This window comes from Saccharopolyspora aridisoli, from assembly GCF_004348445.1.
Lineage (GTDB): Bacteria > Actinomycetota > Actinomycetes > Mycobacteriales > Pseudonocardiaceae > Saccharopolyspora > Saccharopolyspora aridisoli.
Map to the genome: position 1 here is coordinate 1 of NZ_SMKV01000027.1, position 57,671 is coordinate 57,671.

At 70.2% G+C, this 57,671-nt stretch carries 51 protein-coding genes (1 of these 51 running past the window's edge); 38 read left to right on the forward strand and 13 right to left on the reverse strand.

The window, feature by feature from the left end:
- Positions 1 to 224: 224 nt before the first annotated feature.
- The gene (locus E1161_RS19530) at positions 225 to 662 is read left to right on the forward strand and encodes a cysteine dioxygenase (RefSeq protein ID WP_132625355.1); all 438 of its coding nucleotides are present in this window, start codon (positions 225 to 227) and stop codon (positions 660 to 662) included.
- A gap of 5 nt (positions 663 to 667) precedes the next feature.
- Here the strand turns inward: E1161_RS19530 and E1161_RS19535 are convergent, their stop codons facing one another.
- Positions 668 to 1,312: a pyridoxamine 5'-phosphate oxidase family protein gene (locus tag E1161_RS19535; RefSeq protein ID WP_132625357.1), complete on the reverse strand. Its 645-nt coding sequence runs from the start codon at positions 1,310 to 1,312 to the stop codon at positions 668 to 670.
- A gap of 59 nt (positions 1,313 to 1,371) precedes the next feature.
- Here E1161_RS19535 and pdxR point away from each other — a divergent pair, with 59 nt between their 5' ends.
- Both pdxR and E1161_RS19545 read left to right on the forward strand, forming a co-directional pair.
- A complete protein-coding gene (gene pdxR, locus E1161_RS19540) occupies positions 1,372 to 2,790 on the forward strand; it encodes a MocR-like pyridoxine biosynthesis transcription factor PdxR (RefSeq protein ID WP_132625359.1) in 1,419 nt (472 codons plus the stop codon).
- Between the two features lie 68 nt (positions 2,791 to 2,858).
- Positions 2,859 to 3,950: a D-alanine--D-alanine ligase family protein gene (locus E1161_RS19545; protein WP_132625361.1), complete on the forward strand. Its 1,092-nt coding sequence runs from the start codon at positions 2,859 to 2,861 to the stop codon at positions 3,948 to 3,950.
- A 138-nt stretch (positions 3,951 to 4,088) separates the two neighbouring features.
- On the opposite strand, the gene E1161_RS19550 is transcribed toward E1161_RS19545, so the two are convergent.
- Together E1161_RS19550 and E1161_RS19555 are read right to left on the reverse strand one after the other, a co-directional pair.
- Complete coding sequence (locus E1161_RS19550; protein WP_132625363.1) at positions 4,089 to 4,676, reverse strand: DUF3515 domain-containing protein; 588 nt, start codon at positions 4,674 to 4,676, stop codon at positions 4,089 to 4,091.
- Positions 4,677 to 4,715: 39 nt separating this feature from the next.
- Positions 4,716 to 4,949, reverse strand: a complete 234-nt coding sequence (locus tag E1161_RS19555; RefSeq protein ID WP_132625365.1) for an Lrp/AsnC ligand binding domain-containing protein — start codon at positions 4,947 to 4,949, stop codon at positions 4,716 to 4,718.
- A gap of 73 nt (positions 4,950 to 5,022) precedes the next feature.
- On the opposite strand from E1161_RS19555, the gene E1161_RS19560 reads away from it, so the two are divergent.
- Positions 5,023 to 6,012, forward strand: a complete 990-nt coding sequence (locus E1161_RS19560; protein WP_165939875.1) for a thiamine-phosphate kinase — start codon at positions 5,023 to 5,025, stop codon at positions 6,010 to 6,012.
- A gap of 65 nt (positions 6,013 to 6,077) precedes the next feature.
- Here the strand turns inward: E1161_RS19560 and E1161_RS19565 are convergent, their stop codons facing one another.
- Complete coding sequence (locus tag E1161_RS19565; protein WP_132625369.1) at positions 6,078 to 7,409, reverse strand: MFS transporter; 1,332 nt, start codon at positions 7,407 to 7,409, stop codon at positions 6,078 to 6,080.
- A 359-nt stretch (positions 7,410 to 7,768) separates the two neighbouring features.
- Here E1161_RS19565 and E1161_RS19570 point away from each other — a divergent pair, with 359 nt between their 5' ends.
- Positions 7,769 to 8,443, forward strand: a complete 675-nt coding sequence (locus tag E1161_RS19570) for a uracil-DNA glycosylase (protein WP_132625371.1) — start codon at positions 7,769 to 7,771, stop codon at positions 8,441 to 8,443.
- A gap of 241 nt (positions 8,444 to 8,684) precedes the next feature.
- On the opposite strand, the gene rpmB is transcribed toward E1161_RS19570, so the two are convergent.
- A complete protein-coding gene (gene rpmB, locus E1161_RS19575; protein ID WP_132625373.1) occupies positions 8,685 to 8,876 on the reverse strand; it encodes a 50S ribosomal protein L28 in 192 nt (63 codons plus the stop codon).
- A gap of 291 nt (positions 8,877 to 9,167) precedes the next feature.
- Between rpmB and E1161_RS19580 the strand changes: the two genes are divergently transcribed.
- From E1161_RS19580 to E1161_RS19610, 7 genes are all read left to right on the forward strand, one after another.
- Positions 9,168 to 10,727, forward strand: a complete 1,560-nt coding sequence (locus tag E1161_RS19580; RefSeq protein ID WP_132625375.1) for a DAK2 domain-containing protein — start codon at positions 9,168 to 9,170, stop codon at positions 10,725 to 10,727.
- A 91-nt stretch (positions 10,728 to 10,818) separates the two neighbouring features.
- Entirely contained in the window at positions 10,819 to 11,166 is a 348-nt protein-coding gene (locus E1161_RS19585) for a GntR family transcriptional regulator (RefSeq protein ID WP_207920307.1), read from the forward strand.
- The gene (locus tag E1161_RS19590) at positions 11,163 to 12,119 is read left to right on the forward strand and encodes a DUF1648 domain-containing protein (protein WP_132625377.1); all 957 of its coding nucleotides are present in this window, start codon (positions 11,163 to 11,165) and stop codon (positions 12,117 to 12,119) included. The genes E1161_RS19585 and E1161_RS19590 overlap by 4 nt, the downstream gene beginning before the upstream one ends.
- Before the next feature lie 109 nt (positions 12,120 to 12,228).
- Complete coding sequence (locus tag E1161_RS19595; protein WP_132625379.1) at positions 12,229 to 12,687, forward strand: hypothetical protein; 459 nt, start codon at positions 12,229 to 12,231, stop codon at positions 12,685 to 12,687.
- 39 nt (positions 12,688 to 12,726) lie between these two features.
- Entirely contained in the window at positions 12,727 to 14,985 is a 2,259-nt protein-coding gene (gene recG, locus E1161_RS19600; protein WP_132625381.1) for an ATP-dependent DNA helicase RecG, read from the forward strand.
- Positions 14,986 to 15,328: 343 nt separating this feature from the next.
- Complete coding sequence (locus E1161_RS19605) at positions 15,329 to 18,706, forward strand: pyruvate carboxylase (RefSeq protein ID WP_132625383.1); 3,378 nt, start codon at positions 15,329 to 15,331, stop codon at positions 18,704 to 18,706.
- Between the two features lie 159 nt (positions 18,707 to 18,865).
- A complete protein-coding gene (locus E1161_RS19610) occupies positions 18,866 to 19,387 on the forward strand; it encodes a hypothetical protein (protein WP_132625385.1) in 522 nt (173 codons plus the stop codon).
- Here the strand turns inward: E1161_RS19610 and E1161_RS19615 are convergent.
- Together E1161_RS19615 and araD are read right to left on the reverse strand one after the other, a co-directional pair.
- A complete protein-coding gene (locus E1161_RS19615) occupies positions 19,381 to 20,283 on the reverse strand; it encodes a dihydrodipicolinate synthase family protein (protein WP_132625387.1) in 903 nt (300 codons plus the stop codon). The two genes, E1161_RS19610 and E1161_RS19615, sit on opposite strands and share 7 nt — an antisense overlap.
- 17 nt (positions 20,284 to 20,300) lie before the next feature.
- A complete protein-coding gene (araD, locus tag E1161_RS19620; RefSeq protein WP_132625389.1) occupies positions 20,301 to 22,031 on the reverse strand; it encodes an L-arabinonate dehydratase in 1,731 nt (576 codons plus the stop codon).
- Between the two features lie 132 nt (positions 22,032 to 22,163).
- On the opposite strand from araD, the gene E1161_RS19625 reads away from it, so the two are divergent.
- Together E1161_RS19625 and E1161_RS19630 are read left to right on the forward strand one after the other, a co-directional pair.
- The gene (locus E1161_RS19625; RefSeq protein WP_132625391.1) at positions 22,164 to 22,907 is read left to right on the forward strand and encodes a ribonuclease activity regulator RraA; all 744 of its coding nucleotides are present in this window, start codon (positions 22,164 to 22,166) and stop codon (positions 22,905 to 22,907) included.
- A 38-nt stretch (positions 22,908 to 22,945) separates the two neighbouring features.
- Positions 22,946 to 24,013 (forward strand): Ldh family oxidoreductase, encoded by a 1,068-nt coding sequence (locus E1161_RS19630; RefSeq protein WP_132625393.1) that lies wholly within the window; start codon positions 22,946 to 22,948, stop codon positions 24,011 to 24,013.
- Here the strand turns inward: E1161_RS19630 and E1161_RS19635 are convergent.
- Positions 24,002 to 25,555, reverse strand: coding sequence for a thiamine pyrophosphate-dependent enzyme (locus E1161_RS19635; protein WP_132625395.1), 1,554 nt, complete (start codon positions 25,553 to 25,555; stop codon positions 24,002 to 24,004). The two genes, E1161_RS19630 and E1161_RS19635, sit on opposite strands and share 12 nt — an antisense overlap.
- A gap of 119 nt (positions 25,556 to 25,674) precedes the next feature.
- On the opposite strand from E1161_RS19635, the gene E1161_RS19640 reads away from it, so the two are divergent.
- Positions 25,675 to 26,367: a GntR family transcriptional regulator gene (locus E1161_RS19640; RefSeq protein WP_235875159.1), complete on the forward strand. Its 693-nt coding sequence runs from the start codon at positions 25,675 to 25,677 to the stop codon at positions 26,365 to 26,367.
- 70 nt (positions 26,368 to 26,437) lie between these two features.
- Here the strand turns inward: E1161_RS19640 and E1161_RS19645 are convergent, their stop codons facing one another.
- Entirely contained in the window at positions 26,438 to 27,772 is a 1,335-nt protein-coding gene (locus E1161_RS19645) for an MFS transporter (protein WP_165939876.1), read from the reverse strand.
- A gap of 165 nt (positions 27,773 to 27,937) precedes the next feature.
- A complete protein-coding gene (locus E1161_RS19650) occupies positions 27,938 to 29,986 on the reverse strand; it encodes a HelD family protein (RefSeq protein ID WP_132625399.1) in 2,049 nt (682 codons plus the stop codon).
- Positions 29,987 to 30,156: 170 nt separating this feature from the next.
- Between E1161_RS19650 and rsmD the strand changes: the two genes are divergently transcribed.
- The 7 genes from rsmD to mutM all read left to right on the forward strand — a co-directional run bounded on the left by rsmD (position 30,157) and on the right by mutM (position 35,162).
- Entirely contained in the window at positions 30,157 to 30,717 is a 561-nt protein-coding gene (rsmD, locus tag E1161_RS19655) for a 16S rRNA (guanine(966)-N(2))-methyltransferase RsmD (RefSeq protein WP_132625401.1), read from the forward strand.
- A 54-nt stretch (positions 30,718 to 30,771) separates the two neighbouring features.
- The gene (gene coaD, locus E1161_RS19660) at positions 30,772 to 31,254 is read left to right on the forward strand and encodes a pantetheine-phosphate adenylyltransferase (RefSeq protein ID WP_132625403.1); all 483 of its coding nucleotides are present in this window, start codon (positions 30,772 to 30,774) and stop codon (positions 31,252 to 31,254) included.
- A 474-nt stretch (positions 31,255 to 31,728) separates the two neighbouring features.
- Complete coding sequence (locus E1161_RS19665; protein ID WP_132625461.1) at positions 31,729 to 32,457, forward strand: SPFH domain-containing protein; 729 nt, start codon at positions 31,729 to 31,731, stop codon at positions 32,455 to 32,457.
- 165 nt (positions 32,458 to 32,622) lie between these two features.
- On the forward strand, positions 32,623 to 33,195 hold the full coding sequence (locus E1161_RS19670) for a YceD family protein (RefSeq protein WP_165939877.1): 573 nt from the start codon (positions 32,623 to 32,625) through the stop codon (positions 33,193 to 33,195).
- A 2-nt stretch (positions 33,196 to 33,197) separates the two neighbouring features.
- Positions 33,198 to 33,380: a 50S ribosomal protein L32 gene (rpmF, locus tag E1161_RS19675; RefSeq protein ID WP_125091036.1), complete on the forward strand. Its 183-nt coding sequence runs from the start codon at positions 33,198 to 33,200 to the stop codon at positions 33,378 to 33,380.
- A 14-nt stretch (positions 33,381 to 33,394) separates the two neighbouring features.
- Positions 33,395 to 34,153 carry a ribonuclease III gene (gene rnc, locus E1161_RS19680; protein ID WP_132625405.1) on the forward strand — a complete coding sequence of 253 codons (759 nt, stop codon included), beginning with the start codon at positions 33,395 to 33,397 and terminating at the stop codon, positions 34,151 to 34,153.
- Positions 34,154 to 34,277: 124 nt separating this feature from the next.
- Positions 34,278 to 35,162 (forward strand): bifunctional DNA-formamidopyrimidine glycosylase/DNA-(apurinic or apyrimidinic site) lyase, encoded by an 885-nt coding sequence (gene mutM / locus E1161_RS19685; RefSeq protein WP_132625407.1) that lies wholly within the window; start codon positions 34,278 to 34,280, stop codon positions 35,160 to 35,162.
- A 1-nt stretch (position 35,163) separates the two neighbouring features.
- Here the strand turns inward: mutM and E1161_RS19690 are convergent, their stop codons facing one another.
- Entirely contained in the window at positions 35,164 to 37,212 is a 2,049-nt protein-coding gene (locus E1161_RS19690; protein WP_132625409.1) for an ArnT family glycosyltransferase, read from the reverse strand.
- A 187-nt stretch (positions 37,213 to 37,399) separates the two neighbouring features.
- Here E1161_RS19690 and E1161_RS19695 point away from each other — a divergent pair, with 187 nt between their 5' ends.
- The 4 genes from E1161_RS19695 (at position 37,400) to E1161_RS19710 (ending at position 43,010) form a co-directional block, all read left to right on the forward strand.
- Positions 37,400 to 38,650 (forward strand): bifunctional glycosyltransferase family 2/GtrA family protein, encoded by a 1,251-nt coding sequence (locus E1161_RS19695; protein WP_132625411.1) that lies wholly within the window; start codon positions 37,400 to 37,402, stop codon positions 38,648 to 38,650.
- Positions 38,647 to 40,728 (forward strand): ArnT family glycosyltransferase, encoded by a 2,082-nt coding sequence (locus E1161_RS19700; RefSeq protein WP_132625413.1) that lies wholly within the window; start codon positions 38,647 to 38,649, stop codon positions 40,726 to 40,728. The genes E1161_RS19695 and E1161_RS19700 overlap by 4 nt, the downstream gene beginning before the upstream one ends.
- Before the next feature lie 126 nt (positions 40,729 to 40,854).
- A complete protein-coding gene (locus E1161_RS19705; RefSeq protein ID WP_132625465.1) occupies positions 40,855 to 41,571 on the forward strand; it encodes a response regulator transcription factor in 717 nt (238 codons plus the stop codon).
- Positions 41,568 to 43,010: a sensor histidine kinase gene (locus E1161_RS19710; RefSeq protein WP_132625415.1), complete on the forward strand. Its 1,443-nt coding sequence runs from the start codon at positions 41,568 to 41,570 to the stop codon at positions 43,008 to 43,010. The genes E1161_RS19705 and E1161_RS19710 overlap by 4 nt, the downstream gene beginning before the upstream one ends.
- Before the next feature lie 61 nt (positions 43,011 to 43,071).
- Here the strand turns inward: E1161_RS19710 and asnB are convergent, their stop codons facing one another.
- Positions 43,072 to 44,898, reverse strand: coding sequence for an asparagine synthase (glutamine-hydrolyzing) (gene asnB / locus E1161_RS19715; RefSeq protein ID WP_132625417.1), 1,827 nt, complete (start codon positions 44,896 to 44,898; stop codon positions 43,072 to 43,074).
- Positions 44,899 to 45,285: 387 nt separating this feature from the next.
- On the opposite strand from asnB, the gene kdpF reads away from it, so the two are divergent.
- The 11 genes from kdpF to E1161_RS19770 all read left to right on the forward strand — a co-directional run bounded on the left by kdpF (position 45,286) and on the right by E1161_RS19770 (position 57,140).
- Complete coding sequence (gene kdpF, locus E1161_RS19720) at positions 45,286 to 45,381, forward strand: K(+)-transporting ATPase subunit F (protein WP_132625419.1); 96 nt, start codon at positions 45,286 to 45,288, stop codon at positions 45,379 to 45,381.
- A complete protein-coding gene (gene kdpA, locus E1161_RS19725; protein ID WP_132625421.1) occupies positions 45,381 to 47,027 on the forward strand; it encodes a potassium-transporting ATPase subunit KdpA in 1,647 nt (548 codons plus the stop codon). The genes kdpF and kdpA overlap by 1 nt, the downstream gene beginning before the upstream one ends.
- Positions 47,024 to 49,075: a potassium-transporting ATPase subunit KdpB gene (kdpB, locus tag E1161_RS19730; RefSeq protein WP_132625423.1), complete on the forward strand. Its 2,052-nt coding sequence runs from the start codon at positions 47,024 to 47,026 to the stop codon at positions 49,073 to 49,075. Before kdpA ends, kdpB begins: the two co-directional genes overlap by 4 nt.
- Positions 49,076 to 49,080: 5 nt before the next feature.
- Entirely contained in the window at positions 49,081 to 49,683 is a 603-nt protein-coding gene (locus E1161_RS19735; RefSeq protein WP_132625425.1) for a potassium-transporting ATPase subunit C, read from the forward strand.
- A gap of 139 nt (positions 49,684 to 49,822) precedes the next feature.
- The gene (locus E1161_RS19740; RefSeq protein ID WP_132625427.1) at positions 49,823 to 52,360 is read left to right on the forward strand and encodes a sensor histidine kinase; all 2,538 of its coding nucleotides are present in this window, start codon (positions 49,823 to 49,825) and stop codon (positions 52,358 to 52,360) included.
- Positions 52,361 to 53,041 carry a response regulator gene (locus E1161_RS19745; RefSeq protein WP_132625429.1) on the forward strand — a complete coding sequence of 227 codons (681 nt, stop codon included), beginning with the start codon at positions 52,361 to 52,363 and terminating at the stop codon, positions 53,039 to 53,041.
- A 128-nt stretch (positions 53,042 to 53,169) separates the two neighbouring features.
- Positions 53,170 to 53,538: a hypothetical protein gene (locus E1161_RS19750; protein WP_165939878.1), complete on the forward strand. Its 369-nt coding sequence runs from the start codon at positions 53,170 to 53,172 to the stop codon at positions 53,536 to 53,538.
- Between the two features lie 11 nt (positions 53,539 to 53,549).
- Positions 53,550 to 54,146: a DUF3558 family protein gene (locus E1161_RS19755; protein WP_207920308.1), complete on the forward strand. Its 597-nt coding sequence runs from the start codon at positions 53,550 to 53,552 to the stop codon at positions 54,144 to 54,146.
- Between the two features lie 9 nt (positions 54,147 to 54,155).
- Positions 54,156 to 55,562 (forward strand): hypothetical protein, encoded by a 1,407-nt coding sequence (locus E1161_RS19760; protein WP_132625433.1) that lies wholly within the window; start codon positions 54,156 to 54,158, stop codon positions 55,560 to 55,562.
- Between the two features lie 2 nt (positions 55,563 to 55,564).
- Positions 55,565 to 56,410 (forward strand): ESX secretion-associated protein EspG, encoded by an 846-nt coding sequence (locus tag E1161_RS19765; protein WP_132625435.1) that lies wholly within the window; start codon positions 55,565 to 55,567, stop codon positions 56,408 to 56,410.
- Between the two features lie 115 nt (positions 56,411 to 56,525).
- Entirely contained in the window at positions 56,526 to 57,140 is a 615-nt protein-coding gene (locus E1161_RS19770) for a nucleoside/nucleotide kinase family protein (protein ID WP_132625437.1), read from the forward strand.
- A 1-nt stretch (position 57,141) separates the two neighbouring features.
- On the opposite strand, the gene E1161_RS19775 is transcribed toward E1161_RS19770, so the two are convergent.
- Positions 57,142 to 57,330, reverse strand: coding sequence for a hypothetical protein (locus E1161_RS19775; protein ID WP_132625439.1), 189 nt, complete (start codon positions 57,328 to 57,330; stop codon positions 57,142 to 57,144).
- A 12-nt stretch (positions 57,331 to 57,342) separates the two neighbouring features.
- Here E1161_RS19775 and E1161_RS27305 point away from each other — a divergent pair, with 12 nt between their 5' ends.
- Positions 57,343 to 57,671, forward strand: partial view of a hypothetical protein gene (locus E1161_RS27305; protein ID WP_165939879.1) — the 5' portion only. The gene runs 250 nt beyond the window's last position; the window shows 329 of its 579 coding nt (coding positions 1-329); its start codon is at positions 57,343 to 57,345; the stop codon falls past the right edge of the window.

Here is a 57,671-nt window from a genome sequence, read left to right on the forward strand (position 1 = left end):
GGAGTGGGAGGCGGTTGACGGCGGGGTGGGGGACTGGTTGAGTTCGTGGCGTGTTGAAGCGCGCGTTCATCGGCCGACGGGGTCACATCGACCTGCACCGCGTCGCCAGCGCGCTCTGTTCGTGTTCTTCGTGTTGATCGATCTCATCCGCTTCCCGGGTTGATCGCGGCGTCCTCGCACGCCTGCGCCCCGGGGTTCGCTCACGATCTCCGAAGGACTTCCACGTGTTCGCCGTTCCGCCCAACACCCTTGCCGCGCCCGCTGACCTGAGCATCGCGCACCCGGCCCGCATCGCCCGCGAGTTCGCCGCCGACCGCGAGTCCTGGGCGCACCTGCTGCGCTACGACGCCGAGGAGAGCTGGGCCGGGCTGCTCGCCCGCACCGACGCCTACGAGGCGTGGCTGCTGAGCTGGCTGCCCGGCCAGCACACCGATCTGCACGACCACGGCGGCGCCACCGGTGCTTTCACCGTCGTGCAGGGAGATCTGACCGAACGGGTCGCCCGGCCCGGGAACTCCGAGGTCCTGCACTCGCTGACCACCGGCCAGTCCCGGGTCTTCGGCCCGAACTACGCCCACCAGGTCAGCAACCTCGGCGTCGACCCGGCAGTGACCATCCACGTCTACCGCCCGCAGCGGGCGAACCGCACGATCCGCGGGTGATCCGCTCAGGGCCGCCGCAGAACGTGTTCGGGCACGGGCAGTTCCGCGATCAGGTCCGCTGAAGGCACCGGTGTGCCCCAGCTCCGGTGCAGCGGGAGCACGCCGGCCCACACCTCGTTCGCCTCGACGTCCTCGGTGTCGTCGCCCGGGTCGCCGGTGCGGATCTTCACCGCGGCCTCGGTGAGGTCCAGCGCCAGGACGGCGGTGGCGGCGAGCTCCTTCTTGTTGGGTCGGCGCGCGTAGTCCCACGACCCCGGCGCGAGCTGCTCTGCGATCACCCGCAGTCCTTCCCACCGCTCGGCGGGGTCCTCGACGTGCCGGATGCGTCCGTGGACCACCGCCGACCGGTAGTTGATCGAGTGGTGCATCATCGACCGCGAGTAGACGACGCCGTCCACGTTGGTCACCGACACGCACACCTCACCGGCATCCCGGAGGCTGCGCGCCCCGGTCGATCCGTGCAGGTAGAGCGTTTCGCCGCGACGCCCGTAGCCGGTGGGCAGCACGCGCGGCGAGCCGTCGACGACCACCGCCAGGTGGCAGACCAGCCCGGCGTCGAGGGTCGCGTGGAGATCGCTGCGTTCGGTGCGCGCCCGCTTGGCGCCTCGGCGGATGGTGGACCGTTCCGTGGGGGAGAGCTGTGAAGTCACGTCACCAGCCTCACCTGAGAAGTGGCACCATCGAAGTGCCAATCAGGGAGAATTCCGAAATGCCACATGACGTGCCCGCGGCCAGCTCACCGCTGCTGGAACTGGCCATCGACCTGCACCGTGACGGCGATCTGCCGCTCGCGGTGCAGCTGGCCGACGCGTTGCGGCACGCGGCCACCATCGGCCAGCTGCGCGGCGGCGACCGGTTGCCCTCGACACGCGCGCTGGCCCGCCACCTGGCCGTCAGCCGCACCGTGACGGCCGCTGCCTACGAGCAGCTGCACGCCGAAGGCTGGATCGTCGGGCGGCGCGGCTCGGGCACCTACGTCACCACCAGCCCGCCGGGGGCGCGCAGCGACGCCGTGCCGCCTCCGGTCCTGCAGCACCGGCACGCCGAACGTCCGATGATCGTCCTGGTTCCCGGGGTCCCGTGGGCCGACGGCATCGACCGCGCCATCTGGCGCCGGGCGTGGCGCGCCGCCGCCGACACCGCACCCGACCTGCGCCCGCAACGGGCTGGTCTGCTCAGCTACCGCGAGGCGGTCGTGGAACACCTGCTGCGACATCGGGGCCTGGTCGTCGGCGGCTGGACCCCGGAGAACGTGCTGGCCACCGGCGGCACGAGCACCGCGCTCGGTGAACTCGCCGCCGCCGTGCTGCCGCGCGGGGCGAAGGTCGCCGTCGAGGAACCCGGCTACCAGCGCGCGGTCGGTGCGCTGAGAACAGCCGGCATGGAGGTCGTGCCCGCGCCGGTCGACCACTCCGGGCTCGTCGTCGACGACGTGCCGAGCGAGGTGGCGGCCGTCTACTGCTCACCGGCTCACCAGTTCCCGGTCGGCGGGAGGCTCCCGGCCGAACGACGCATCGCGCTCATCGAACGCGCTCGCTCCGAGGGCTGGCTGATCGTCGAGGACGACTACGACGGCGAACTCCGCTACGACGTCGCCCCGCTGCCGGTGCTGGCCTCGATGGCCCCGGACGTCGTCGTGCACCTGGGCACCACCAGCAAGATCCTCACCCCGACGCTCGGGGTCGGCTGGATGCTCGCCGCCGAGAAGATCACCACCGCCGTGCAGCGGCACCGGGAACGCATCGGTGTCGGCCCGGCCGCCGCCGGGCAGCGCGTGCTGGTGGAACTCGCCCGCCACGGGGACCTCGGCAGGCACCTGCGCCGGCTGCGGCGGGAGCTCTCGCAGCGCCGCGCGATCGTCGTCGAGCGCCTCGCCGCCGAGGGGGTGAGCGTCTTCGGTGACCGCGCGGGCGCCCACGTCGTGCTCCCGCTGCCGGACGCCGAGACCGAGCAGCGCGTCGTCGACGAGGCAGCGGAACGAGGAATCGTGCTGGACGGGCTGCGACGTCACCACGACGGTCCGCAGCGGTGGCACGGACTTGCCCTCGGCTACGCCGCCTGCACCCGCGATGAGCTCGGAGTCGCGCTGCCGGTCGTGGCGCGGTTGTGCCGGCGAACCGGCGCGTGACCGCATCGTGTCGCAGGCGGAAGGGCTTCGTAGAACGACGCCTGCTCGCGCGAGGTATGGTCCGGCGCATGACTTCGCGCAAGACCCGGGTGGCCGTCGTCTTCGGCGGGCGCAGCACCGAGCACGGCATCTCCTGCGTGTCCGGCGGTAGCGTGCTCGCCCACCTGGACCAGGACCGTTTCGAGATGGTGCCGGTCGGCATCACCCAGGAAGGCGCCTGGGTGCTCGGCACCGACGACCCGAAGCAGCTGGAGATCCGGGACCGCAAGGAACCCCAGGTCGTCTCCGGCACCGCGCTGGCCCTCCCGGGTGACCCGACCCGCCAGGAACTGGTGCTGCTCGAACCGGAGAAGGGCGGTGAAGTCCTCTCCGGTGTCGACGTCGTGTTCCCGGTGCTGCACGGCGCCTTCGGCGAGGACGGCACCATCCAGGGCCTGCTGGAGATGGCGGACGTGCCCTACGTGGGTCCGGGCGTGCTCTCCAGCGCGGTGTCGATGGACAAGGAGTACACCAAGAAGCTGCTCGCGGCCGAAGGCATCGAGGTCGGCACCTACGAGGTGCTGCGCAGGGGCCAGGAGACGCTGACCGAGGCGCAGCGCGACCGGCTCACCTTGCCGGTGTTCGTCAAGCCCGCGCGCGCCGGTTCGTCGCTGGGCATCACCAAGGTCACCGACTGGGCCGACCTGGACGACGCGATCGCCGAAGCCCGTCGCACGGACCCGAAGGTCATCATCGAGACCGGTGTGGTCGGACGCGAGATCGAGTGCGGCGTCTTGGAGTTCCCCGACGGCCGCGTCGAGGCGTCGCAGCCCGCCGAGCTGCGGGTCACTGGTGAGAGCGACTGGTACGACTACGAGTCGAAGTACCTCGACGACGTCACCGAGTTCGACCTGCCCGCCAAGATCAGCGACGAGCACACCGCCGAGCTGCGCGACATGGCGGTGCGCGCCTTCGCTGCGCTGGAGTGCCAGGGGCTCGCCCGCGTCGACTTCTTCCTGTCCGACGAAGGCGAGCTGATCATCAACGAGGTCAACACGATGCCGGGCTTCACCCCGATCTCGCTGTACCCGCGGATGTGGGCGCACAGCGGCATCGACTACCCGGCGCTGCTGACCACGCTGGTCGACACGGCGCTGGCGCGCGGCACCGGCCTGCGCTGACGCGAAGAAGCCGTCCCCCACATCGTTGGGGGACGGCCTCCTCACGACTCGGGCTGGTCCCGGTTGTGCCCGACCTGCTCGCACCGCTCAGGTCCTGCCACCCGCACCGCCAAGCAGAACGACCAACCCGGAGGGCTCCTACGGGAAGACGGGCTGCTTCGGGAGTTTTCCGCCGATCAGCTTCGACAGGTCCTGCAACGGGCCCGTTCCTGTGGCGGCCGGGGCGCTCAGCGCCACGTAGACCGGCCGGTCCACGGCCAGCCACGAGGAATCGCCGCCCTGGTTGATCTGCAACCAGCTGACCCCGGACACGTCCATCAGCTGCGAGGTCGGGGTCAGCTCGGCGGGCGCGCCGATGCCGCAGCGCACGGTCACCGGGTCGTGCTCGGCGTCGCCCCAGGCGACGGTCGCGGCCGGTGCGGGCTGGGCCAGCGGCCTGCGCGGCACCTGGGCACCACCGATCGACAGCTGCGCGGGCAGGGCGGACATCACCGCCGAGCACTCCGGGGACTGCGCCTCGGGTGCCGGGATGGGTGCCGCTGCCAGCGGACCCGTGCGCCTGGCAGCTTCGGCGGCCGCGATCTCCTGCCGGAGCCGGTGCTCGCCGTACCAGCCGTAGGCACCGACACCGGCCACGCCCACGGCCAACAGCACGCCGAGCGCGATCGCGATGATCAGAACCGGCCTGGGAACGCCGGAATCCTCGTGCTCAACCACGCCGCCCATCACAGCACCACGCCGGGACCCGGCCGGAACAGGGGTTCCTCAGAGGTGGACCACCGGACAGGTCAGCGTGCGCGTGATGCCCTCGACGTTCTGGATCTTCGCGACGACCATCTTGCCGAGCAGGTCGACGTTCTCGGCCTCGGCGCGCACGATGACGTCGTAGGGACCGGTGACGTCCTCGGCGCTGATAACACCTTCGGACCCTGCAATCTCGCCGGCGACGGCGGCTGCTTTGCCGACCTCTGTCTGGATGAGGATGTATGCCTGTACCACGGCGTGCCCCTTCGTCTAGCCCATGTGCTCGGGGTAGGAAACTGGCAGAAAGCTACCCCATCTGACCGAGCTAATGCTCAAGGAAGGAAGGTCCCAGTTGGGTCCTGACTCGTCCCAGGAACCACAGACCATTTCCCAGGTGGGTGAGTTCGATCTCATCGATCGAGTGACAACTGGTCGTCAACAGTCGCCGGGCACGCTTCTCGGCCCGGGTGACGACGCCGCGGTGCTGGCCGCTCCCGACGGTCGCGTGGTGGCCAGCACCGATGTGCTGGTGGAACATGTCCACTTCCGCTTCGACTGGTCCACACCGCACCAGGTGGGCCGCAAAGCGGCCGCGGTGAACCTCTCCGACATCAACGCCATGGGCGCGGTGCCCACGGGTCTGCTGGTCGGTCTCGGATGCCCGCCCGACACGCCCGCGTCCGTGGTCGACGAGCTCGCGGACGGCCTGTGGGAAGAGGCACAGCAGGCCGGGATCGGGATCGTCGGCGGCGACATGGTGTCGTCACCGTCACTGACGATCTCGATCACAGCCCTCGGCGACTTGCAGGGCAGGGAACCCGTCACCCGCTCCGGTGCGCGTCCGGGTGACGTCGTCGCGGTGGCAGGCAGGCTCGGCTGGTCGGCGGCCGGGTTAGCCGTCCTGGGGCGCGGATTCCGCTCCCCGGTCGCCGTCGTCGGCGCGCACCGCGTGCCCGAACCGCCCTACGGCGCCGGACCGCAGGCCGCCGTCGCCGGTGCCACGTCCATGGTGGACACCTCCGACGGTCTGCTGGCCGACCTGGGCCACATCGCGACCGCTTCGAGGGTCGCCGTCGACCTCCGCCTCGAGCAGGTCGAGATCCCGCAGCGGCTCACCGAGGTCGCCTCGGCCCTGGGGGCCGATGCCCGGCACTGGGTGCTCACCGGAGGCGAGGACCAGGCCCTGATCGCGACCTTCCCCGCCAACCGCCCGCTGCCCCCGGACTTCCGCGAGATCGGCGTGGTCGCGGAAGGCTCGGGCGTGACCATCGACGGCAAGGACTACGAAGGCCCCACCGGCTGGGAGCACTGGCGGTAGGAGTGGCAGAGGAGGACGCCCCCGGATGAACCAGGGGCGTCCTCGAATGTGGTGGGTTCCGGCGGTCAGCTCGCCGGGGCCGGCGCGGGGGCGTTCTGCATCAGCGGCTTCCTCGCGGTCTCCTTCATGAGCAGGATCGGCACCAGGGCGACCAGTGCCGCGCCCATCAGGTAGAAGGCGGGGAAGTAGCTGTTGCCGGTGTTGGTCACGACGGCGTCGTTGACCAGTGGCGCAGTGCCACCGAAGACGGCAGTGGAGATGTTGTAGCCGACCGAGAAGGCCGCGTAGCGGACCTTGGTCGGGAACATCGCCGGCAGCGTCGCGGCCAGCGGCCCGATCAGCTGCACGTGACCGACGGCCAGCAGCGCCAGACCGAGGACGGTGGTCAGCACCGTTCCCTGGCCGATCAGCCAGAACGCGGGGACCGGCAGCACCAGGAAGCAGATGGCCGCTGAGATGAACAGCGGTTTCCGGCCGATGCGGTCCGACAGCGCGCCGATGGGCGTGATGATGACCATCATGAACGCGACCGTCAGCAGCAGCGGGACCAGCACCTGGTGCTCCTGCCCGTCGGGCACGTTGAGCGTGTCCGAGAGGTAGGTCTCCATGTAGGTCAGGATCGTGTAGTTGGCGACGTTGATCAGGACCACGATGCCCATGAGGATCAGCAGCTGGCGCCACCACTCGCGGACGAGGTCCCGCAGCGGGGACTTGGCGACCTGGTGGGTGTTCTCCAGCTGCTTGAACGCCGGGGTGTCCTCCAGCTTGGACCGCAAGTACAGACCAACACCGCCCAGCGGGCCGGCGATCAGGAAAGGAATGCGCCAGCCCCACGTTTCCATGGAAGTGCTGTCCAGCGTGAGGATCAGGATGGTCGGCACCAGCGCGCCGAGTCCGAAGCCGACGAGAGTGCCGAATTCAAGCCAACTGCCCCAGAAGCCGCGCTTGCGGTCGGGGGCGTACTCGGCGATGTAGGTCGCCGCGCCTCCGTATTCGCCACCGGTGGAGAAGCCCTGCAACAGCCGGCACAGCAGCAACAGCATCGGCGCGAAGATGCCGATGGCGCCGTAGGTCGGCAGCACGCCGATGGCGAACGTCGAGCCCGACATCAGCAGAATCGTCACCGCGAGGACCTTCTGCCTGCCGATCCGGTCGCCGAGCGGGCCGAAGAACAGGCTGCCCAGCGGGCGGAACAGGAAGGAGATGGCGAAGACGCCGAACGCGGAGACGGTCTCCCACGGACCGGGGAAGAACTGGTGGCCGACATATGCGGCCACATACGCGTAGACGCCGAAGTCGTACCACTCCGTGCAGTTACCGATTGCGGCTGCGCCGACCGCTCGACGCAGCAACGACTTCTGCTCGGCCTCTGATTCGGCGGTTTCCTGAGAAGTCATGAGATGCGGCCCACCTCCGGGTGTTGTCTCCACGGCCGTGGTCGATTTGGAACTTCGCCAGAACCTAGCCGAGCGGCCAGGGGGAGGCCACCAAAAGCGCGACATCGAGCATTCCCACGTTATTTGCTTTATGCGCCACCGCACGTTCGAAGTCCCGAAAACCGCTCCCGGAGCGTCACTGAGCTGACAAGTGCGTTTCCGCGATGACGGGCGAAAATGGCACTTTCGGAGTAGCCCCGATTACGCGTGCGGGCGAGCTCGCGATCGTCGTTACGTCATCGGTATGTGACCTGCGACACTAGCGAGTGGTTGTGGGGTTGTGCGCAAGGCCGTTGATGTCGATCGCTAACCTGCTCGGCATGGCAGCACGTCCCCTGCACGAAACCGTTGAAGCCGGCTGGGCGGAGGCGCTCGCTCCGGTCGCGGATCAGATCGCGGCGATGGGCGCCTTCCTGCGTTCCGAGGTCGCCGAAGGCCGCACCTACCTGCCTGCTCCGGAGAACGTGCTGCGCGCCTTCCAGCAGCCGTTCCACGACGTGCGCGTGCTCATCGTCGGCCAGGACCCGTACCCCACGCCCGGTCATCCGGTGGGGCTGAGCTTCTCGGTCGCCGAGGGCGTCGCGCCACCGCGCAGCCTGGTCAACATCTTCCGCGAGTACAGCGAAGACCTCGGACACCCGAAGCCTTCCGGCGGGGACCTCACGCCGTGGACCGAACGCGGCGTGCTGCTGCTCAACCGCGCTCTCACGGTCAGCCCCGGCAAGCCCGGCTCGCACCGGGGCAAGGGCTGGGAGCAGGTCACCGCGCAGGCGATCAAGGCCCTGGCCGCTCGCGACGAACCGCTGGTGGCGATCCTGTGGGGACGCGACGCTCGCGACCTGCGACCGCTGATGCCCGGTGTGGAGTGCGTCGAATCTCCCCACCCGAGCCCGATGTCGGCCGATCGCGGGTTCTTCGGATCGAAGCCCTTCAGCCGGGCCAACGAGATCCTCCAGCGCAAGGGCTGGGAGCCCATCGACTGGAAGCTGCCCTGAGCTTCGGAAGCCGTCAGTGGTCATGCCGCTCCGCGGCGCCGGAGCGGAAATTTCATGGCCACTGCGCGGCGCTACGGCTGTCCTCCGCAGAGGACGTCTGAGGACCCGCGGCGGTGCGGGTCGGGAGGCGAGGCGCGGACGAAGCGCCTGCGGCGCTTGCCCGACGTGCTCGCTCCCTGGCCCTCAACAGCAGAAAGCCCCGAGGACAACCACCTCGGGGCTTCTAGCTGAGAACATTTCCTCAGCCGCGGGCGACCTTGCCTGCCTTCATGCAGGAGGTGCACACGTTCATGCGCTTGCGCTGGGACAGACCGATCTTGGCGTGCACGGTCTGAATGTTCGGGTTCCACCGGCGCTTGGTCTTCCGGTGGGAGTGCGAGACCGAGTTGCCGAAGCCTGGTCCCTTGCCACAGACGTCGCAGACGGCAGCCACGTCAGACACCCCTTACTTTGCTTGACGGTTACAGCGATGAGAGCTCCGCTGTCGTGCCACGCCGAATCGGAGAGGCATTTCGGGAGCGCTTCCTGCTCACCGCCGTGCGGCGGACTGAGCCCGGAGAACCCGGTCGCCCGGGGTCATCGCCACCCTGGGACCCGATGAGTCTAGCCCACGGCACCCGGCTGCTCCCGCGCCGGGGGCCGATGTGCGGCGGAGCACCGTGAGGGCGCCGCCTGCGGATAGTCTCGGCTGCGACCGATCCTAACGTGCGTGGGAGGTTCCCGGGTGTTGCGGACGCTGAACGCGGCGACTGCCCGCCGCTGGGCGGACCTGGCCATGTCGGCGCTGTCGGCCGAGCGCGAGGCGATCGACCGGATCAACGTCTACCCGGTCGCCGACGGCGACACCGGGACGAACCTGCTGCAGACCATGCGCGCGGCGGTGCGCACCCTCGACGAGGCGGCCCCGGACACGCTCGGCGGCGTGTTCGCCGCGCTGGCCAAAGGTGCCCTCGGCGGTGCCTGCGGGAACTCAGGGCTGCTGTTGTCGCAGGCCATCAGGGGTGTGGCCGAGCAGCTGCGGGACGCCGAGACCGCGGACGGCGTGGCGTGGCGGGAGGCACTGCGGCGAGCCGATGAGCTGGCCCGGCAGGCCGTCGCCGAGCCGCAGGAGGGAACCGTGCTGTCGGTGCTGCGCGCGGCAGCCCGCGGCGCGCGGAGCACCGAAGACCTGGCCGAGGTGGTGCGCTCCTCGACGCGCGCGGCGATCGACGCGCTGGCCGCGACACCTGCGCAGCTGCCGGTGCTGTCGGAGGCGGGCGTCGTCGACGCGGGTGGACGAGGTCTGGTGGTCCTGCTCGACGCGCTGCACGCGGTGGTCGTCGACGGCGAGTGGCTGGCCCCGAACTCGCCGGTGCCTGCGGAGTCGGATCTGCTGGAGCACGAGTCGAGCTTCGACTACGAGGTCATGTACCTGCTGGCCGACACCGACGCGGAGCGGGCCGAGTCGCTGCGCGGGCGGCTCGGAGGGCTGGGCGACTGCGTGTCGGTCGTCGGTGACGGGGTCGACGCCTGGGCGGTCCACGTGCACTGCGACGACATCGGAGGAGCGATCGAGGCGGGCGTGGAAACCGGCCGGGTGCACCGGATCAAGGTGACCCGCTTCGCCGATCAGCAGGCCGCCTACGCCCGCGACGTGGCGGTGCTGGCGTGCGTGCCGGGGGACGTGCTCGGCGAGGTCTTCGCCGCCGAGGGAGCCGATGTGCTGGTCACCGGCTCGATCCCGGTCCCGGCGGAGTTGCGGGAGGCGATCGTCGGCACCGGTGCGGGTCACGTGGTCGTGCTGCCCAACGACCTGGACACTGCCCTGGTCGTGGAGCGGGCGGTGGCCGGTCGGTCCGGCGAGGGGCCCGAGGTCGTGGTGGTGCCGACCGCTTCGCCGGTGCAGGGGCTGGCCGCGCTGGCCGTGCACGATCCGCATCGGCGCCGCGCCGACGACCAGGTCGCGATGGCCGAGGCCGCTGCGGCGACCCGCCGGGGTGAGCTCTACGTCGCCGACGCCGAAGCGCTGACCTGGGTCGGTCGGTGCCGTCCCGGCGACATCCTCGGTCTGATCGACGGGGAGGTCGTGCTCATCGGCGAAGACCTGACCACCACCGCGCTGGAGCTGCTGACCAGGATGCTCACCGCCGGTGGCGAGCTGTTCACCGCGCTCATCGGCGACAACACGCCGCCCGAGCTGCCCGGGGAGCTGTCGGCTCACCTGCGTCGCGCCCATCCCGAGGTGGAGATGGCCCGCTATCCGGCGGGCGCCTTGGACTCACTGCTGCTGATCGGCATCGAGTAGTTCCGTCCCGGGAGCGGGGAACTTCCCGTTTCTCCGAGCTCGTCGCACCCGGTTCCGGGATGAATCTGATGGTGCTAGTGTCATTGTCACCATGTTGCTCAGGTTGGACATCGAGGACGGGCAGCCGCTGCACGAGCAGGCCGCCGATGCGATCCGGCGCGCCATCGCCGACGGGGAGGCCGATCCGGGTGACCGGCTCCCACCCGCCCGCGACCTGGCCGACGCGATGAGCATCAACGCCAACACCGTGCTGCGAGCGCTGCGCGAACTGCGCGCCGAGGGACTGCTGGAGTTCCGCCGCGGGCGAGGGGTCACCGTGCTGAGGCGTCCCGACCCGGAGTCGGGGCTGCGCGCTCAGCTGCGCGACCTGGTGGCCGAGGTGCGGCGCCGGGGCTTCACCACCGCCGACCTGACGCGGTGGATCGAGGAGGAATCGTGAACCGCCGCAAGGCATTCCTGGTCCTGTCGATCGCGTGGACGATGCTGGTGACCGTCGCGCTGGTCTCACCGGTGGTCGTGTTGCGCGAGCGGCTCCCGGACCCGATCGCCACCCACTTCAGCGGCGCAGGCCATCCCGACGGGTCCACGTCCCTGGCGATGTTCCCGCTGGTCGTGCTGCCGGGGTGGTTGCTGCTCGCGGTGTTCGGGGTGGTCGTGGGAACGGTGGGCGAACGCCGGGCGCACCGGGCCGGTTCCGCGGCGTTGCTGGGCGCTGTCGCCGCCTTCTTCGCGGGCATCACGGTCTCGACGCTGTGGGCGAACCTCGACCACACCTCCTGGCAGGACGCGCGGTTGCCGGTGTGGCACGTGATCCTCGTGCTGGTGGGGGCGGCGGTGGCGGCCTTCGCCGGCTGGCTGGTCGGCAACCGAGGGCCCGACGAGCCCGGAGCCGAACCCGACGAGGCCGTTGACGCCGCCGGGCTCGACCTCGAACCGGGTCGCCGGACGGTGTGGATCTCCTCGGCGTCCAGCCGAGTCCTCGGCATCGTCGGAGCCGCCGGGGTGCTGGTGGGCGTGGCAGCGGTCGTCCTGAGCGGCTGGCAGGTCGCGCTGCCCGCGCTGCTCGTGGGAATCGTCGTGTCAGCGCTGTCGACGGTGCGGATCCGCGTCGACGAGCGGGGCGTGCGCGCCGCGTTCGGCCCGCAGCGCTTCCCGGAGCGCCGGATCCGGCTGGAGCAGATCAGCAGCGCCCAGGTCGCCCGCCACCGCGCCATGGAGGTCGGTGGCTGGGGTTACCGGGTTCTTCCCGCCACCACCGCGATCATGCTGCGCGGCGGCGAATGCCTGGTGCTGCGCCTGAACTCCGGACGCGACTTCGTCATCAGCGTGGACAAGCCCGACCGCGGGGCGGATCTGGTCAACGCGCTGCTCGCGGAGCGCTCGGCGATGTGAGCACAGGAACCTCACTGGCACGTCCGCGCGTCGTCCCGGGTGGTTTGCGGTGATCACCGGCGGTGCCGCTAATCTCGAACCGAGTCATCGAGTGATGCGGGAGACAGCAGTGCGAATCCGGAGCCGGTACGTGTGGTTGATCGCCGGCTGGACGCTGTCCGTGGCCGTGCTGATGATCGCCGTGCCGCTGCTGGTGGGCGCGAGGCTGCCCGAACCCATCGCCGTGGAGTGGACCTCCACCGGATCACCCGAGAGTTCGAGCTCGCTGCGCGATTTCCTGGTCGGCAAGCTGGTGTGGTGGCTGGTGGTCGCCGCGGTGTGGAGCGCGTTGGTGCTGCGCGGGGTGTTGCGCGAGCGCGCCACCGCGCTGGCCGCGGCCGTGATGGCGGTGTTCGGCTGGGTGATGCTGGGGACCGTCGTGCTGACCACGATCGCCAACCTGGACGCGCCGGACTTCCGCGACGCCACCGAACTGTCCGGCGAGGGCTGGCTGGTGCTCGGCGCGCTTCCCGTGGCGTGGGCCGGCTGGCGGGTCGGCGGCCGGGAAACCGTCGGTGCCGCCGAGTAGCTCGCGGTGCCAACTGAGTACGCAGGCGGAGGACTTGCAGTGACCACATTGGACGCGAAGCTCGACCGGTTGTTGGGTGCCAAGACCGGCAAGGCGCTCGAGTCTGCGCTCGGCCTGGTCACCGTCGGCGATCTGCTGCGGCACTACCCCCGCCGCTACGCCGAGCGCGGTGAGCTGACCGCGATCGCCGGTCTGGAGCTCGGCGAGCACGCGACCGTTCTGGCCAAGGTCGAGCGGGTCACCAAGCGCACCATGAAGTCCCGCCGCGGCACGATCGTCGAGGCCCGCATCACCGACGGGCACCGGTCTCTGTCGTGCACGTTCTTCAACCAGGCGTGGCGAGAGCGGGAGCTGATCCCCGGCAAGCGCGGCATGTTCGCGGGCAAGGTCACCGCGTTCCGCGAGCAGCTCCAGCTCGCGCACCCCGAATACCAGCTCTTCGACCCGGAGGCCACCGACGTCGGCGCCGTCGCCGAGGAGTTCGCGAGCGCGCTGCTGCCGGTCTACCCGTCGGCGCAGGGGCTGCCGTCGTGGTCGATCGCGCGCTGCGTGAAGCAGGTGCTGGACGTGTGGGACGGGACCGACGACCCGCTGCCGACCGAGCTGCGCGAGCGCCTGGGCATGTCGGTGCTGGAGGACGCGCTGCGCAAGATCCACCTGCCGCAGAACTTCGGCGAGGTCGCGGCAGCGCAGGAACGGCTCAAGTGGGACGAGGCGCTGGCCGTGCAGCTCACGCTGGCGCAGCGGCGCAGCAACGCGAAATCGCACCCGGCGCCGGTCTGCGAGCGCCGCGACGACGGGGTGCGGGTGGCCTTCGACGAGCGGATGCCGTTCGAGCTGACCAGGGGTCAGCGAGAGATCGGCGAGCAGATCGCCACCGACCTCGGCACCGAGCACCCGATGAACCGCCTGGTCCAGGGCGAGGTGGGCAGCGGCAAGACGGTGGTCGCGCTGCGCGCGATGCTGCAGGTGGTCGACGCCGGGCGGCAGGCGGCGATGCTCGCGCCCACCGAGGTGCTGGCCGCGCAGCACGCGCGTTCGCTGCGGGAACTGCTCGGCGACCTGGCCATGGCCGGGGAGCTGGGCGGGGCGGAGAACGCGACGCGGGTGACGCTGCTGACCGGTTCGCTCAACACCGCGCAGCGGCGCGGAGCGCTGCTGGAGGCGGCCTCCGGTGAGGCGGGGATCGTCGTCGGCACGCACGCGTTGATCCAGGACGAGGTGTCCTTCGCCGATCTCGGGTTGGTCGTGGTCGATGAGCAGCACCGCTTCGGCGTTGAGCAGCGCGATGCCCTGCGCGCCCGTGCGGGTGAGGAGACCGCGCCGCACGTGCTGGTGATGACGGCGACGCCGATCCCGCGCACGGTGGCGATGACGGTCTACGGAGATCTGGAGACCTCGGCGCTGCGCGAACTACCGCAGGGCCGTTCCCCGATCAGCACCAGCGTGGTGCCGGTGGCGGAGAAGCCCGCTTGGCTGGACCGGGCGTGGGCGCGGGTCCACGAGGAGGTCGCCGCCGGGCACCAGGTGTACGTGGTGTGCCCGCGCATCGGTGACGACGAGGAGACCTCGGGCAAGGGCAAGGGCAAGGGCAAGGGCAAGAAGTCCAAGAGGTCCGAGGAGCCCACTGTGGACGACGGCGACGGCGAGGAGCCGCCGCCGGACGACGGTGGTGAGCAGCGGCGTCCGCCGGTCGCGGTGATCGACGTGGCCGAGCAGTTGGCGGCCGGGCCGCTGTCCGGTCTGCGGCTGGGGATCTTGCACGGCAGGCTGGCCGCCGACGACAAGGACGCGGTGATGCGCGCCTTCGCCGCGGGCGAGCTGGACGTGCTGGTGGCGACCACGGTGATCGAGGTGGGCGTCAACGTTCCCAACGCGACCGTCATGGTGATCATGGACGCGGACCGGTTCGGCGTGTCGCAGCTGCACCAGCTGCGCGGCCGGGTCGGCCGGGGCAGCGCACCGGGGTTGTGCCTGCTGGTCACCGAGGCCATGGGCGGCACCACGACGCGTGAGCGGCTGGACGCGGTCGCCTCCACCACCGACGGTTTCGAGCTGGCGCGGCTGGACCTGGAGCTGCGCAGGGAGGGCGACGTCCTGGGTGCGGCGCAGTCGGGCCGCAAGTCCGGGTTGAAGATGCTCTCGTTGTTGCGCGACGAGGACGTGATCGCTCAGGCGCGCGAGGAGGCGGACCGCTTCGTCGCCGCCGATCCCGCTCTGCGGGAGCACCCGGGGTTGGCGCGGATGGTGGCCGAGGTCGTCGATGAAGAGCGCGCGGAGTACCTCGAGAAGTCGTGATCGTCTTCCGGGTGGGGTGTGGATTTCCCGGATGTTGGGCACATCTGGTCTGAACCGACCGGACAAGAGCGACGATCGGCACGGGCGGTCCGGGCCCGAACCACCCACTGCCGTCGCCCAGATGGCCGTGAGGTGACCTCCAGCCTTCGAATAGACGATCGAAAGTTCCGCGACAGGAAAGAAGTCATGATTTTCTTTCCGCTACAGCTTGTGCGCGGCAAGCGTTTGGGCTGGTCATGAGGGGTGCCGAGGTCTTCGTCACCTGACAGGTTCTCCCGCTGGGGGGAATTTTCGCGGTAGTGTCACTCACACCGACCGACACCTGTTATCCGAGGGAGCCGGCATGTTCCGCAAGGTGCTCGTCGCCAACCGCGGCGAGATCGCGATTCGCGCTTTTCGCGCCTCCTACGAGCTGGGAGCGGGGACCGTCGCGGTCTTCCCGCACGAAGACCGCAACTCGCTGCACCGCCTGAAAGCCGATGAGTCGTACGAGATCGGCGAACCCGGCCACCCGGTCCGGGCCTACCTGTCCGTCGACGAGATCATCAAGGCCGCGCGCCAGGCGGGGGCCGACGCGGTCTACCCCGGCTACGGCTTCCTCTCGGAGAATCCCGAGCTGGCCAGGGCGTGCCACGAAGCAGGCATCACGTTCGTGGGCCCGCGCCAGCAGATCCTGGAGATGACCGGCAACAAGGCCACCGCCGTGGCCGCCGCGCGCGAGGCAGGCGTTCCGGTGCTGGACTCCTCGGCGCCGTCCCGGGACATCGACGAACTGATGGCCGCCTCCGAGCAGATGACCTTCCCGGTCTTCGTCAAGGCCGTCGCCGGTGGTGGCGGACGCGGCATGCGCCGCGTCGACGACCCCTCCGGGCTGCGCGAGGCGCTCGAAGCCGCCATGCGCGAAGCCGAGTCCGCCTTCGGCGACCCGACGGTGTTCCTGGAGCAGGCCGTGGTCAACCCGCGGCACATCGAGGTCCAGATCCTCGCCGACAGCCATGGCAACGTCGTGCACCTCTTCGAGCGCGACTGCTCGGTGCAGCGGCGACACCAGAAGGTCATCGAGATCGCCCCGGCCCCGAACCTCGACCCACAGCTGCGGGAGCGGATCTGCGCTGACGCGGTCGCCTTCGCCCGCAAGATCGGCTACGTCAACGCCGGAACCGTCGAATTCCTCGTCGACGAGCGCGGCAACCACGTCTTCATCGAGATGAACCCGCGCATCCAGGTCGAGCACACGGTCACCGAAGAGGTCACCGACGCCGACCTGGTCCAGTCGCAGCTGCGCATCGCCGGTGGCGAGTCGCTGGAGGACCTGGGCATGACCCAGGACAAGATCCAGCTGCGCGGCGCCGCCCTGCAGTGCCGCATCACCACCGAGGACCCGGCCAACGGGTTCCGCCCCGACACCGGCATGATCAGCGCCTACCGATCGCCGGGCGGCGCGGGCATCCGCCTCGACGGCGGCACCGCCTTCGCCGGTACCAGCATCAGCGCGCACTTCGACTCGATGCTGGTCAAGCTGTCCTGCCGGGGACGCGACTTCCAGACCGCGGTCGGCCGCGCCCGCCGCGCCCTCGCCGAGTTCCGGATCCGCGGTGTCTCCACGAACATCCCGTTCCTGCAGGCGGTGCTCGACGACGACGACTTCGCCGAAGGCCGCGTCACGACCTCGTTCATCGACGAGCGCCCGCAGCTGCTCACCGCCCGGCACTCCGCAGACCGCGGCACCCGGCTGCTCAACTACCTCGCCGACGTCACCGTCAACCGGCCCAACGGGGAGCGCCCGAGCGCGGCCGACCCGAGCTTCAAGCTCCCCGAGGTCGACCTGACGGCCACACCGCTGCCCGGCTCGAAGCAGAAGCTCACCGAGCTCGGCCCGGAGGGCTTCGCGCGCTGGATGCGCGAGGCCAACAACGTCGGCGTCACCGACACCACGTTCCGCGACGCCCACCAGTCGCTGCTGGCCACCCGGGTGCGCAGCAAGGACCTGCTGGCCGTCGCGCCGCACGTGGCGCGGATGACGCCGGACCTGCTGTCGGTGGAGTGCTGGGGCGGCGCCACCTACGACGTCGCGCTGCGGTTCCTCGCCGAGGACCCGTGGGAGCGGCTGGCCAAGCTCCGCGAGGCCATCCCCAACATCTGCCTGCAGATGCTGCTGCGCGGCCGCAACACCGTCGGCTACACGCCGTACCCGACGGAGGTGACCGAGCACTTCGTGCAGGAGGCCACCGACACCGGCATCGACATCTTCCGGATCTTCGACGCGCTCAACGACGTCGAGCAGATGCGCCCGGCCATCGAAGCCGTGCGCAACACCGGGAAGTCCGTCGCCGAGGTCGCGCTGTGCTACACCGCTGATCTGTCCAATCCGGACGAGAAGCTGTACACACTGGACTACTACCTGCGGCTCGCCGAGCAGATCGTCGAGGCGGGCGCGCACGTGCTGGCCATCAAGGACATGGCGGGACTGCTGCGCGCACCGGCGGCGACGACGCTGGTCTCCGCGCTGCGCAAGGAGTTCGGCCTTCCGGTTCACCTGCACACCCACGACACCGCGGGTGGTCAGCTGGCGACCTACATGGCCGCCATCCAGTCCGGTGTGGACGCCGTGGACGCGGCGACCGCGTCGATGGCCGGTACCACTTCGCAGCCCGCGCTGTCGTCGCTGGTCGCCGCGACCGACTACACCGAACGCACCACCGGCCTGGACCTGCAGGCCGTGTGCGACCTGGAGCCCTACTGGGAGTCGGTCCGCAAGATCTACCAGCCCTTCGAGGCGGGCCTGGCCTCGCCGACCGGCCGCGTCTACTCCCACGAGATCCCCGGCGGTCAGCTGTCCAACCTGCGCACCCAGGCGGTCGCGCTCGGTCTCGGCGACAAGTTCGAGGAGATCGAGGCCATGTACGCCGCGGCCGACCGGATCCTCGGCCGGCTGGTCAAGGTCACCCCGTCCTCCAAGGTCGTCGGTGACCTCGCCCTGCACCTGGTGGGTGCGGGCGTCGACCCGGCCGACTTCGAGGCCGAGCCGCGCAAGTTCGACATCCCCGAGTCGGTGATCGGCTTCCTGCAGGGCGAACTGGGCGACCCGCCGGCCGGCTGGCCGGAGCCGTTCCGCACCCGCGCGCTGGAAGGCCGCACCACCACCCGCAAGATCGCCGAACTGTCCACCGAAGATCGCAACGGGCTTGTCGAGGACCGGCGCAACACGCTCAACCGGTTGATGTTCGCCAAGCCCACCAAGGAGTTCCAGGACCACCGCGACGCCTACGGCGACACCTCGCTGTTGCGCAGCAAGGACTTCTTCTACGGCCTCAAACCGGGGGAGGAGTACTCGGTGGACCTGGAACCCGGCGTGCGGCTGCTCATCGGGTTGGAGGCGATCAGCGAACCCGACGAGCGCGGCATGCGCACCGTGATGGCGGTGCTCAACGGGCAGCTGCGACCCATCCAGGTGCGCGACCGCTCGGTGGCCAGCGACCTGCCGGTCGCGGAGAAGGCCGATCGCTCCAACCCGGGCCACGTCCCCGCGCCGTTCGCCGGCGTGGTCACCCTCGCGGTCGCCGAAGGTGACGCCGTCGAGTCGGGCCAAACGGTCGCGACGATCGAGGCGATGAAGATGGAGGCCGCCATCACCGCCCCGCAGAGCGGCCAGGTCAAGCGCCTCGCCATCGGCGCGGTGCAGCAGGTCGAGGGTGGAGACCTCATCATCGAACTCGGCTGACCCAGCAACGCCTGACCCCTGGAACGGGCCGCCCTTCTCCGGAGGGCGGCCCGTTCTTCATCCGATGCGGTGAATACGTGGCCAACTGGCAACAGGAGCGCCGCGGGCGTCCGTGTTTCCGGTAGCCAGTGAGCCGCAACCGAAGACTTGGGGGTCGTCATGCGGAAATGGTTCTCGTCGAGCGCGTGGGTGCTCGTGGCCGCGGGATTGGTCGCGGGGAGCGGTGTGGCCACCGCCGACGTGCAGCAGGTCGACTGGCACAACGCCGAATTCGAGGTCCCGCAGGTGGGATCTTGCCCGCGGCAGGTGGTCTCGTTCACCGACGGAGCCGGTGAGGCCGGAGACCGGGTCTACCGCTTCACCCCGGACAAGCCGATCGGCTACGCCGACGTCACCGGCGAAGGGCTCGAGGACGCCCTGATGCTGATCGAGTGCGGGCCTCGGGACTCCGAGTACTCCCGGGCGCTGATCGGCATGACCACGGACCCGGGCGGCACCGTGCCGCGCACGTTGGGAACCGTCGTCAGCCCGCCCGTGTGGACCCAGGTGCCGGAGGAGTTCCAGGTGTTCCACCACGACATCGCCGTGTGGATCAACGACTTCGACACCGGCCAGGGCCACACCGAGCACTACCGATGGGCCTCCTCGGCCCAGGCGTTCGTCCGCATCGACGGTCAGTAACCGGCCTCCGACCAGGACGCCAGGACGCCGGTGACCTGTTCGCGCTGCTGCGAGGACAGGCCACCGGCCGGTGGCCGCACCCCTGCGCCGCACAGCCCCTGCTGGGCCAGGGCCTCCTTGACCACCGCGACGTTGCAGGCGGTCGCGTCCTCGGCCCGCATCTTCTCGAACGGGGCGATCAGCGACCACAACCGCAGGATCTCGGCCTGGTCGCCGCTGCGCAGGGCCGCTAGGTAGTCCAGCGAGAGCCTCGGCGCGACGTTGACCCCGCCCGAGGTGAAACCGGCCGCGCCCAGTGGCCAGAACGACGGCGCCCACCGCTCGGCGAGCCCGCAGGACCATGCCACCCGGTCGGTGCCGAGCGCGGTGCAGATCTCGCCGAAGCGCAGCGGATCGGCGACCGCGTACTTGATGCCGACCACGTTGGGGCACGCGTCGAACAGCGAGCCCAGCGCCTCGGCGTCGATGCGGGAATCCTTGACGTAGAGCACGAAACCGAGGCCTGGCGCGGACCGAGCGATCAGCCGGTTGTAGGCCGCCCACCCGGCCACCGACTGGTGCGGGTGGACCGGCTGGTGCAGCATCGCCAGCGGCGCACCGAGCTGCTGCACCGCGACCGCCATGTCCTGGGCGGTGGCGATGTCGTAGCCGATGCCGGGCATCACCACCGAGTCGCCTGCGGCGGCCATCGTGACCTCGTTGGCCCGCTGCCACTCCTGGCGGGACAGCGCGTAGAACTCGCTGGTGTTGCCGTTGGGCGTGATCACGTGGACCCCTGCCGCACCCATCCGCGCCACGATCGCCTCGTAGCCGGACCAGTCGGGTGAGCCCGTGCCGTCGAACGGGGTCACGGTGATCGCGGTGACCCCGCGCAGCGCATCGACGCTGGTGGACATCCTCGCCTCCGCTCGCGTCAGTGGATCGCCGGTTCGGGCGCGCCGCCGGTGCCTTCGAGGAAGTCGAAGTCGCAGCCCTTGTCGGCCTGGGTGATGTGCTGGGCGAACAACTTGCCGTAGCCGCGCGAGAAGACCGGCTCCGGCGGCGTCCACTCGGTGCGCCTGCGCTCCAGCTCCTCGGCGTCGACGTGCAGGTCGAGCCGACGTCCGGGCACGTCGAGCTCGACGACGTCGCCGTCGCGCACCAGTGCCAGCGGCCCGCCCGCGACCGACTCCGGCGCCACGTGCAAGACGCAGGTGCCGTAGCTGGTGCCGCTCATCCGCGCGTCGGAGACCCGGACCATGTCCGATACTCCTCGCCGCAGCAGCTTCTTCGGGATCGGCAGCATGCCCCACTCCGGCATGCCCGGCCCGCCCAGCGGACCGGCGCCGCGCAGGATCAGCACCGAGCTCTCGTCGACGTCGAGGTCTTCGGCGTCGATGCGGGCCTCCATGTCGTCGTAGGAGTCGAACACGATCGCCCTGCCCCGGTGCCGCAGCAGTTCCGGGCTGGCCGCGCTGGTCTTGATGACGCAGCCGTCGGGCGCCAGCGAACCGCGCAGCACCGCCAGCCCGCCCTGTTCGGTCAGCGGGTCGTCGCGGCGGCGGATCACGTCGGTGTCGTGGATCTCGGCGCCTTCGAGGTTCTCGCCGAGCGTGCGGCCGTTGACGGTGATCGTGTCGCGGTGCAGCAGCTCGCCGAGCTCGGCCATCAGCCCGCGCAGCCCGCCCGCGTCGTAGAAGTCCTCCATCAGGTACTCGCCGGAGGGCCGGATGTTGGCCAGCGCTGGGACTGCGCGGGACCAGTCGTCGAAGACCTCCAGCGGCAGGTCGACCTCGGCACGACCGGCCATCGCCACCAGGTGGATCACCGCGTTGGTGGAGCCGCCCATCGCCATCACCACCGCGATGGCGTTCTCGAACGCCTCCCGGGTCAAGATCTCCCGCGGCGTGACGTCCTCCCAGACGAGGTCGACGATCCGGCGTCCGGTGGCAACCGCCAGCTGCGGGTGGTGGGAGAACGCGGCGGGGACCGAGGAACCGCCGGTCAGCGTCAGCCCCAGCGCCTCGGCGGCAGCGGTCATCGTCGAGGCGGTGCCCATCGTCATGCAGTGGCCGGGTGAACGGGCGATGCCGTCCTCGATCTCGCCCCACTCCTGCTCGCCGAGGGTGCCCGCGCGGCGCTGCGCCCAGTACTTCCAGGTGTCCGAGCCGCTGCCGAGCGTCACGCCCTTCCAGCGGCCCTTGAGCATCGGGCCGGCGGGCAGGAAGATCGAGGGCACGTCGACGCTGGTCGCGCCCATGATCAAGCCCGGTGTGGTCTTGTCGCAGCCGCCCATCAGGACGCAGCCGTCGATGGGGTAGGAGCGCAGCAGCTCCTCGGTCTCCATCGCGAGCATGTTCCGGTAGAGCATCGTGGTCGGCTTCTGGAACGGCTCGGACAGCGACATCGCCGGCAGCTCCAGCGGGAAGCCCCCCGCCTGGTGAACGCCCCGCTTGACGGTCTCGGCGCGCTCCCGGAAGTGCGTGTGGCACGGGTTGATGTCGCTCCAGGTGTTGACGATGCCGATCACCGGCTTGCCCGAGCAGTCCTCGGCGTCGAAACCCATCTGCTTGGCGCGGGACTTGTGCCCGAACGAGCGCATGGTGTCCACGCCGAACCAGCGGTGACTGCGCAGCTGCTCGGCGGTGAGCCTGGGACGGGTCATGCCGCGAGCCCCCTTCCGGTGTCTGGAACTTCGTCGTTCGCGTGACTTGACTGGTCGATGTCGTCGAGCGGTCCGGATGTTGCGGCTGCGGTATATGATATCTCAGAGATCCGACGATGCGAAGGGTCGAAGATGGTGGACACCTCGGTCAAGACTCCCGATCCGCTGCCGGAGGGCGTCCTGCTGGCGCTGCGCCGCGCCAGCACGGCGACCATCACCACGCAGCTGCTCTCGCGCGGTCTGCGCAACCAGTTCATGCAGGGCCTGCGGGCGCTGAACCCGGCGCAGGTGAACATGGTCGGCGTCGCGTTCACCCTGCGCTACATCCCGGCGCGGGAGGACGTCGACGTGCTGTCGGTGTTCCAGGACTACGACCACCCGCAGCGCAAAGCCGTCGAATCCGTGGGCCGTGGCGAGGTGCTGGTCATCGACTCGCGCGGGCAGCAGCGAGCCGCCTCGCTCGGCCACATCCTGGCGACCCGGCTGCTGCACCGCGGTTGCGCGGGCGTGGTGACCGACGGCTCGGTGCGCGACTCGGACGGCTTCGCGACGCTGGAGATGCCGACGTTCGCGATGAACCCGTCCGCCAACACCAACCTGATCCAGCACCACGCGGTGGACATGCAGGTGCCCATCGGCTGCGGCGAGGTCGCGGTCTACCCGGGAGACGTGCTCGTCGGCGACTCCGACGGCGTCGTGTGCCTCCCACGTCACTTGGCTGAGGAGGTCGCCGAAGCCGCTGCGGCGCAGGAGCACCTCGAAGCGTTCGTCCTCTCCAAAGTGGAATCAGGTCGTCCGCTGCGCGGCACGTACCCGCCGGACGAGGCCACCCGCGCCGAGTACGAGGCGTGGGCCGCCGAAAACCCCCTGTTGTGAACCTCTTGCGGTCGGACGCAGGTGCGAGGAGGAACGAGGTGCGGGTTTCCGCCGAGGCAGTGCGCACGCTGATCATCGACGTCCTCGCCGCGTGGGGCATGGACCGCGACCTGGCCGAGATCACCGCCGAGGTGATGGTCGAGACGGACCTGGCGGGCATCGACTCGCACGGCGTGTCGATGCTCATGACCTACGAGCAGTTCCGCGCCGAGGGCAGGATCGACCTGCGCGCCAGGCCTGCGGTGGTGCGCGAGAACGCCGCATCGGCGCTGGTCGACGCCCACAGCGGCATCGGGCATCCGGCGGGGGAGTTCGCCATGCGGATGGCCATCGACAAGGCGAAGGCCGGCACGGTCGGCGTGGTCTCGGTGGTCAACTCGCACCACTTCGGCGCGGCGGGTCACTACGCCGAGATGGCCGCGCGGCAGGGGCTGGTCGGACTGGTCACCAGCTCGGCGAACCTGCCCGCCTCGCCGCCGACGGGATCGGTGGTGCCGATGCTGGCCACCAACCCGATCGCCTTCGCAGCGCCCGCCCGGCGCAATCCCCACTTCCTGCTCGACATCGCCACCACCACGGCCGCCGTCAACAAGGTCAAGGTCTACGACTTCCACGGCGAACCCCTCCCGGAAGGCTGGGTGGTCGACGACGCCGCCCGCCCGGTGACCGACGCGCACCGGGCTCTCGGCATCCTCCGCAACGACGACGTCGGCGGGCTGACACCGCTCGGTGGAACACCGGAAATGGGTTCGCACAAGGGCTACGGGCTGAGCGTGATGGCCCACGTCCTGGCCGCCACGCTGTGCGGTGGCGCGTTCCCGGCGAGCCGGAAACGCGAGGACCCCCACAACATCGGGCACTTCTTCCTCGCTCTCGACCCGAGCGGGTTCCGCCCACCAGGCGAGTTCGAAGACGACCTCGACGATGCCATCGACCGGCTCCACGCGACACCACCGCTGAACCCGGACGAACGCGTCCTGGTGGCGGGAGATCCGCAGGCCGCCTCACGGGAAGTGCGTCGTCGGGAGGGGATTCCGATGCCGGACACCCTCGTCGAGCAGCTGTGCGGTGTCGCCGAACGCGCTGGAGTCGAGTTAGCTCTCTAAGAAGTCCGCCAGTCGTGCGTCGGCGGTGAGCACGTCGGGATCGATGCGCACGTCCAGCACGCACGGCCGGTCCTCGGCCAGCGCGCTCCGGATCGCTGGTTCCAGCTGTTCGCGCGTGTCGACGGTGTGCCCGGCGGCGCCGAGACTTCGTGCCCAACCAGCGAAGTCCACCGCGCCGATGTTCACCGCGGACATCGGGCGGTTGCTCTTGACCTGGTGCAGCGCGATCGTGCCGTACAAGCCGTTCTGGAACACCACCACGACCACGTGTGCCCTGTGCCGCACGGCCGTCTCGATCTCCTGGCCGGTCATCAGCGCGCCGCCGTCGCCGACCATCGCGAGCACGGTGCGCTCCGGCGCGACGAGCTTCGCCGCCACCGCCGAGGGGACCGCGTAGCCCATCGCCCCGTTGCACGGGCCGAGCTGCGTGCGCGGTTCGGTGAAACCCCAGTAGCGGTGCGCGAATCCGGAGAAGTTGCCCGCATCGTTGGTGACCACCGCGTCGCGCGGAGCGAGTCGCCGCAGTTCTCGCACCACCTCGGTCGGGTGCGGGGCGGAGCTGGCGTCGAGCTCCGGTGGGGTCATGAACTCGCGCACCGCCTCGTGGGCGGTCGACCAGTCACGTCGTCGACCCGGGGTCCTCGCGCGCAACTCGGCGAGCGCCGATGGCGGCAGCCGCAGGTGGTCCTGCTCGGGCAGCGGGAACCTGAACCCCTGGCTGGTCACCTCGTCGAGCCGCATGCCCACCGACAACACCACGTCGGCGTTCTCGAGCGCCTTGAGCTGCGCGTCCGGCACCGACAGGCCGAGGTGTCCGGCGAAGTGCGGGTGGTCCTCGGGGAAGGCGTCCTGGCGCCGGAAACCCGTGTACACCGCGAGCCCGAGCTCCTCGGCGGTCGCGACGAGTTCGCGGTGGCTCACGGGATCACGTGCTCCGGTGATCACCACGGGACTGCGCGCGGCAGCGAGCCGTTCGGCCGCAGCGGCGACGTCGGGAACCTCCGCGGGCAGCGGCTCGGGAACCGGCAGCGGGCCGTGGAAGGGCTCGTCCCAGAAGTCACTGGGCACCGCCACCACCGCCGGACCTGGGCGCGGGCCGGTCGCCTGCGCGAACGCCTCGGCGACCACGCCCGGGACCTCGGCGGCGGAGGCGGGCTGCGCTGACCAGTTGGCCAGCGGGGCGAACATCGCCGCGAGGTCGACCTCCTGGAAGCTCTCCCTGCCCAGCTTGCTGGAGGGGACCTGGCCGAGCAGCACCACCATCGGTGTGTGGTCCTGCCGGGCGGTGTGCACGCCGATGGACAGGTTCGTCGCGCCGGGACCTCGACTGGCCATCGCCACGGCGGGGACACCGCGCAGTTTGCCGCACGCTTCGGCCATGAACGCCGCGCCGCTCTCGTGGCGCGTGGAAACCAGCGTCAGCTCCGGGGTTTCGGCGAACGCGTCGAGCAACCCCAGGAACGATTCCCCGGGCACGGTGAAGCCGTGTTCGACTCCCGCGTCGGCGAGCACGCGGGCCACGGCCTGGGCGACTGTACGCATGAGCTCCTCGCAGCTTCCGATCCTTAGGCGTTGGTATATCATACATCAAGCCGGTGGAGAGCTGCGGAATCCGCAGGTCGTCCGGGTGCGTCGGACCACCTTGATATATCATCGGAGGCGTGACACAGCTGGCCAGTGATTCCTCCGGACTGCGCCCCCTCAGCGGGCCCGCCAGCCGCACCGACCTGGTCGCGGACTCCATCCGCAACGCGATCCTGGCCGGTGAGCTGCGGCCAGGCGAGACGCTGGTCGAGCGGCGCCTGTCGGAACTGCTCGGCGTGTCGAAGACGCCCGTGCGCGAAGCCCTGATCGGCATGGCCCACACCGGTCTGGTCACGGTGGTGCCGAACAAGGGCATCACCGTCCGCAAGCTCTCGCTCGAAGACGTCCGCAAGGTCTACGAAGTCCGCAGGCTGCTCGAACCGTGGGCCGCCAAGATGACCACCCGCAGCGGCTCACCCGACGTGGTCCGTCGTGCGCAGGACGCGCTCAACGAGGCCGCCGGGCTGCTCAGCGCGGGCGACAACCACGCGCTGAGCATGGCCAACCGCCGCTTCCACCGGTCGCTGTACTCCGGCTGCGGCAACGCCCTGGTCATCGACCAGCTCGACGACCTGCAGGACCTCACCGCCCTGGGCGTGGTGAACCTGCTGTGGGACCGCTGGCCCACCTGGCGCGAGGAATTCGTCGAGCACGCCGAGATCCTGGCGGCCGTCACCGACGGCAACGCCGACGAAGCCGAACGCCTCGTGAGCAAGCACGTCCAGCAGTCCCTGACCAACCTCGAATCGGCCGAGGAGGCCGACTCCTGAAGGCTTCTCCGAGCGCGCGCGGCGGTGCCGTGAGGGCCGCTCAGGCACCGCCGCGAGGCACGAGTCGTGCTCAGAACATCGGCTTCTGCTCGTCCAAGGGTTTGACCTGCACCACGAAGGCGTAGAAGAACGCGCCCAGCACGCACATCGCCCCGGCGAACACCAGCGGCCACACGTAAGCGAACTGCCCGGTGCCCAGCAGGAAGCCGATCACGATGGGCCCGATGATCCCGCCCAGCTGCGAACCGAAGTTCTGCACGCCGGTCAGCGACGCCACGTTGCGCGGCGTCGGGGCCACGTCCGCCGGGAGCGACAGCAAAGCACCCGTGGACACCGCCGCGCTGCAGTAGGAGGCGGTGAGGAACACCAGCGCCCACGCGGGACTCGGTGCGATCGAGGCCAGCGCGATCGTCGACGCACCGACCATGCCGATCACCAGCGGGATCTTGCGGGCCATCGGCAGCGGGGTTCCGCGGCGCACCAGCCAGTCGGAGAACAACCCGCCCAGCCAGTTCGCCACCATCGCCGCCAGGCCCGGGATCGCGCCGAACAGGCCCAGTTCCAGCAACGAGAAGCCCTGCTGGTTGACCAGGAAGTCCGGGTACCAGGTGATGAAGAAGTAGATGATCACACCGCGGCAGGTGTAGCCGGCCACCAGCGCCCAGGTCGTCGAGTAGCGGAACAGGTCGCGCCACTTCATCGGCTGCTTGCCCGCGTCGCCGAGCTCCTTCTCCTCGGTGCGGCCGCCGCCCTGCTCGATGTAGTCCACCTCGGCCTGGTTGGCCCACTTCTGCTGGCGCGGCGAGCGGTAGATCAGCAACCACGCCACGACCCAGACCAGGCCCAACGCTCCGGTCACCACGAACGAGCCGCGCCAGCCGACGAGCGCGATCAGCAACGTCACCAGCGGGACCGACAGCGCGCTGCCGAACTCCGAGCCGGTGTCGAAGATGGACGACGCGAACGCCCGCTCCTTGCGCGGGAACCACTCCGACACCACCCGGGCGTTGGCCGACTGCACCGGGGCCTCGCCGACGCCCAGCACCAGCCGGCAGCCGATCACCCCGGCGAACCCCCTGGTGAGCGCGGTGGCCGCGGTGCCGATCGACCACCACACGACCGCGATCGCGTAGAGCGCTCGCGGCCCGTAGCGGTCGACGAGCCAGCCTCCCGGGAGCTGGAACAACGCGTAGGTCCAGAAGAACGAAGACAGCATGACGCCCTTGAGCTCGTCGGAGAACTGGAGCTCCTGCTGCATGGAATCGCTTGCGACGCTGAGGTTCGCGCGGTCGATGTAGGCGATGGCGGTGGCCAGGGCGACCAGGACGACCATGAACCACCGGATCTGGGACCGCTTGCCGGTGGACCGCTTCGGGGCCGCAGTGGACATGGCGGGTTCGTGCATGCAACCACCCCGTCGTGACGCATGATATCTCATATCCCACGCTAGGTGAGCTGCGTTGCAGGGTCAACCGGTCTTCGTGGTCAGCGGAGGGCCCGCGAGGAGGAGAGGAGGGCCCGCGAGGAGGAGGCGACCCGTCGCCGGCCCGACGACGAGTCGCCTCCGGTGTCAGCTGGGCCTGATCGCCGTGAGGAGCTGGGTGGCCCGGCTGAGGGCGACGTACAGCGCCCTCCGGCCGGTGGACGACTCCGCCGCGAGGCCGTCGGGGTCGACCACCGCCACCGCGTCGTACTCCATGCCCTTGGAGTCGAGGCTGCCGACCACCCTGAGCCTGGGGTCGTCCACATCGGACAGCCAGGCCCGCACCTCGTCCCTGCGGTCCATCGTGGTGATGACGCCGATCGTGCCCTCGGCCCGCTCCAGCAGGTCGCGGGTTGCGTCCCGGGTCGTCGCGGCCAGCTGGTCCGCCGGAGCCTCGCGCACGTCCGGTTCGACGCCGGTGGTGCGCACCGCCGTCGGCAGGTCGTCCGGGTTGACCAGGTCCCGGACCGCGTCCGAGGCGTAGTCGAAGATCTCCGCCGAGTTCCGGTAATTGGTGCGCAGCGTGAACTTGCGGTGGGTGCGCTGGGCGCTGAGCGCCTCCTCGCGCGCGGTCGCGGCCTCGGCCGGATCCGGCCAGGAGGACTGCACCGGGTCGCCCACGATCGTCCAGCTCGCGTGCCTGCCGCGACGGCCGACCATCCGCCACTGCATCGGGGAGAGGTCCTGCGCCTCGTCGATCACCACGTGCGCGTACTCGTCGTAGTTGGAGGCGCGGCGCGGCTGCTCGGCCTCCGGCTCGTCCCGGCGGGCGCGCTTGGGCGGCGGACCGATCAGCATCCGCAGCTCGTCGATCAGAGCGATGTCGGCCACCGTCCACTCGGAGACCTCAGCCCACGACTTGGCCAGCACGTCGACTTCCTCGGCGGCCAGCAGCCGTCGAGCCGCGCGGGCCAGCCGTTCCGGATCGGACAGCCAGCGCAGCACCTGCATCGGGTACAGCGCGGGCCACCAGGCGACGAGGAACCGGTGGAACTCGATGCGCTCGCCGATCTCGCTGATCAGCTGGTCGCGGTCCGGCTGGAAATCCCGGTCGGCCAGGCCCCGGGCCAGCTGCCACAGGGCTTCCAGCAGCGCGTCGGCGGCCTTCATTCGGTTCTTGTTCGGTTGGCCGCCCTTGTTGTGCAGGGTGCGGCGGATTCGCTTCAGGTCGTCGGCCTCCAGCTTGAGCACCGTGCCCCGGTAGAACAGCTGCAGCGATTCCGGGGCGTCCGGCGGAGGCAGGCGCAGCGCGCGACGCAGCACCTTGACCATCCGCGACGAGCCCTTGACCTCGGCGGTGCGCGGGTCGTCGACCCTCGCGGCGCTGATGCCGTCGAGCACCTCGCCGAGCGCGCGCAGCTCCACGTTGTGCTCGCCCATCGACGGCAGCACCCGCGAGATGTAGCTCATGAACACCGGCGACGGTCCGATGACCAGCACGCCCGGCCCGCCGAGCCTGCGCTGCTCCCGGTACAGCAGGTAGGCGGCGCGGTGCAGCGCGACGGCCGTCTTGCCGGTGCCGGGACCGCCGGTGATCTCGGTGACGCCGCTCTCCGGAGCCCGGATCGCCTCGTCCTGCTCCTTCTGGATGGTGGCGACGATGTTGCGCATCGTTTCGCCGCGCGAGCGGGTCAGCGCCGCCATCAGCGCGCCGTCGCCGATCACCCGCATGTCGGACGGTGCCCGATCCGGGTCGAGCAGGTCGTCGGAGACGTCGACCACCTGCTCGCGCGAGCAGCGGATCACCCGGCGGCGGATCACGTCCTGCGGGTGCTCGGGAGTGGCTTGGTAGAAGGCGGCGGCCAACGGGGCGCGCCAGTCCACCAGCAGGTTGTCGAAGCGTTGGTCGCGGATGCCCAGCCGGCCGATGTGCACGGCGTCCCCGGTGCCGAGGTCCAGGCGGCCGAACACCAAGCCCTCGGACTCGGCGTTGAGCGCCTGCAACGTCCGGTTGGCGTGGTGCAGCATCACGTCCCGCTCGTTGAGGGCCTCGGGCGTGGCCTCCCGGCCGTACTCGTAGCTCTTGTCGCGCATCGCCTCGGCTTCGGAGCGCAGCTCGTCGAGCCGGGCGTACACGCGGTCCACGTGCTCCTGCTCGACCGCGATCTCGGCCTGCTTTTCGGATGCTTCGGACACCTGTGGCTTTCTCCCGGTCTGGCGCGGTGGGCAGACCCAACAGAGTACGCGCGATGCCGCACCGCCCGACGTGTCCCGCCTGCCGTCGAGGCCGGTTCGCGGGCGTAAGGTGCGCGGTGGCGGCGGACCCGCGAAACACCTTCCCACCAGCGGTGCGCGACGATGTCTTGGTGACGCGGATCGTGGCGGGGAGTGCGGGCGGGCGACGCCTGGAAGTGCCCCCGAAGGGAACCAGGCCAACCTCAGAGCGGGTGCGCGAGGCGCTCTTCAACTCGCTGGAGACGATGCTCGACATCGACGGGCTCCGCGTGCTCGACCTCTACGGTGGTTCCGGGGCGCTGGGGCTGGAAGCCCTCTCCCGAGGCGCCGGGCACGCCACCTTCGTCGAATCCGATCGCCGCGCCGCCCAGGTCCTCAAGCGCAACGCCACCACCCTGGGGTTCCACGACGTGCGGGTCGAGCAGGTCAAGGCCGAGACGCTGACCGCCGCGGCGAGCTCCGAACCGTTCGACGTGGTCATGGCCGACCCGCCCTACGACCTGCCCGGTGACCTGCTGCAACGCGTGCTGGACGGGCTCGTCGCCAACGGCTGGGCCGGGCCGGGCAGCGTGGTGATCGTCGAACGCGCGGTGCGCAGCGGTGACCTGGACTGGCCCGCCCCGCTGAAGCCGCTGCGCTCCAAGCGCTACGGGGACACGTCGGTGCACTGGGCCGTGATCGAACAGCGGTGAGCCAGGACACGTGGATCTGGGGGGTTCGGGTTCCGGCTGCTAACGTCCCAGCACATGAGGCGTGCGGTATGTCCAGGTTCATACGACCCCGTCACCAACGGTCATCTGGACATCATCGAGCGAGCGTCGGGCCTGTTCGACGAGGTCGTCGTCGCGGTGCTGATCAACAAGAGCAAGAAGGGCTTGTTCTCCGTTGACGAGCGCCTCGAAATGCTGCGCGAGGTCACCGCCCAGTTGCCCAACGTGCGCATCGACTCCTGGCACGGCCTGCTGGTCGACTACTGCAAGGCCAACGAGATCGGCGCGATCGTCAAGGGCCTGCGCGCCGTCAGCGACTTCGACTACGAGCTGCAGATGGCGCAGATGAACCAGCAGCTGTCCGGGGTCGAAACCATGTTCATGTCGACCAACCCGCTCTACAGCTTCCTGGCATCTTCCCTGGTCAAGGAGGTCGCCACCTACGGCGGCGACGTCTCCAACCTGCTCCCGCCGAAGATCGAGCAGCGGCTGCGCGAGCGCATCGCCGAGAACGGTTGACCTCCGCACATCACCGGGTCACGCATCCGTCTGCGGGGCTTTTCGCGGTGCCCCTTCGGGTTCCCGCCATTTCCGCAGGGTGACGGCCTGCGCCGAATTGATCGCACTCCCCACTGCCTGCCGGTGCGGGTAGCGCCGTCCGGGCCGGGGTGCCACTCCTCATGCGTGTCCATGTCCACTGCGCGGCGGAGTGCCGTCCTCACCAGACGACGTCTCAGACGCCCCGGGGGTGCGGGTTGCTCGACCTCCGGTGCTTGCCTGACGTGAACGAGGGGACCTTCCGCCCAAACCCTGTTGGTGGGGAGGTTCCCTTCCTTCGTGCGCGAACGGTGGCTTGACACGCGCACGAAGGATTTCCCCCGCGTACGGGGGTCGCGGAGGCAGACTGTGGAGGGAAACGGCCCGTGATCGGCATCGCGCGGCGTTCTGACATGCTTGAGCGGCGCGGCGCTGAACGACTGCAGGGAGATCATGGTGTACCGGGTGTTCGAGGCCCTCGACGAGCTGGTCACGATCGTCGAAGAGGCGCGTGGCGTCCCCATGACCTCGGGTTGTGTGGTGCCCCGCGGTGACGTGCTGGAGCTGCTCGACGACGTGCGGGACGCGTTCCCGCAGGAGCTCGACGACGCCCAGGACGTGCTGGACCACCGCGACGAGGTGGTCACCAAGGCCCAGACCGAGGCCGACAAGTCGGTCGCGGAGGCCCGGAGCGAGGCCGAGCGCACCATCGCCGAGGCCCGGGCCGAAGCGGAGCAGCTGCTCGCCGAGGCCCGGCAGCAGGCCGATCACCTGCTCTCCGACGCGCGCGGCCAGGCCGAGCAGACCGTCACCGCGGGCCGCCGCGAGTACGAGGACTACATCAGCCGCGCCCAGTCGGAGTCCGACCGCATGGTGCAGGCCGGGCGCGCCGCCTACGAGCAGTCGGTGCACGAGGGCAAGGCCGAGCAGGCCCGCCTGGTCACCGACACCGAGGTCGCGCAGGCCGCCAGCGCCGAGGCCAAGCGGATCGCGGAGGAGGCCAACGAGGAGGCCGAGCGGCTGCGCAGCGAGTGCGACGCCTACGTCGACTCCCGCCTGGCCGACTTCGAAGACCTGCTCGGCCGCACGCTGCGCACGGTCGGCAAGGGTCGTCAGCAGCTGCGCAGCCCGATGGGAGCGCCCTTCGACTACGAGGAGTGGCAGCCCTCGGCGGGCGCCAACTGAGCAGGCCTCCCGCCGGCCTTCGGAACCGCCTTGAACAGGGGCTGGTGTCATTCGCGGCCGGCCGTCGCGTACGCTGGGAGGGCTGACTTGGGCGCAGTGCCCGATTCGTCGTGGTCCGTCCCCAAGATCGGCCAAATGCCCGTTCACCAAGCACCGAAATTCGTGATGTCTCAGAGCCATGAAACGCGCAATGCGCAAGTCGGCCCGTGGGTGATCGACACCCGGGAGATCGGCCACCGGGCCGGTAGCAGCCGTGCCTACACGCGCAAGGCCCCGGCGCCCGCCGACTTCGGGCTCGACATGATCAAGGTGCCCGAGGGCGAGCCGGTGGAGCTTGATCTGCTGGCCGAGTCCGTGGTGGAGGGCGTGTTGGTGTCGGGCACGGCGTTGGCCCAGCTGGCCGGTGAATGCGTCCGGTGCCTCGACCCGGTCTCCGAGGAGATCGAGATCGAGGTTCGGGAGCTCTTCGCGTACCCGGACAGCGCGACCGACACCAGCACCGATGACGACGAGGTCGAGCGGGTCGTCAACGACCTGATCGATCTCGAACCGGTGGTGCGGGACGCGATGTTGCTGTCGCTTCCCTCGGCGCCGGTGTGCTCGCCGGACTGCCAGGGGCTGTGCTCCGGGTGCGGCGTGAAGTGGGCCGAACTCGCCCCCGAGCACACGCATGAGACCATTGATCCTCGCTGGGCCGCGCTTCAAGAGCGGCTCGGCGGTACCGAAGAGGAGAAGTAGTCGTGGCCGTCCCGAAGCGCAAGATGTCCCGGGCCAACACCCGTCACCGCCGTTCGTCGTGGAAGACCTCGGCGCCGACGCTGGTCGAGTGCTCGAACCGCTCCTGCCGTGAGCAGAAGCTGCCGCACGTCGTCTGCCCGGCCTGCGGTCAGTACGACGGCCGTCAGGTCGTTCAGCCGGCCTGAGCGGCGGTCACGTAGTGGGGGGAAAGCAGTCGAGGGCCCGTCAAGTGGATCGGGCTCCGTTGTTGGCAGCGCTCGGCGTCGAACTGGACGCCGAGCTGCTCACCCTTGCTCTCACCCACCGTTCGTACGCGTACGAGAACGGCGGTCTTCCGCCGAACGAGCGGCTGGAGTTCCTCGGCGACGCGGTGCTCGGGCTGGTGATCACCGATCACCTCTACAACGAGCACCCCGACCTGCCGGAGGGGCAGCTCGCGAAGCTGCGCGCCAGCGTGGTCAACATGCACGCGTTGGCCGGGGTGGCCCGCGGGCTCGGTGAGGGCGGACTCGGCGAGTACCTGCTGCTCGGTCGTGGCGAGGAGCTCACGGGGGGCCGTGACAAGGCGAGCATCCTCGCGGACGGTTTGGAGGCGGTGCTCGGCGCCGTCTACCTGGCCGAAGGCATCGACGTCGCGCGCGGCGTCGTGCACAAGCTCTTCCAGCCGTTGCTGGCCGAGGCTCCGCAGCGCGGAGCCGGTTTGGACTGGAAGACCAGCCTCCAGGAACTGACCGCCTCCGCGGCTCTCGGCGTGCCCGAGTACCGCGTCGAGGAAGAGGGCCCTGATCACCGCAAGGAGTTCAGCGCTTTCGTGGCGGTCGGTGGCCAGACCTACGGGCGAGGCGACGGCAGCACCAAGAAGGAAGCCGAGCAGAAGGCGGCCGAAGCGGCTTGGCGCCAGCTCAACGAGCAGGTCAACGCCGTTCAGGCCGAGGACTCGGCGGACTCCGCATCGTGAGTCGGTCGGTTCGATCGCGAACCGACCGTGACGAAGGGACATGACCAAGGGCTCGACCCTGAGGTCATGTCCCTTTTCCACGCCCGCCTCCAGGCGCGTTCCGGGCGTGGGTGAGGATGTGTTCGTGCCTGAGTTGCCCGAGGTCGAGGTGGTCCGCCGCGGTGTTGCCGATCACGCGGTGGGACGGAAGCTCTCCAGCGTCGAAGTGCTGCACCCGCGCGCCGTCCGCCGTCACGTGCCTGGAGCGCAGGACCTCGCGGCGAGACTCGCCGGGAGGGTGCTGACCGCGGCCCGCCGGCGCGGCAAGTACCTGTGGATCGAACTCGGCGACGGCCCCGGGGAGACCGACGCCGAAGCCGTGGTCGTGCACTTGGGCATGAGCGGGCAGCTCCTCGTGCAGCCCACCTCCGCGCCCGACGAGAAGCACCTGCGGGTGCGGATGCGCTTCGCCGACGGCGGTTCCGAGCTGCGGTTCGTCGACCAGCGCACCTTCGGCGGGCTGCAGCTGGCCGAACTCGTCGAGGTGAACGGCGTAGCACTGCCCCAACCGGTCGCGCACATCGCCCCCGACCCGCTGGAACCGGTGTTCGACCTAACCAGGCTGACCGAGCGGCTGCGCGGTCGCCGCACCGGCATCAAGCGCGCCCTGCTCGACCAGAGCCTGATCTCCGGCATCGGCAACATCTACGCCGACGAAGCCCTGTGGCGGGCCAAGCTGCACTGGGCCCGCCCGACCGCGACCTTGACCCGCCCCAAGGTCCGCGAACTGTTCGAGGCCGTCACCGACGTCATCGGCGAAGCGCTGCACGCGGGCGGCACCTCGTTCGACGCGCTCTACGTCAACGTCAACGGCGAATCGGGCTACTTCGACCGATCCCTGGCGGTCTACGGCCAGGACGGGAAGCCCTGCCCGCGCTGCGGAGCCTCGATCCGCCGCGACGCGTGGATGAATCGCTCCTCCTACACCTGCCCGGTCTGCCAGCCGAAACCGCGCAACGCGCACCTGTGATTCACGCAGCGCCGCGGCAGTCGTAGAGGTGCGTGGTCGAGGTGGTGTCACCGCCGTAGGCGGCGGGGTCGACGATCGCGCAGTGCTGGGCGACCCATCCCATGGAGGCGTCCACCACGGCCGTGTCCACCTCGCCTCCCATGCTCCGCACGCCTGACGAGCCGCTGGTCCACACGTACCGGAGCTCGCCGTCCGCGACGTGCCGCTCCACCTCCTCGACGGTCGGGGTCGGATCGTTTCCGTTGTAACCGCCGATGGCCATCACCGGCTGGCCTGTCTCCAGGATCACCGGCGCGGCGACCATCGATCCCACCACCGCCACCAGCCAGGTCTCGTCCTCGTGATGATCGGTGAGGTAGCGGATCAGTTGCGAGCTGACCAGCTCACCGCTGGACCGCTCACCACCTTCGCCACCGCCGCGCATGCCGCCCGGTCGCAACGCGTTCGGCTGCGCACCGTTGCCTCGACCGCCGCCGTCGGCTGTCCGGCCGCCGCCGGGACCGCCGTGGGCACCACCGCTGGGACCTGCGGAAGGGAACGTCGCTCCCACCGGGGTGGACAGCGGCGTCACCGCGTAGGCCGTGGGGCCCGCGAGTGAAGCCAGGACTCCCACCAGCGCTCCGGCCGCGATGAAGGGGCGCTTCCTGCCACGCCAGTCGCGCAGGAGGACCAGGGGAATCGCCATCGCGACACCGGCCACGAGCGTGACGACTGCGACGATCGTTCCCATCCACGGCAGGAAGTCGTCGTTCTGGCCGAGCAGGTGCGCGCTCCACAGACCGGTGGTGGTGATCGAGGCGGGGAGCAGGAGGCCCCACCACTCGGTGTCGCGAGCCAGGCGCCACATCGCGATCACGCCCATCCCGACCACCGCTGCCAGCGGAGCCGCCAGGGCGACCACGTAGTAGGTGTGCCAGGTGCCCGATGCGAAGGTGAACACGACCGCTGTGACCAGCAGGGTTCCGGCCCACAACAGGAAGTCCGCGCGCTGGGCGTCGTGCCGGGGGCGGCGCCGCAGGTGCACGATCACCGCGACGGCGCCGAGCAGGGCCAGCGGGAACAGCCAGCCGATCTGCGGGGCGACTTCGCCGCTGAACAACCGGGTCAAGCCGGCGTCGTCCATTCCGCCACCGGGCCCGCCGGGCATGCCGCCCCGGGGCATGGCACCGCCAGGAGGCGGCCCTCCGCCCGGTGACCCGCCGCCGCCCATCATCCCCGGCGACATGATCTGCGCCTGGCCTTCGACGCGACCGAACCCGTTGTAGCCCAGCAGCAGGTCCAGCACCGTGTTGTTGGTGCTACCGCCCACGTAGGGCCGGGCCGAAGCCGGCACGAGGTCGACCACGAGCATCCACGACAGGCTCACAGCGGCCAGGACGACACCGGCGACACCGAGGTTGCGCAGCTTGCGAGTCCACTTCGGACGGGCTGCCACCAGGTAGACCGCCGCGATCACCGGGACCACGAAGAACGCCTGCAGCATCTTGGTGTTGAACGCCAAGCCCACGGCCACCGCGCACCACACCAGCGGCAGCAGCTGTGAGGAGCGAATCGCGTTCGAGGCCGCCCACAACGCCAGCACCAGCAGCAGGCCCAGCAGCGTGTCCGGGTTGTTGTGGCGGGCCATCACCACGGCGATCGGCGTCACCGCCAGCGCGAGTCCCGCCACCACACCGGCGAGGGGCCCGGAACTCCGGCGCACCACGTGCTGCACAACCCACACCGCGACGACGCCCGCGATCGCCTGCGGCAGCAGCAGACTCCAGGTGTTGAACCCGAAAACCCGTGCCGACAACGCCTGCAACCACAACGCCAGCGGAGGTTTGTCGACCGTGATGAACGATCCCGCGTCCATCGCGCCGTAGAAGAACGCCTTCCAGCTCTGCGTCATCCCCAGCACAGCGGCCGAGTAGTAGGTGTTGGCCCACTCGTTGATCGACAGCGCCCTGGTGTTGAGCAACGCGGCGATCGCCAGCACCGCCCAGCGGGCGGGAGGCGACCACCTCGGTTCGCCGGAGCGAGCGAGCGGCAGACGCGGACGTGCGGCCATTGCGCGAGATCCCTTCCCGGACGGACGTTCCCGCGACGAGAGTGGCCGCTGCCGCTGGGAGAACCGTGTGAGTTGACCGCACGCCCGCCGGGAAGCCCGCTCCCAGCTGATTCCCAGCTTCCACCAACGGCGCTCGCACCTGCGTCCGGCTTGATGGATGCCGAACCGGATGAGAGGTGGGTGGGAGATGAGTGCCGTGCCGCAGCTCGGCGCCGAGGCAGAGCAGCGCGCGTCGAACCGGACCGCGACCGTCGACGTGGTGATCCCGGTCTACAACGAGGAACGTTCCCTTCCCGGATGCCTGGAAGTGCTGAGCAGGTACCTCGACGAGGGGTTCCCCTTCTCGTGGTCGATCACCGTCGTCGACAACGCCAGCACGGATTCGACCCTGCAGGTGGCGCACGGGCTGGCCCAGGAGATGCCCAACGTGCGGGTGCTGCACCTGGACCGCAAGGGACGCGGCGTGGCGTTGCGCACCGCGTGGGGGTGCAGCGACGCCGACGTCGTGGTCTACATGGACGTGGATCTGTCGACGGGGCTGGACGCGCTGCTGCCGCTGGTCGCGCCGCTGGTCAACGGGCACTCCGACCTGGCCATCGGCTCCCGGCTGGCCCCGGGCGCGCGGACCGTGCGCGGCGGGAAGCGGGAGATGATCTCGCGTGGTTACAACAAGGTGATCAGGTGGACCCACGGCGCGCGGTTCACCGACGCCCAGTGCGGTTTCAAAGCCGCCCGCACCGAGATCATCCGTCCGCTGCTGCGGCAGGTGGCCGACGATTCCTGGTTCTTCGACACCGAACTGCTGCTGCTGGCCGAGCACAACGGCCTGCGGGTGCACGAGGTACCGGTGGACTGGGTCGAAGACGTCGACACCCGGGTGAACGTGCTGCGCACAGCGACCGACGACGTCGCAGGGCTGGTCCGGGTAGCGCGCGCCAAGATCACCGGCGCAGCGCGGGTCCCGGGCCTGCCGCGACGTCCCGAACCCCGGGCCGCGCACCCGCAAGCGGTGCTGGCCGAGCGGGAGAACGGCCTGCTGTGGCAGCTGGTCTCCTTCGGCGCGATCGGGTTGGTGTCCACAGTGCTCACGTCGGTGCTGTACGCGATCTTGCGCGGTTGGTGGCCACCACTGCTGGCGAACTTGGTCGCGCTGACCGTCACGACGGTGTGGAACACCGAGGCCAACCGGCGTTGCACGTTCCCGCAGCAGCGCGGCTCGTCCGGTCGGGTGCACGCCCAAGGGCTGATCGTTTTCGCGCTGTACTACGTGGTGACCTCCGGCGCGCTGCTCGGGTTGCACGCCTGCGCGGCGGATCCGTCGCGCTGGCTGGAGGTCGTGGTCCTCGTTCTGTCCTCTGTGGTCGGTACCGCTGTGCGGTTCGTACTGCTCCGCTCGTGGGTCTTCGCGGGCCCGGTGAAGGAAGGGGAAGTGTCATGATCGCGATCGAAGGGGCCGTACGGCCGCGAACGCGCGGTGATGAGCCGCCGCTGCGGTCTCGGCTCGCGTTGGCGGGGGCCTGCGCGCTCGCGGCCGTGCTCCACCTCTGGGGGATCGGGAGCTCGTGGGGCAACGGCTACTACTCGGCGGCTGTGAAGTCGATGTCGGCGAGCTTCGAGGCCTTCTTCTTCGGGTCGTTCGACGCGGCCGGAGTCGTCACCGTCGACAAACCCCCGATGGCCCTGTGGTTGCAGGTGCTCTCGGTGAAGATCTTCGGGTTCAACCAGTTCGCCGTGCTGTTCCCGCAGGTCGTGTGCGGTGTCGCGGCCGTGTTCCTGCTGCACCGGACGGTGCGGCGGTGGGCGGGGGAGAACGCCGCGCTGATCGCCTCGCTGGTGCTGGCGCTGAGCCCCATCACCGTGCTGATCAACCGGGACAACAACCCGGACACGCTGCTGGTGCTGCTGGTGGTCGCCGCGGCCTACGCGATGACGCGGGCGGTGTCCGACCGCCGTTCGACCGGCTGGATCGCGCTGGCCGCGTTCCTGGTCGGCTGCGGGTTCCTGACCAAGATGTTGCAGGCGTGGATGGTGCTGCCGGCGTTCATCGCGGCCTACCTGGTGGGCAGCGGGAACGGCTGGGGGCGCAAGTCCGCCGACCTCTGCGTGGCGGCTGCGGTCCTGCTGGTGGGCTCGTTCTGGTGGGTCGTGGCGACCGAGTTGTGGCCTTCGCCCAAGCCCTACATCGGTGGCAGCACGGACGGTTCGGCGTGGGACCTGATCTTCGGCTACAACGGCTTCGGCCGGATCCTCGGTGAAGGCTCGGGCCAGGGCAGCGGGCCCGGGGGCGGACCCGGCGGTGGCGGCGGGTTCTCCGGAACCGCAGGCGTGCTGCGGATGTTTAACGAGCAGCTGGCCGGTCAGATCAGCTGGCTGCTGCCGCTGTGCGCGTTGGTGCTGGTCACGATGCTGGTGCTGGGGGTTCGGCACTGGCGAGCAGGAAGTTCCCCGCATCGCGAGCTGACCGCGGGCTGGGTGTTGTGGGGCGGCTGGTTGGTCGTCATCGGCGTGATGTTCAGCTTCGCCCAGGGCACCATGCACCCCTACTACACGACGATGCTGGCGCCCGCGGTCGGCGCGGTGGTCGGGGCCGGGCTGGTCCGGTTCTGGCAGTGGTACCGGCAGCCGGGCGGGAAGGCCTGGTTGCTGCTGCCCGTCGGTGTCGCGATCACCGTCGCCTGGGCGATGGCCGTGGTGGCGAGAGACATGAGCTGGCACCCGTGGACCGGCTACCTGGCCGTGGGGCTGGGAGTGCTGGCGCTGGTGGTGCTCGTGGTCGGTCGTCGTGGACGCGCGGGTGTGGCCAGGGCCGGGTTCGTGCTGGCGCTGTCGGCGATGCTCACCGTGCCCGCGACCTGGTCGGCGATCGGTGCTGTCGGCGGGGGCACTGGGATGATGGGTGGCGCCAACCCGATGGCCGGACCGCAGACGTCGATGGGTGGGCCCGGTGGTGGGTCGAGGGACGGCCGCATGCCGGGCATGGACGGTCAGGTGCCGGGCATGAGCGGGCAGATGCCTCCCGGCGCGTTCGGGGATCGAGGCCCCGGCGGTGGCATGGGTGGCGGTCCTGGAGGTGCTTCGCTGAGCGCCGATCAGCAGAAGATCGTCGACCACGTGAAGGCGAACGCGGGTGGCGCGCGGATCCCCCTGGCTGTGGAGGGCGGCGCGAACGGCGCGTCGAGCTACATCATCAACACCGATCTGGCGGTGGTCGGCATGGGCGGCTTCATGGGTTCCGATGACGCACCGTCGGTCGCCCAGCTCACGGAGTGGGAGCGGAGCGGCCAACTCGGGTTCGTCCTGCTGGGCGGCGGCCCGGGCAGCCTGGTGCGTGCCCACGACGGCCAGGTCCTGAACGGGGAGCAGGGCGGCGCCGGCGTGCGACCGCCCGGTGGCGGCCGAGGCGGTCAGGCCGCCACCGACCGGGAGAACTGGGTGAAGCGGAGCTGCACCCTCGTCGACCCCGCGGCCTACGGCGGCGCGACGGACTCCTCCCAGCAGCTCTACGCCTGCGGGTGATGCGATTACCGCCGCATCCCGTTCGCGGATCACGGCGGTGATCCGTGTTGTCCCGCTCCTGCCGGGTGAGGGACGACACCTGGGGCCTTTCAGCGAACGTCCAGGGTTTTCCCAGTGAGGTGGGTGATGCTGGAGGACGTGGTGGAGAGCAGTGGAGCACGAGTGCTCGTCGTGGACGACGAGCCCAACATCTTGGAACTGCTGGCGGCGGCACTGCGCTTGAGCGGTTTCGAGGTCCGCGGTGCCGCGACCGGTGCGGAGGCGTTGCGGGCGTCGGCCGAGTTCCACCCGGACATCGTCGTGCTGGACGTGATGCTTCCCGACCGCGACGGCTTCTCCGTCGCCACCGAGCTGCGCGGCGGCGGAAGCACCGTCCCGGTGCTGTTCCTCACCGCGCGCGACGCGGTGGAGGACCGCATCGCCGGCCTGACGGCGGGTGGCGACGACTACGTCACCAAGCCGTTCAGCCTCGACGAGGTCGTCCTGCGGCTGCGCGCGATCCTGCGGCGCGTCCGTCCCGAGCAGGACGACAGCGCCAAGCTGCGCTACCAGGACCTGGAGCTCGACGAGGACACCTACGAGGTCCGCCGGGCCGGGCAGCTGGTGAGCCTGTCGCCGACCGAGTTCAAGTTGTTGCGGTACCTGCTGATCAACTCCGAGAAGGTGGTCAGCAAGGTGCAGATCCTGGACCGGGTGTGGAACTACGAGTTCGGCGGCGATTCGCGGATCGTGGAGTCCTACATCAGCTACTTGCGGCGCAAGATCGACTCGGTGTCGCCGCCGTTGATCCACACCATCCGCGGGGTCGGCTACGTGCTGCGGCTCCCCCCGGAGAACCGATGAGGTTCCTGCGCACGCTGCGCGGACGCCTGGTGCTCGTGCTGGTCGGGGCGCTGGTCGTGGGCCTGCTGCTGATGGGGTTCACCAGCGTCGCGCTGCTCAACCGCTCCCTGGTGGAACGCACCGACGACCGGCTCGCCGAGATGTCGATGCCCTGGGAGGAAGGCCGCATGCCGCCTCCGGACCCGACGCACCGGCATCCCGAGGGCCCTGGCCGGGGAGAGCTGCCGACCGACTTCCGCGTGCTGATCTTCGACCCCGCCGGTCGCCAGGTGGGGGCAACCCTCGGTGCGACCGAGGGTGAGCCGGGAGGCCCCCTCCTGCTCAACCCGGAGCGCGGACCGCTGGTCGGCACGGTCCCCGACCGGGCGGGCGGTTCGGACTGGCGGGTGCGGCGAGTGCAACTGCCCGACGGGCGCAACGTCGTGCTGTCGTTGTCCCTGGGCAACGCCCAGGCGACGGTGCAGCAGCTGGTCGTCATCGAGCTGGTGGTCGGTGGGCTGGTGCTGCTGGTGCTGGCGCTGGCCGCTGCGGGAACGGTCCGGCTCAGCCTGCGCCCGCTGGCGCGGATCGAGGACACCGCCGACGCCATCGCCGCGGGTCAGCTGGATCGTCGGGTGCCCGATCAGGATCCGCGCACCGAGACCGGCCGGCTCGGCGAGGCTCTGAACACGATGCTCGGCAGGCTGACCGACGCGTTGCAGCAGCGGGAGCGTTCCGAGGACCGGCTGCGCAGGTTCGTCGCCGACGCCTCGCACGAGCTGCGCACCCCGCTGACCTCGATCCGCGGGTTCGCCGAGCTCTACCGCCGCAGCGAGGAGCACCGGCCGGAGGACGTGCGGATGATGATGCGCCGCATCGAGTCCGAGGCGGTGCGGATGGGCGGGCTGGTGGAGGACATGCTGCTGCTGGCGCGGCTCGACCGGGAACGCACCATCGACCTGGTCGAGCTCGACCTGGTGCCGCTGGCCCACGACGTCGTGCACGACGCCAGAGCGCGCGACCCGGAACGCGTGATCACCCTGGAGGGCCCGGACCAACTGCGGGTCCTCGGTGACGGCGCCCGGCTGCGGCAGGTGCTGACCAACCTGGTCAACAACTCCCTCGTGCACACCCCGGCCGGTTCGCCGATCACGGTCGACATCGCCCACGCCGAGGTGAACGACCGGGCCGTCGCCGCGGCAGGCGCGAGCATCCGCCACGGGGCCAGGGTGGTCGCGGTCTCGGTCACCGACACCGGGCCGGGAATCCCGCCGGAGCACGCGACGAGGATCTTCGACCGCTTCTACCGAGTCGACGAGGGGCGAACCCGTGCTGCCGGCGGGACCGGGCTGGGACTGGCGATCACGGCAGCACTGGCGCAGGCGCACAACGGTCGCCTCGAACTCCACGGCAGTCCAGGCGGTGGCAGCACTTTCCGCCTCCTGCTGCCGGTCGCCTGAAGCGAGGAGGGCAGCCGCGACTCGGGTGGAACTGCGTCTCCCCTCCTCGCCCCTCATGCGGTCAGAGCTTGACGGTGGGGTTGTGGAGGTCGAACCAGACCGACAGGTCGAGGGCGCGCTCGAAGGTGTAGCGAGCAGCCGTGTCGATGTTGGCCGGGTCCTGCTCGAGGGCCTCGGCGATCCACTTCTCGTTCAGCAGCGAAAGCGCAGGGCTGTCGGCCTTGACCAGGTCGCGGACCTGGCGCTGCAGGACCGCCGCGTACTTCGGGTCCTGAGTGGACGGGTACGGGCTCTTGACCCGCTCGACCACCGACTGCGGGAGGGTGTTGGCGGTGGCGTGGCGGAGCAGGCTCTTCTCGCGGCCGTCGAAGGTCTTGAGCGACCACGGGGTGTTGAAGACGTACTCGACGAGGCGGTGGTCGCAGAAGGGCACGCGCACCTCCAAGCCGACCGCCATGCTCATCCGGTCCTTGCGGTCGAGCAGGATGCGCACGAAGCGGGTCAGGTGCAGGTAGCAGATCTCCCGCATCCGCCGCTCCAGGTCGCTCTCCCCGTCGCGGGTGGGAACCTCGCCGAGCGCGGTGCGGTAGCCGTCGGCGATGAACGACGGGATGTCGAGCGCGGCGGCGACCCCGGGGTCGAGCATGTCGAAGCCGGCGCCCTGGCTCTGCACGGCGGCCAGCCACGGGAAGGTGTCGGCCGCGCGCACGTCCGGGTCGTGGAACCACTTGTAACCACCGAAGACCTCGTCGGCGGACTCACCTGACAGCGCCACCGTGGAGTGCTGCCGGATGGCCTTGAACAGCAGGTACAACGACTGGTCCATGTCGCCCAGGCCCATCGGGAAGTCGCGCGCCTGCACGGTCGCGCGGCGCACCTCCGGGTCGGCGAGGGTGTCGGGGTCGAGGACGATGTCCTGGTGCTGCGAGCCCACGTGCTCGGCGACGTCGCGCACGTAAGGGCCGTCCGGGGTGGCGCGCATGGGGTCGGGGACGAAGTTCTCGGTCTGACCGAGGAAGTCGACCGCGAAGCTGCGCACCTGCTCGCCGCTCTTGGCCAGGTGGAGACCGGACAGCGCGGTGATGGCGCTGGAGTCGAGGCCGCCGGAGAGCAGCACGCAGCGCGGCACGTCCGAGACCAGTTGGCGCTGCACGATGTCGTCCATCAGCTCGCGCACGTGCGCCACGGACGCCTGCTGGTCGTCGGTGTGCTCGGTGGCCTGCAGCTCCCAGTAGGTCTGCTCGCGCAGGCCCTTGCGTCCGAGTGTGACGACGGTGCCGGGCTCGACCTCGCGCATGCCCGCCCACACGGCCTGGCCGGGAGTCTTGACCATGCCGAACAGCTCGCGCATGCCGTCGGCGTCGACGACCTCGTCGGCGAGCGGGTTGGCCAGGATCGCCTTGGGCTCGGAGCCGAACAGCACGCCGTGGTCGGTGGGGTAGTAGTACAGCGGCTTGATGCCCATCCGGTCGCGGACGAGCAGCAGCTCCTCCTCGCGGGAGTCCCAGACGGCGAAGGCGAACATGCCATTGAGGTGTTCGGCGACCTGGGCGCCCCACTCGAGGTAGCCGTGCAGCACGACCTCGGTGTCGCTGTCGGTGTCGAACCGGTGGCCGCGGCGCCGGAGCTCGTCGCGCAGTTCGGTGAAGTTGTACGCCTCACCGCTGTAGACGATGGCGACCTGGCCGCTCTCCGCCTCCATCGGCTGCGCGCCTCCGGGCAGGTCGATGATGGCCAGCCGCCGGTGTCCGAGCGCGGCGTGCCTGCTGACCCAGGTGTCACCCGCGTCCGGGCCGCGACAGGTCATGGTGTCGCACATGGCGTCGACTGTGGAGCGGCGCTCGGTCAGGTCGCGCTGGAAGTCGATCCAGCCGGAGATTCCACACATTTCCGGACTCTTCCCCAATCTCGTTCGGTGCCGTTCTCGGGCGCTTCGCGGTGAGTTCTCGACGCGCCTACTTGTTAGCGAGAGTAACGAGATCGTTGCATCGATGAAACCAACTAGCGGAGTGAACTCACCCACCCCGCAAAACGCGCAGACCTGCTGAGAACGGGAGGAAAGCGGCTTCGTCAAGAACGCATCAAGGACGCCCTCCACCGCGTCAAGGAGTCGTCATGGGACTCGACCGCGCATCCGGTGCGGGGCTTGGCTGGACCACGGGTCATCGAGGAGAACTCGGGAAGGGTGACCGGTCGTGGTCGATATCGCCTTCGCGGCGCTGCTGGTCGGCGGATTCCTGGCGCTGGCGCTGCTGCTGCGCGGTTTGGAGCGGTTATGAGTGCCCTGGTCGCCAACACCGCCGGTGGTGTGCTGGCGCTGCTGCTGATCGGATACCTGTTCGTCGCGCTGGTCCGCCCGGAGAAGTTCTGATGGGACTGCTCCAAGCGGGTCTGCTGGTGGCCCTGCTCGCGGTCGTGCACGAGCCCTTCGGGGACTACATGGCGCGCGCCTACACCGCCGAAACCGACTGGCGCGTCGAGAAGGTCGTCTACCGACTGGTCGGCGTGAACTCCTCGACCCGGCAGCGCTGGACCAGCTACGCGACCGGTGTGCTCGCGTTCTCGCTGGTCTCGATCGCGCTGCTCTACGCGGTGCAGCGGTTGCAACCGCTGCTCCCGCTGAACTTCGGACGCAGTTCCGTGCCGCCGTCGATGGCGTTCAACACCGCCGTCAGCTTCGCCACCAACACCAACTGGCAGTCCTACGTGCCCGAGGAAGTCCTCGGGCACGGCGTCCAGATGGCCGGGCTGACCGTGCAGAACTTCCTCTCCGCAGCGGTGGGGATGGCCGTCGCGGTCGCCCTCGTGCGCGGCTTCGCCTGCAACGGCACCGGCCGGATCGGCAACGTGTGGGTCGACATCACCCGCGGGTGCACCCGGATCCTGCTGCCGATCTCGGTCGTGGCCGCGATCGTGCTGGTCGCGCTGGGTGCGGCGATGAGCCTCGCACCCGGCATCGAGGTGACCGGCCTCGACGGGCAGGCGCGCACCATCGCCACCGCCCCGATCGCGAGCCAGGAGGTCATCAAGGAGCTCGGCACCAACGGCGGTGGCGTGCTCAACGCCAACGCCGCGCACCCGTTGTCCAACCCGGGCGGCGCCTCGAACCTGCTCGAGATCTTCCTGCTGCTGGTCATCCCGGTTTCGCTGACCCGCACCTTCGGCACCATGGTCGGCGACCGCCGGCAAGGCCACGCCCTGGTGGCGGTGATGGCAACGTTGTGGGCGGCGATGCTGGCCGTGACCTGGTGGGCCGAAACGCACCCGAACGGCCCGGCGGCGCTGGCAGCGGGAGTCGCCTTGGAGGGCAAGGAGGCCCGGTTCGGCATCGACGCCTCCGTGCTGTGGGCGGTGAGCACCACCGGCACCTCCACGGGCGCGGTCAACGCGATGCACGACAGCTTCACCGGACTCGGTGGCGGGACCGTCCTGCTCAACATGCTCATCGGGGAGATCGCTCCCGGCGGAGTCGGCGCCGGGCTCTACGGAATCCTCGTGCTGGCCGTGATCGCCGTGTTCCTCGCAGGGCTCATGGTCGGACGCACCCCGGAGTACCTCGGCAAGAAGCTTGGCCGTCGCGAGGTGACGGCCGCCGCCCTGTCAGTGCTGACGATGCCGACCGCCGTGCTGCTGGGCACCGGGCTCGCGATGGCGCTTCCCTCCACCGGGCACGCCCTGAACAACACCGGCGCGCACGGGCTCTCCGAAGTGATCTACGCCTTCGCCTCCGCCGGCAACAACAACGGCAGCGCCTTCGCCGGGCTCACCGCGACGAGCCCCTTCTTCCAGACCGCGCTGGGCGTGGTGATGCTGATGGGTCGTTTCGTGCCGATCCTGGCCGTGCTGATGCTCGCCGGCTCGGTCGCGCAGCAGCAACGCGTCCCCGCCACCGCCGGGACGTTGCCGACCACCGGGCCGCTGTTCGCCGGCCTGCTCGGCGGCACGGTCGTGCTCTTCGCAGCGCTGACGTTCCTCCCCGCACTCGCACTAGGCCCGATCGCGGAGGCCCTGGCATGACCACCACCCTGGAACCCGCGCTCGAAACGTCCGCCGCGCAACGGCGAACCGCCGCGGGAACCTTCCGCCCACGCCAGCTCCTGAGCTCGGTCCCCGAAGCGCTGCGCAAACTCCACCCGCGACACCAGCTGCGCAATCCGGTGATGTACGTGGTGTGGGTCGGTTCTGCGCTGACCACCGTCCTCGCCGCGTTCTCCCCGAGCGCCTTCACGATCGCGGTCGCGGCGTGGCTGTGGTTCACCGTGCTGTTCGCGAACCTCGCCGAAGCTGTCGCCGAAGGACGAGGCCGCGCGCAAGCGGAATCCCTGCGGCGCACCCGGACCGAGGCCGTCGCCCGCAAGCTCGTAGGAGGGGGTGAGAGGGAGGTTCCCGGCACCGCACTGGCGATCGGTGATGAGGTCGTGGTCGAGGCGGGCGAGACCATCCCCGGCGACGGAGACGTGGTCGACGGCATCGCGACCGTCGACGAATCGGCCATCACCGGTGAGTCCGCGCCCGTCATCCGGGAATCCGGCGGCGACCGCTCGGCCGTGACGGCGGGAACCACCGTGCTCTCCGACCGGATCGTCGTGCGGATCACCGCCGCACCGGGCGAGACCTTCGTGGACCGCATGATCGCGCTCGTCGAGGGCGCGCAACGGCAGAAGACGCCCAACGAGATCGCGCTGACCATCCTGGTGTCCACGCTGACGATCACATTCCTGCTCGCCGTGGTCGCCCTGCAGCCGATGGCGGCCTACTCCGGTTCGCTGATCGAGGTCACGACCTTGACCGCGCTTCTGGTGTGCCTCATCCCAACCACGATCGGAGCGCTGCTCTCGGCGATCGGCATCGCGGGGATGGACCGGCTCGTGCAGCGCAACGTCCTCGCCAAGTCCGGCCGCGCGGTCGAGGCCGCAGGCGACGTGGACACGCTGCTGCTGGACAAGACCGGAACCATCACCTCCGGCAACCGCCGGTGCACCGAGCTCGTCCCCGTCAACGGCGTCGGTCCTGCCGAGCTCGCGAAGGTCGCCCGCCTGTCGAGCCTCGCCGACCCCACCCCCGAAGGCAGCAGCATCGTGGCCTTCTGCGCGCGGGAGTTCGGCCTGCCCGAGGTAGCCGTTGGTGCGGAGGTGGGTGCGAAGGAGGTTCCCTTCACCGCGCAGACCCGGATGAGCGGCATAGACCTCGACGGCCGCAGCTTCCGCAAGGGAGCCCTCAGCGCGATCCGCGACCAGGTGGGAATACTTCCCGATCAGGTCGTGCGACGCGCCGAGGAGATCGCCGCGTGCGGCGCGACGCCGTTGGTCATCGCGGAGAACGACCGCGTGGTCGGCGTCATCCGGCTGTCCGATGTGGTCAAACCCGGTTTGCCCGAGCGCTTCGCCGAGCTGCGCGCGATGGGCATCCGGACGGTGATGATCACCGGCGACAACGAACTCACCGCCCGCGCCATCGCCGCCGAAGCCGGGGTGGACGACTACCTCGCCGAGGCCAAGCCCGAGGACAAGATGGCCTTGATCAAGCAGGAGCAGGCCGGTGGGCGGATGGTGGCCATGACCGGTGACGGCACCAACGACGCCCCCGCGCTCGCCCAGGCCGACGTCGGGGTCGCGATGAGCACCGGCACCAGCGCGGCCAAGGAAGCGGGCAACATGGTCGATCTCGACTCGGATCCGACCAAGCTGATCGAGATCGTCAAGATCGGCAAGCAGCTGCTGATCACCCGTGGCGCGTTGACGACCTTCAGCATCGCCAACGACCTGGCCAAGTACTTCGCGATCCTGCCCGCGCTGTTCGTGGGCATCCACCCGCAGCTGGACGCGCTGAACGTGATGGGCCTGTCGACCCCGAACTCGGCGGTGCTGTCGGCGGTGGTGTTCAACGCGCTGGTCATCGTCGCGCTGGTCCCGCTGGCGCTGCGAGGTGTCCGCTACCGGCCGTCAGCGGCGGCCGTCCTGCTGCGGCGGAACCTGCTGATCTACGGACTGGGCGGTGTGGTGACGCCGTTCGCCGGGATCTGGTTGATCGACATGGTGATCCGATTCGTGCCCGGAATCGGGTGAGGGGAGTGAGTGCGTTGCTGCGTCAGTGCGCGGCCGGACTTCGGCTGCTGCTGGTGGCCACCGTCGTGCTCGGCATCGGCTATCCGATGGCGATCTGGGGAGTCAGCCGACTCCCAGGGCTGGTGGCCCACGCGGAGGGTTCGCAGATCGTGGCCGACGGCCGCGTGGTCGGCTCCTCGCTGATCGGAATCGACCCCGTGAGCGAAGATCCGGCGAGGGACCCCTACTTCCACACCCGGCCGTCGGCGTCGGCGGAAGGTCCCCTCGGTCCCGGTGATCCGGCCACGTCGGGCGGCTCGAACCTCGGCGGCTTCAACGGCGACCTCCTCGCCGCGGTCCAGGAACGTCGCAGCGCCATCGCGGCCCGGGAGGGAGTCGCCCCCGACGCGGTCCCGGCCGATGCGGTCACCGCCTCGGCGAGCGGAGTCGACCCGCACATCAGCCCGGCCTACGCCGAGCTCCAGGCGTCCCGGGTGGCGAGGGTGACGGGACTGTCCCTCGCAGAGGTCCACCGCCTCATCGCCGGCTGCGAGGAAGGCGGCCTCGTGTCACCGAGCGCGGTCAACGTCACCACCCTCAACGTGGCCGTGCACCGAGCCGCGCGGTGACGAGGGGAACGAACGTGTCGCGCGGCGATGTAGCTCAGCCGAGACTGAGGGCGCCGCGGCCGCGGAGGGCTGGGGCGCGAGCGATGACATCCGATGATGTTCGGCGCTGATAGCAGCGGGCAGTAGGAGACTGGACGTCGTGGAACAGGGGCGAAAGCGCGGTGAGCTGCGGATATACCTCGGGGCGGCGCCGGGGGTCGGCAAGACCTACGCGATGCTCAACGAAGCGCACCGCAGGGCCGGGCGCGGCACCGACGTGGTCGCGGGGTTCATCGAGGACCACGGACGCGCCAAGACCGCGGCGCTGCTCGACGGCCTCGAGGTGCTGCCGAGGGCGGAGAAGTCCCATCGCGGGGTGGCGCTGACCGAGTTCGACGTGGACGGGTTGCTCGCACGCCGACCGGAGGTCGCCGTCGTCGACGAGCTCGCCCACACCAACGCCCCCGGCAGCCGCAACGAGAAGCGCTGGCAGGACGTCGAGGAACTCCTGGACGCCGGCATCACCGTGCTCTCGACCGTCAACGTCCAGCACCTGGACAGCCTCAACGACGTCGTGGAGACCATCACCGGGGTCCGCCAGCGGGAAACCGTCCCCGACGACGTGGTCCGCAGGGCGGGGCAGGTCGAGCTGGTCGACATCACCCCGCAGGCGCTGCGCCGCCGCATGGCCCACGGCAACGTCTACCCGGCCGAGCGGGTCGACGCGGCCCTGGGCAACTACTTCCGCACCGGGAACCTCACCGCCCTGCGCGAACTGGCCCTGCTGTGGCTGGCGGACCAGGTGGACGTGGCGCTGCGCCGGTACCGGGCGGAGGAGCAGATCACCGCGACCTGGGAAACCCGGGAACGGGTCGTGGTCGCGGTGACCGGCGGACCGGAGAGCGAAACGCTGATCCGCCGGGCCCGCCGGATCGCCGCCCGCGCTGGAGCCGAACTGCAGGTCGTGCACGTCCTGCGCGGCGACGGGCTGTCCGGAACGTCCCCTCGCGCGCTGGGCAGAGCGCGCGAGGTCGCCGACGCCGTGGGCGCCAGCTTCCACACCGTCGTCGGCGACGACGTCCCGGAAGCGCTGCTGGAGTTCGCCCGCGCCGCCGACGCCACCCAGCTCGTGCTGGGAACTTCTCGCCGATCGCGCTGGGCGCGGATCTTCGACGAGGGGATCGGCTCGACCACGGTGCAGGAGTCCGGGCCGGTCGACGTCCACATGGTCACCCACGACGAGGCGGGCACCAGGCGACTGCTGAAGAACCTGGCCCGCAACCCGCTGTCGGCGACCCGCCAGGCGTGGGGCTGGATGCTCGCAGTGGTGCTGCCCTCGCTGGTCACGGTGCTCGCCACGACGTGGGCGGACGTCGCGGTGTCCACCGACGTCGTCGGCTACTTCCTGGCCACGACCGTGGTCGCGCTGGTGGGCGGGATGGCACCGTCGATCGCGGCCGCGCTGCTGGCGGGTGGGCTGTTCAACTTCTTCCTCACCGAACCGCGCTACTCGCTGATGGTCACCGATCCGGAGAACGTGGTCACGCTGGTGGGGATGGTGCTGGTCGGGGTGCTGGTGGCCTTCACCGTCGACCGGGCGGCCCGGCTCGCCGAGCAGGCGGCCCGCGCCGGCACGGAGGCGGCCTTGCTCACCTCCTACGCCCGCACCGTGCTGACCCATCCGGCACCTCTGGCCCGGTTGCTGGAGAAGGTCGCGGAGAACTTCGGCCTCACGTCGGTGGCCTTGCTGGAGCGCGTCGACGACTCCTGGAGGGTCGCCGCGAGCACCGGGGGCGATCCGTGCCGACGGCCCGATGAGTCCGATGTGGACATCGAGGTGACCGAGGACGCCCACCTGTCACTGCGCCGCGCGGGCAAACGGCCCCTTCCCGCCGCCGACCGCGTGGTCCTGGAAGGTGCGGCCGGGCAGGCGCTGCTGGCGTTGCGGCAGCAGCGGATGGCCGACGGAGCCAGGGAGGCGCAGCGTCGCGCCGACGCCACGCAGCTGCGCACCGCCCTCCTGTCGGCCGTGGGCCACGACCTGCGCACCCCGCTGGCGTCCATCAAGGCATCGGTGAGCAGCCTGCGCGCCCCCGACCTGCAGCTGTCCCCGGACGACACCGGGGAACTCCTGGCGGGAGTGGAGGAATCCGCCGACCGGCTCACCCAGCTCGTCGACAACCTGCTGGACTCCTCGCGCCTGGCCACCGGTGCCGTGACACCGCGGTTGCACCCCGTCGGCTACGACGAGGTCGTCGCCCGCGCGCTGGCGGGCCTCGACGGGCGGCACCACATCGACCTCGACATCTCCGAGCGGCTGCCGCGCGTGATGGCCGATCCCGGGTTGATCGAGCGGGTAGTGGCCAACGTCGTGCAGAACGCGCTCAAGTACGGGCGGCCGGATGAGGGGCGCATCCGGGTCGGCGCCAGCGCCCACGCCTCCCGGGTCGAGCTGCGCGTCGTCGACCACGGGCCCGGGCTTCCCGCCGGTGCCGATGAGGACGCGTTCGCTCCCTTCGAGCGCCTCGGCGAACACGGCGAGCGCGGTGACGCGGGGCCGGGTGGTGTCGGCCTCGGGCTGAGCGTGGCGCAGGGGTTCGTGGACGCGATGAGGGGAACCATCCGCGCGGAGGACACTCCTGGTGGCGGACTGACGATCGTGGTCTCGCTCCCCGCGGCGGACCGGCAGGGGGATTAGATGGCGAAGGTCCTCGTGGTCGACGACGAACCGCAGCTGCTGCGCGCCCTGCGGATCAACCTGGCCGCTCGCGGGTACCAGGTGCTCACCGCCGTCGACGGGAGGTCGGCGCTGCGCGCGGCCGGCGACGGCAAACCCGACGTCGTCGTGCTGGACCTCGGGTTGCCGGACCTCGACGGCACCGAGGTGATCGCCGGACTGCGCGGGTGGACGACGGTTCCCATCATCGTGCTGTCGGCGCGCACCGACTCAGCCGACAAGGTCCACGCCCTCGATGCCGGAGCCGACGACTACGTCACCAAACCCTTCGGCATGGACGAACTCCTGGCGAGGCTGCGGGCCGCCGTCCGCCGGGCCAGCACCAGCGGCTCGGACGACCAGCCGGTGGTCGAGACGGCGACCTTCACCGTCGACCTCTCGGCGAAGAAGGTGCTCCGCGACGGCGTCGAGATCCACCTCACCCCCACCGAGTGGGGAATGCTGGAACTGCTGGCGCGCAACCAAGGGCGCCTCGTGGCGCAGAAGCAGTTGCTGCACGAAGTCTGGGGTCCGCAGTACGCCAACGAGACCCACTACCTGCGCGTTTACCTCGCCCAGCTCCGCCGCAAGCTCGAACTCGACCCCAGCCGCCCCCGCCACCTGCTGACCGAACCGGGAATGGGGTACCGGCTGGAGGTCTGAACCTTCCCATGCGCGTTCGCGAATAGGGGTGGGGAGTTCTCGGAAGTGGGTGCTGGCCGGGTTGGAGCGCTGCTACTGTCGGTCCCGACCGGGTGATCAAATGCCGCTGCGACCTGGGGGTTTCCGCGATGACGACACCACCACCTCCTGCGCCGGATGCGGGAGTGGCCGGGCCGACCATCACGGTCAACGAGGACAACGTCCTCCAGGTCCGCAGGACGATCCTCGCCGCGGCCGAGGACGCGCGCGAGCGGTTGTACGGCCTCGCCGCCAGCTTGCAGGTCACCCCGCCGGCCAACGACGACGTCAGCAAGCACGCCGCGAACACCTGGACCGCTTACCTGCTGGGCAATCCCGATTCGCACTTCAACCGGCTCGTGCAGTACGTGGACAACGTCGTGCAGCTCGGGGAGCAGATCGGTGAGGCGGCGAAGCAGTACGGCTACACCGACGAGGAGATCAGCGCCTCCTTCCAGCTCACGCGAGGACCGAAGTGAGGGGAACGCCGGTGCGAGTGCGTCCCTGGAGCGCAGTGGCGGCGGCCTGCGCGGCTCTGCTCGTCGTGACCGGTTGCGCTGTCAACGGTCCCGACCCGGCCCCGGCGCCGATCGCTCCCGCCCCCGCCGAGTCGGTGGAACTGCCGCAGCGGCCGGAGGACCTGGCGGTCGCGGGCAAGCAGGACGACGACGTGTGCACCTGGCTCAGCGCTGAGCAGCAGCAGTCGTTGCGGGTCGGCGGCGCTCAGCCGGTGATCAGGAACGGGGACAACTACAACGGCTGCGGCTACCTCGGCGACACCGGTGCGGCCCGTTTCGCGATCGGCGTGCGCATCGTGCCGGAGCCGGTCGAGCTGTTCCTGCAGAAGATCAACTCGAGCCCCGGTACGCGACAGGTCTACGTGCTCAGCGGTTTCGGCACCGTGCAGAGCCAGATCGGCGGCGGGGAGGGTCTCGGCTGCGATGCGTTCATCGACGCGGCGGAGGGCCAGACGGTCTGGGTCAACATGCAGTTGCAGACACCCGGCGCCATGAACGCCGACCAGATGTGCGAGAAGGCCCAGACGGCGGCGCATTCCGCCGTCAGCACGTTGCAGGCTCAGAGCTAGGGGGCTGGCGTGACCTACACCGACCCGATCCGCGACATCCGCTTCAAGGGGATGGACATCCCCGAGCTGCAGGAGTGGATCGCTCAGATCAAGCAGGGCCAGGGCACCCAGGCGATGCAGGGAGCCGTTCGCGCGTTGGACGAGTGCGTGCAGGTCGTGGTCGACCTCGACGACGCGCTGCGCCGCGAGCTCGGCAAGCTGCACGTCGAGTGGGAGGGCAGCGCGGGCAGCCTCGCCGCCGAGGCGACCCGGCAGCAGAGCGTGGCCTTCGGCGACGCCCCCGATCCGCTCGCGGTGTCGGCGAGCAGCGTCGACGCGCAGGCCGGCGGGTACGAGTCGGCGCGGCACCGGCTGCCCAACGCCGAGGAGCTGCGGCACAAGCAGTCGGAGAACGTCTTCGAGTGGGCCGGCGGCGGATTCGGCTACGAGAGCGACTACGACGAGGAAGCCAAGAAGATCGAGGCGGAGAAGCAGGCCGCGCAGGCGGCGCTGTCGAATTACCGCGACACCTCGGTCGAGCAGGCCCAGGCCTACCAGCCGCTGCCGACGATGCCAGCCACCGCGGTGGTGCCAGCGGCATCGTCCGGGACCGCGTCCTCAGCTGGGAACGGATCGTTCGGGACGGCCGCGGGTGGTTCCCAGGAAGACCTCGCCGGTGACGCGGTCGTCGGCGGTGCGATCGCCGGTGGCGCGGTCGCCGGAGGCCAGGTCGGTGGTGGTCAGGTCGGTGGTGGTCAGGTCGGTGGGGACCGGCCGGGTGCGCCGAGGACGCCCGTCGAGCAGCCGTCGGCCGGGCAGCGCCCGGGCGAGCAGCCGCCCGCCGGGAGGCGTCCCGGTGACCAGGCGCGTCCCGGTGACCAGGAGCGACCCGTTGACCAGGAGCGACCCGGTGACCGAGAGCGTCCCGACCAGGGCGAGGACGAGCACGCGGCCGAGTTCGACGCCGATCCGGACCCGCAGGCCGGGGTCGACGACGGCGGAGTCAGCACGGGAACGGTCCTGGGCATCGCCGCCGGTGGTGCGGCGGTGGCCGGGATCGGCGCGTACGCGGCGAGCAAGGTCATCGGTGGTCGGCTCCCTGCGACCACGTCCGGCCCCAAGGTCGTGCCCGGGGCGGGCGAGTCGAAGACTCCCGCGACGCGGAGCGGGACCATAGGCGGAGGTCCGGGAGACACGGTGGTGGGCAAGGCGGCGGGAAGCACTCCGGGGAGCCGGCCCGCGCCCGGATCGGTGATGTCGCCCGCGGCCACGCGCGGCGAGAAGCCGGGCGAGGGCTCCGAGCACGACAACGACTACACCGCCGAGGAAACCCCGTTCGACGACGACCGACTGGTCGCTCCCGCTGTGCTGGGGCACGTCGAGCCGCAGGCCACCGAGAGCGAAGACGACGACGCCGAGCCGAAGAAGCGGGACTGACGTTGCGCCCCGGAGCCGAAGCCGAACCGATCTACCTGTCCGCGCTGGAGTTCGACGTCGTGTGCGAGGCGGCCGGGTTCGACGAGCGGCGCCACATCATCCTCGACGTGCCCAGCCCGGGTTCCACCTACACCGAGCGCGCGGAACTCGTCGCGCAGGCGTGGGATTCGTTGCGTCACAAGCGACTCGCCGAGACCAAGCGCGACCGGGTCGAGGTGGAGTTCGCCGACCTGCTCGGGCTGCTGGACCGGCCGCAGCGCAGCATCGATGTCCGCATCTGGGCCGACCGCCCGATCCGCGCGCTGGCCTGCGCGAACGGCGGTGAAGGGCTGCTGGTGGTCGTCGACGGCGACGTGGTCGAGATGACTCCGATCAGGGGCGGTTCGCTGGCCGAGGCCGCCGTGTCGGTCGCCGGTGAAGTGCCGCCCGGTCCCGGGCGCGCGGTCAGCCTGCCCAACCGGGCACTGCGCGAGGCCTCCGACGTCGCCGGAGCGGGGAACCCGTTGGCCTTCACCGATGAGCTGCGCATCCTCGGCGTCGGTCACGACGACGCGGCGGACGTCGCGAACATGGCCAACAACATGGGAATTCGCGGCCAGTTCGGGGCCGAGGGCAGCGCGGGACGTGGCAAGCCCGCCCGCGCCGGTCGCGTCGTCGCCTTCCACGACACCGATCGCGGCCGCTACCTGCACGTCGTTCGCAGCAGTGGCGACGGCCGGGCCTGGAGCACCATCGCACCAGCCGACAACGGCCGTCTCGCCGAGTACGTCCGGGAACTCCTCACCGAGGTCTGGGACGACTTTGCCGCCCACGACTTCAGCGGAAGCCCGTACCCCGATTTCCGCTGAGATCCGGTCAGCCGGGGTGCCCATGATCGGGGTCTGGTTCGATGCGGCCGGTCAGTTCGGAGTTGGCGAGGGCTCGAAGACCGGAGTGCGGGGGCGGCGGAACTAGGGTGGGGTCGTGTATTCGGAGTTGATCTCGCGGGCGAAGCGCCTCGCGGAGAGCGGGACGCGAGCGATCCTGGGGATCGCCGGGGCGCCGGGAGCGGGCAAGGGCACCGTGGCCGAGCGGGTGCGCAGCGAGGTCGCCGACTCCGCCGTGCTGGTGCCGATGGACGGGTTCCACCTGGCCAACGAGCAGTTGCGGCGGTTGGGCCGGGCCGACCGCAAGGGAGCACCGGACACCTTCGACGCAGCCGGTTACGTCGCGCTGCTGCGGCGGATCCGGGAGGGCTCGGAGGCCGTGTTCGCGCCCCGGTTCCACCGCGAGGTCGAGGAGTCCTTCGCTGCCGAGATCGTCGTGGAGCCCGACGTCCCGCTGGTGATCACCGAGGGGAACTACCTGCTGCTGGACACCCCGCCCTGGTCACAGGTGCGCGGGCTGCTCGACGAGTGCTGGTTCCTCGCGCCCGACGACGAGTTGCGCGTGCAGCGGCTGATCGACCGCCACGTCCGCTACGGCCGGACGCCCGAGGCCGCGGCCGAGTGGGTCCGCCGCAGCGATGAGCGCAACGCCGCCCTCGTCGCAGGCACTCGCCACCGCGCGGATCTCGTCGTGGAGGGCGACCCCAGCTGACTCAGCGCTGCCGGAGTTCCGCGCGCACGTCGTCGGGGATGCGGCCGGTGTGATCGATCGGCGTCCACGCTTCGCTGCGGATCCACTGCGAACCGCAGCCCCGGCAGGCCAGCAGCGGAAGTCCGTCGAGCTGCGCGGGAGTCCGGTGCCACGAGCACAACGACCGGCACGCGTGCACTGCCAGCGACATCAGTTCGACGTCTTGGTCGAGCTCGGGCCGTGCGTGGCGGTGGGTTCCGGCGGGTTTGGCTCGGTCGTGGTGGTCGGCGTCGGCGACGAGGTGGGCGACGGCCTGGTCGGCGTCGGGCGGGGCGTCGTCGTGGTCGGGGTCGGAGGCTGTGGCGGCGCCTGCGTGGCCGACGGCGTCGTCGACGACGAGCTGCGCGTGGTCGACGCGTCCTCGCTGGTGTTGGAGGTCTCCGAGCTCGTGGTGCCGGTGATCGGCGGGCCCGGGGGCATCGGTGGCGCCGTCGTGTACGAGGTGGCGCTGCTGCGAGTGGTGGTGGGGCGCAGGGTGATGTCCGGGCCGGC

Bases quoted from the DNA above. Each gene is read 5' to 3' on its own strand.
- E1161_RS19690 (WP_132625409.1), bottom strand. From the start codon at position 37,212: ATGGCCGCACGTCCGCGTCTGCCGCTCGCTCGCTCCGGCGAACCGAGG.
- E1161_RS19565 (WP_132625369.1), bottom strand. From the start codon at position 7,409: ATGACTTCTCAGGAAACCGCCGAATCAGAGGCCGAGCAGAAGTCGTTG.
- kdpF (WP_132625419.1), top strand. From the start codon at position 45,286: ATGAGTGCCCTGGTCGCCAACACCGCCGGTGGTGTGCTGGCGCTGCTG.
- E1161_RS19615 (WP_132625387.1), bottom strand. From the start codon at position 20,283: ATGTCCACCAGCGTCGATGCGCTGCGCGGGGTCACCGCGATCACCGTG.
- kdpA (WP_132625421.1), top strand. From the start codon at position 45,381: ATGGGACTGCTCCAAGCGGGTCTGCTGGTGGCCCTGCTCGCGGTCGTG.
- asnB (WP_132625417.1), bottom strand. From the start codon at position 44,898: ATGTGTGGAATCTCCGGCTGGATCGACTTCCAGCGCGACCTGACCGAG.
- E1161_RS19745 (WP_132625429.1), top strand. From the start codon at position 52,361: ATGGCGAAGGTCCTCGTGGTCGACGACGAACCGCAGCTGCTGCGCGCC.
- E1161_RS19775 (WP_132625439.1), bottom strand. From the start codon at position 57,330: ATGTCGCTGGCAGTGCACGCGTGCCGGTCGTTGTGCTCGTGGCACCGG.
- E1161_RS19695 (WP_132625411.1), top strand. From the start codon at position 37,400: ATGAGTGCCGTGCCGCAGCTCGGCGCCGAGGCAGAGCAGCGCGCGTCG.
- E1161_RS19605 (WP_132625383.1), top strand. From the start codon at position 15,329: ATGTTCCGCAAGGTGCTCGTCGCCAACCGCGGCGAGATCGCGATTCGC.
- E1161_RS19635 (WP_132625395.1), bottom strand. From the start codon at position 25,555: ATGCGTACAGTCGCCCAGGCCGTGGCCCGCGTGCTCGCCGACGCGGGA.
- kdpB (WP_132625423.1), top strand. From the start codon at position 47,024: ATGACCACCACCCTGGAACCCGCGCTCGAAACGTCCGCCGCGCAACGG.
- E1161_RS19570 (WP_132625371.1), top strand. From the start codon at position 7,769: ATGGCAGCACGTCCCCTGCACGAAACCGTTGAAGCCGGCTGGGCGGAG.
- pdxR (WP_132625359.1), top strand. From the start codon at position 1,372: ATGCCACATGACGTGCCCGCGGCCAGCTCACCGCTGCTGGAACTGGCC.
- E1161_RS19710 (WP_132625415.1), top strand. From the start codon at position 41,568: ATGAGGTTCCTGCGCACGCTGCGCGGACGCCTGGTGCTCGTGCTGGTC.
- E1161_RS19550 (WP_132625363.1), bottom strand. From the start codon at position 4,676: ATGGGCGGCGTGGTTGAGCACGAGGATTCCGGCGTTCCCAGGCCGGTT.
- araD (WP_132625389.1), bottom strand. From the start codon at position 22,031: ATGACCCGTCCCAGGCTCACCGCCGAGCAGCTGCGCAGTCACCGCTGG.
- E1161_RS19610 (WP_132625385.1), top strand. From the start codon at position 18,866: ATGCGGAAATGGTTCTCGTCGAGCGCGTGGGTGCTCGTGGCCGCGGGA.
- E1161_RS19705 (WP_132625465.1), top strand. From the start codon at position 40,855: ATGCTGGAGGACGTGGTGGAGAGCAGTGGAGCACGAGTGCTCGTCGTG.
- coaD (WP_132625403.1), top strand. From the start codon at position 30,772: ATGAGGCGTGCGGTATGTCCAGGTTCATACGACCCCGTCACCAACGGT.
- E1161_RS19645 (WP_165939876.1), bottom strand. From the start codon at position 27,772: ATGCACGAACCCGCCATGTCCACTGCGGCCCCGAAGCGGTCCACCGGC.
- E1161_RS19545 (WP_132625361.1), top strand. From the start codon at position 2,859: ATGACTTCGCGCAAGACCCGGGTGGCCGTCGTCTTCGGCGGGCGCAGC.
- E1161_RS19560 (WP_165939875.1), top strand. From the start codon at position 5,023: ATGCTCAAGGAAGGAAGGTCCCAGTTGGGTCCTGACTCGTCCCAGGAA.
- E1161_RS19585 (WP_207920307.1), top strand. From the start codon at position 10,819: ATGTTGCTCAGGTTGGACATCGAGGACGGGCAGCCGCTGCACGAGCAG.
- E1161_RS19625 (WP_132625391.1), top strand. From the start codon at position 22,164: ATGGTGGACACCTCGGTCAAGACTCCCGATCCGCTGCCGGAGGGCGTC.
- E1161_RS19750 (WP_165939878.1), top strand. From the start codon at position 53,170: ATGACGACACCACCACCTCCTGCGCCGGATGCGGGAGTGGCCGGGCCG.
- E1161_RS19700 (WP_132625413.1), top strand. From the start codon at position 38,647: ATGATCGCGATCGAAGGGGCCGTACGGCCGCGAACGCGCGGTGATGAG.
- E1161_RS19670 (WP_165939877.1), top strand. From the start codon at position 32,623: ATGTCTCAGAGCCATGAAACGCGCAATGCGCAAGTCGGCCCGTGGGTG.